Here is a 56,676-nt window from a genome sequence, read left to right on the forward strand (position 1 = left end):
TTGACGGACTCCTTGCCCGTTGGCATACATCACACCCAAATTAAATTGGGCATCGGCATACCCTTGTTCTGCAGCCTTGCGAAACCACTGTACTGCCTGTGCATCGTCTTGACGGACTCCTTGCCCATCGGCATACGCCATACCCAAAATATATTGGGCTTCTGCAACCCCTTGTTCTGCCGCCTTGCGAAACCACTGCACCGCCTGTGCATCGTCTTGACGGACTCCTTGCCCGTTGGCATACATCAGACCCAAATTAAATTGGGCTTGAGCATTCCCTTGTTTCGCAACTTGAAGCGTTTCCTGAAAATCCGGCATATTATCCGCCCACACTGCTTGGTTCAAGCCCAAGGCAATCAGAGCGGCGGCAAGCCATTTGACTGTCTGTTTCATGTTTTCTCTCCTATTTCGGTGAGGGGCGGTTTTTCAGCCGCCGTTAACGATAGGGCGGGGTAGATTGCCGCCGCAGGTTTATTGCGTGTTCAAATGCCGTCTGAAAGGTGCTCAGACGGCATTTGGAGATTTAGCGGATTTTGAGGGTGCTCAAACCAATCAGCACCAAGACGATGGTGATAATCCAGAAACGGACAACGACTTGGGTTTCTTTCCAGCCTTTTTGTTCGTAATGATGATGAATCGGCGCCATCAGGAAAATGCGTTTTTTGGTGCGTTTGTACCAACCAACCTGCAACATAACGGAAATGGCTTCAACAACAAACAGGCCGCCCATGATGACGAGGACAAATTCTTGGCGGATGATGACGGCAACGGTACCGAGCGCCGCACCGAGCGCGAGCGCGCCGACGTCGCCCATAAAGACTTGTGCCGGATAGGCGTTAAACCACAAAAAGCCAAGACACGCGCCACACATGGCGGTACAGAAAATCACGACTTCGTTTGCACCGGCAACGTAAGGCAGTTGCAGGTATTGGGCGAATTGGGAGTGGCCGCTGGCATAAGCAAAAATGGCAAGGCCGGCGGCAACAAGTACAACGGGAAATGCGGCCAAGCCGTCCAAACCGTCGGTCAGGTTAACGGCATTGGATGTGCCGACGATGGTCAGGTAGGACAATACCAAGAAGCCGACTACGCCAAGCGGCAAGGCAACTTGTTTGAAGAAGGGAACAATCAGGATATTGTTGGCGGAATTTGTCGCAAGGTAGAACAACGCCAAGCCGGCAACGATGGCGACGCTCGACTGCCACACCATTTTGAATTTGGCGGAAACACCGTTAGGGTCTTTATAAACTACTTTGCGCCAGTCGTCGTAAAAACCGAGTGCGCCGGTAGCGAGCAATACGCCCAAAAGAATCCAAATATATGGGTTTGCCCAGTTGCCCCACAGGATTGTAGATACGGTAATGGCGGTCAAAATCAACGAGCCGCCCATGGTTGGCGTACCGTTTTTGACAAGGTGGGTTTGCGGGCCGTCGGTGCGCACTGCCTGGCCGACTTTAAGCGCAGTGAGTTTGCGGATGGTCCACGGACCAAGCAATAGGGAAAACGCCAAAGCAGTCAAAGCCGCCATGACGGCGCGAAATGTGGTGTATTGAAAAATATTCAGACCGGTTAACCAGTTACTGAAATGTGCGAGCCATAAAAACATGGAACTTCCTTTTTTGTTTTTGTTGTTACATCGGGCTTATGCCCAATTAAAAATCAATCGGTATGCCGTCTGAAATTGCAGACGGCCTTATTGAGTAAGATTATTTCTCTACCACGCAAATCGGATAGTTTCCGGGATTCTTTCCGCCTCCCAAGTCCAAGCAGGTATCTTCATAGATAAATGCCTGTACTTTCATTCCGGCATAAAACGCGGCAAACAGCAAACCAGCCAATAGAAAAATCTTTTTCATATTTCAGACGGCCTTTTACGCGGTTGTTGCTACCAATGCCTCAACCACTTCTTCCATTTTCATAAAGCGCGAGCCTTTGACCAATACAGTAGCGCGTTCAGGCAAGTCGTGGCTCAACACTTGAATCAGCGGATCTTTGTCAGCAAACCACAAACCTTCCGCGCCAAACGTTTCCGCTGCTTCAACGCTGTTGTCGCCGACAAAATACGCGGCCTCGATGCCTTTATCCCGCGCATACGCGCCAACTTCGGCGTGCATGGCGACGGCTTCATCCTCACCCAATTCACCCATATCACCCATCACAAAAATACGCGGCGCAGGCATAGCGGCGAGCACGTCAATGGCGGCTTTCATGCTGTCAGGGTTGGCATTATAAGTATCGTCAATCAAAGTTGCATCTTTAATGCCTTGCTTGATATTCAGACGACCTTTGATGTTGCTGAAATTTTTCAGGCCGTCTGAAACTTCGGCAAGGCTCAAACCTGCCGCCAAAGCCAGAGCCGCCGCCGCTACGGCATTATGTACATTGTGGCGGCCTGGAACCGGCAAGACCACGGCAACACGTTCATTACCTCGCACCAAATCAAACGCACAAGACAACGGTTTCAATTCAATATTTTCTGCATGGACATCGCCACTGGCAACGCCGAAAGTCTGAGCGTTTAATTGCGCAGTAGCCGCCTCAAATGTAGCGATATTGGCATCTTCGCACGGAATCAGCGCAATGCCGTCTGAAAGCAAACCTTCGTAGATTTCACTTTTGGCTTTGGCAATATCGCCGACACCATCAAAACCGCAACCGACATGCGCGCGCAAGGCGTTATTGACCAGAGCAACATTCGGACCGGCGATTCGGGTCAGCAAAGACAATTCGCCAAAATGGTTCATACCCATTTCAATGACGGCATAGAGGTGTTTTTCATTCAGTTTCAACAAAGTCAGCGGCAGGCCGATATGATTGTTGAAATTGCCGGCAGTCGCCAACACAGCTTCATCACCGAATCGATGACGCAATACGCCGGCCAACATCTCTTTAACCGTCGTTTTACCGGAAGAGCCGGTAATGCCAAAGACAAACGGATTCACATTTTCACGCCACGCCTTCGCCAGTTTTTGCAAAGCCGCAAGCGTATCGTCAACCTTCAACGCGCCTTTCAAAGCCGCACAATCTTCGCGCGAAACCACAACTGCCGTTGCCCCCGTTGCCAACACATCTTCAACAAAGTCATGCGCGTCAAAGCGTTCGCCGGCAAGCGCGAAAAATACATCGCCTTCCTGAATATCACGGCTGTCTGTAACAATACGCGAAACGGGTTGATTTTCAGACGGCATCGGAAGGCCAAGGGTTTGGCAGATGAAATTTAGGTCTAGTGGTTTCATGGTTGTATTACATATTCAAAATATTGCTGATTAAAATTTATAGCTTGCCTGTCAGAGGCTTATTAGGTATCATTAAGCCCGACGTGACCGCTGCCTCTGCACTTTTTGTGTACGCGGCGGTTTTTATTTTCTCCACAAATCCCATTCTCGGTAATTTTCAAACCAGCCAAATCTCGTCAAGCTTACCTTGCTGCTCTTCACATCCGCAGGAAATTCTTGCAAAACGGCATCAAATCTATCTGCCCATTGAGAATTAGGGCAAAGAACCCTCAGCATTTCCTGCATGATGCAAAAATAGAAAAACGGACGTTTGGCATCCAATTGCCTCCAGTAACTGTCCTTTTGTATCGGTGGGGCAGACCGTTCTATGTTCGCATTCCACAATCTGTCGTGATGGGCAGATATATTGCGTATTTCGTTCAATCCGTTAAGCCATCCCAAAAAGACATCTCCATTTACTGCTCCGTACTTTTGGGCAATCAGGTTTTTATCTGGATATTTCATACCTGAAAAAAGCCATGACATTGTACCGAAATCCCACAAACATCCCGCAGCCCAGATTGGCAGGCATCCGTATTTCTGTATATTGTGATGATACAAAGACAAGTTTCTCTTTTTGGCTCTTGCTTCCAATTCGTCAAACCGCTCCGACCAGGCTTGATATTCGGTTTTACCTGTCTTTTGGTTAATCTTCTTCGTAAAATTGCCATGCAAACAGGCAGGTTTTCTATGGGCCATAGGATCAGCCTCACCCAAACAATGGACAATATCGACCCTTACCGCTGTTTCTATTCTTTCCAAAGCATCCAAAGCCGACAACCTCAGCTTTTTATCAAACAGATAAAGCGACAATACACTCTCGAAATTGCTCCCCTCCATAAAACGATCCGATAAAATTTTGTGCGTATCATCCCATTGTCGGAAAGCATGGAAATAACCGCTCAATCGGTAATAGCCGATGCGGCGGAGATATTTTTCAGCCCGAACCGAATCATTCACTTTCATTCCCCTGCTTTGCAGCAGTCTGACTTGATCGGGGAAATCAAGCCATGGCTTCAATGGCTGGAAACTTTGTCCATTCATTTCACAACAATCCAATTCAACATTCAAATGATTTTTTCACACTCAGCTACCGATTTTTCCGTACTCCTGATAATCGGAGAAACACAATACGATGGTTTTACCGTTTTTACGGTAAGGGTGGCAGAGGCTGTAATTGCCGTCTTTTACCTCATAACGTATTTCATTTGTTTGTCCGGCAAATATTCTTTGCAAGTATTCACGCTCGCTCAAATGCGGAGCATAAAGATATTGCGTTTTGCTGATTGTTTCTTTATTGCCATTCCGAGTAACGACAAAACCATTATCATCGCCTACTCCCTGAGCATTGGGTGCCTGCTCATCAATCCCACTTAACTGGGAATCGGCTGAGAAAGCCAAATAAACCTGTTTATTACCTATCGTATCCGGCACAATCACCGTAGCGGCTTTAAAGGCAGAATCTTCCTTCGACATCAGCTCAAGGATTAACGCCGCTTTTTTGATGTACGCCAAGTCAAAACGATAATCTGCCAACGCGTTGATTTGCGATGGGTTATCCTTAACGATACGCTCTAGCGATTGAGTCAAAATCTGACGTTTTTTCTGGACAGTCAGATAATTTCCGCCAAATAGCAAAGCGGCCAAAACAGGAAATACGGCCAACAACAAATATAAGGTTTTCCGACCGCCTTTGCTTTCTTCCTCTTGTCCTCGCTCGGCAATACGGGTCAAATTCAGCATGATGTTCAATATCAAGGCACCCGCCATCACGGCAAAAATCCCCAAAATACTCATCAGGAAAATTTCCGTAATGTATTCGCGAAATACCTTAAGCCCGAAAACATTGGATAAAATCAGAACAAATACCCAGTACACCAGCAGCACGACTGCCACCATGCCGACGATATTCGTTGCCTTAACCAATTTCTTTGCGTTCATACTCTCAAATCTTGTTCAGACAGCCTCTATCTGCTCTGATTAATCAGCGGATACGGATTCACCGCGCCGCTGGGCAGATACACGCCGTAATGCAGGTGGGCAGGTGTGGTTCTGGCATTGCCGGTTTTACCGACATAGCCGATGACCTGCCCTTCTTTTACTCGCTCATACAGGCGGATACGGGCAAATTTATTCAGGTGGGCATAGTAATGCCACGCACCCGGCCCTTGAATACCGATAACTTTACCGCCCAATCGGTTGCGCCCGATTTTGGTGACGATACCGGGCGTGGTACTGCGTATCGGCGTATTTTTCTTGGCAAAAATATCCACACCTTCATGCCTGCGCCCCTGACTGCGCGCCGCACCCCAAGTATCGTCAAACCGTTTGCCTTTAACGGGATTAGGCAGGCTTTGCTCGGCCGGAGGCTGTTGCGCCCTCAATTGTTCGATTTCGGCACTGGGGCGCGGAAGTTGTTTGGTGGCACAGCCTGCGAATAAAACTACGGCTGCACTGATTAATAAGGTTTTTGTCGGCATTTTCAGCATCAAATCGGTCTCCTTGTTGTTCAGACGGCCTTGTTAAAAAGTCTTCTGGAACAAACAACTGTGATGGGTTTAATGGCTGACGTGCCGTAATGCGTGTGTCGTTTTGCTTTTGTTTTGTATGGTTAAATCTTTTTCAGACGGCCTTAAGGTTTCGGGCCGTCTGAACATTTGTGATATGGTCTATCCGCGCTCTGCCAATGCTTTTTCTGCGATTTCAAAATCGGAGAAATGGTGTTTCACGCCTTGTACATCCTGATAGTTTTCATGTCCTTTACCGGCAATCAGAATGATGTCGTTCGCGGCAGCCTGCTCAACCGCATAACGGATGGCAACGGCACGATCAACCTCGACGCGTTCAGGATTAGGGACGGCAGGCAAAATATCGTTGATGATGTCTTGCGGATTTTCCAAGCGTGGGTTGTCGCTGGTTACGACGACTTTATCTGCACCCTGCACGGCTGCTGCGCCCATCAATGGGCGTTTGCCACGGTCGCGGTTGCCGCCACAACCGAATACGCACCATAAGGCCGCGCCCTGCGGTTTGATTTCCTGCAAGGTAGAGAGTGCTTTTTCCAATGCGTCAGGTGTATGGGCGTAATCGACGACGACCAGGGGCTTGCCGCTGTTCATGATGCAGTCCATGCGGCCTGAGGCGGGACGGATTTTTGCCAGTACATCCAATACTTTATCAAGCGGATAACCGTTGGCACAAAGCAAGGCGATGCAGGCGGCGAGGTTTTGCGCGTTGAACCGTCCGAGCAGACGGGTGCGGCATTTTCCTTCACCCCATGGGGTTTGGAATACGGCTTCCATGCCGTCTGAAGAAGCGGTGAAATCGGTAATGCGGATGTCGGCGTGTTCGCTGAAACCATAGCCGTAAACGGCTAAATCGGGACAGTCTTTTTTCAGACGGCCTGCGAGTTCTGCGCCGTATTCATCATCGACATTAATGATGGCGTGTTGCAGACCATGCCAGTAGAACAGGCGCGACTTGATGGCGCCGTAGGCTTCCATCGTGCCGTGGTAATCGAGGTGGTCGCGGGTGAGATTGGTAAAGATTGCGCTGCGGAATGGCACGCCGTTGACACGCGATTGGTCAAGGCCGTGGCTGGAGACTTCCATCGCGGCGGCTGTTGCGCCTTGTTGACGGAAGCGGTAGAGCAGGGTTTGGACATCGACGGGGGCGGGGGTGGTGTGCGTGGTTTCTTCCAATGCGCCCCAAAAACCGTTGCCGACCGTGCCGATAATGGCGGTTTTTTCGCCCAACAAATCGGCGGCTTGCGCCAGCCATTGTGTGATGGAGGTTTTACCGTTGGTACCGGTTACGCCCCAAACTTTCAGGCCGTCTGAAACATTGCCGTAAACTTGCGCCGCCAACATACCGGCGCGATGTTTCAGATCTTTAATGCCTTGATTGGGAACGTTCCATTCGGGATTCCATGCAAATTTTCCGTCATCATCCCAAAAAACAAAGGTTGCGCCGTTGGCAATGGCGGCAGGAATATAGCTGCGACCGTCCGTATATTCGCCCTGACAGGCAACGAAAATGTCACCTTGCTTAATTTGTCGGCTGTCTGAATGCAACAAACGCCCTGCTGCGTTTTCACACAGCAGAGGCGGAAAGTTGGTTTCAGCCAAGGGGGTTAACTTGCTGAACATAAACAATATCTCTTTGATTGTTTGGATTATGACGGTACTTTGACAGTAGCGGCATTACTTAAAGGCTTGGTTGGGGAAACGCCCAAGATGTTCAAGCTTCCGCTCATGACTTCTTTGAATACAGGACCGGCAACCACGCCGCCGTAATAGCCGTTGGCAGTCGGTTCGTCGATGGTAACGGCCACAATCACGCGTGGATTTTTAGCCGGAGCAAAACCGATGAACGTACCGACGTGTTTGTTGTCCACATAGCGGCCATTGACCAGTTTGCGCGCCGTACCGGTTTTCGCACCGACATCGAAACCATCCACCGCACCTGCAGTACCGGTACCGCCGGCTTCAGTAACGGAAACCATCAACTCGCGCACTTTTTTTGCGGTAGAGGCTTTGATGACGCGCTTGCCTTTAGGGGCAACCGCTTGTTTTTCAAAGCTGACCGGCAACAATTCGCCGTCATGGGTCAAGACAGTATAGGCACGCGCCAATTGCAACAGGCTCAATTGCAGGCCATAACCGAAAGACATGGTTGCCTGTTCGATTTTTTGCCATCTGCGCCAGCTTCTCAACAAACCTGCCGTTTCACCCGGGAAGCCTGAATGCATACGCACGCCCACACCCAAATCATGATAGAAATCGTACATTTCTTTAGGCGTAAACATGGCGGAAAGTTTACTGGTACCGACGTTGGAAGATTTTTGCATGATGCCGCGTACATCCAAAGTAGGATAAACGTGGGTGTCTTGTACGGTGGCCGGGCCGATTTTGTAAGGCAGGGTATTGAATGTATCGGTCGTATCCACTTTGCCGGAATCCAGCGCTTTGGCAATGGTAAACGGCTTCATGGCAGAACCTGGTTCGATCATGTCGGTTACGGCGCGGTTGCGGCGCTGTTCGCTATTGGCTTGGCCGGGCTGATTCGGATCGTAAGCCGGGCTGTTGACCAAAGCCAAAATTTCGCCGGTTTGCGCATCCAATACCACAACCGTACCCGCTTTGGCCTTGTGATAAGCCACAGCTTTGTTCAATTCCTCATAAGCCAGCGTCTGAATGCGCTGATCCAAAGACAAAATCATGTCTTGGCCGTTTTTAGGCACGCTGTTGCGCGGAGAGTCGAGGCTGTCTACGATGTTGCCTTTGTTGTCGCGCAATACGACTTTCGCGCCATCTTCACCGCGCAGGCTGTCTTCACGGGAAAGCTCCAAGCCCTCCTGACCTTTGCCGTCGATATTGGTAAAACCGATAACGTGCGCAAACAGATTGCCCATCGGGTAATGGCGTTTCAATTCTTTTTGGAAGGCGATGCCTTTAATGCCCAATGCTTTGATTTCTTCCGCTTTTTCGTAGCTGAGTTGACGCTTCAGATAGATAAATCCTTTGTCTTTTTTAGACAATTTATTTTTTAACACTTCAACAGGCACATCGGCAATGGCCGACAGTTTCTCCAACTGCTCGTCAGTCGGCATTTCCTCCATACCGGAAGGCATGGCATACAATGATTCGGTAGGCGCACTCAAAGCCAATGTAGCACCATTGCGGTCGGTAATCATACCGCGTGATGCAGGCAGCGGAAGCGTACGCACAAAACGTTGGTCGCCCTGATTTTTCAAAAACTCATGCTGACTGGTTTGCAGATAAACCCCGCGCACCAACAGACCGGTAAATGCCAGCGCAACGGCACCCAGCACCAAACCGATACGTCCGTTACTTGTCAGCGGTTTTTTTGTTTTTGTGGTTCCAGACAGCATTTGAGGTTTATATTCGTTCTTAATTAACATGTTGGACTTCTCATGACTTAGCTGCTCAGTGAGCTATTAATTCCCGTAAACACCTTGAAAACAAGGCTATATTCTTATTTTTTGCGTTCCAGCATAGCCGTATTATGCGCATCCGGCGGAAGCAGATGTTGCTTTTCGGCCGCCACTTTAATCAGTTTGTGGTTGGCCAATCTTGCCTGCTCCAGCTTCAAGCGCGCGTAATCCTGTTCCAACTGAATTTCCCGTTTTTGCGCCTTATCCAACTCGATAAAGTGCAAGCGCGACTGGTTTTGCTTAAACACTACGGCAAAGGCCGAAACCGTCACCAAAACCAGTAATAAAATATTCAACTTACCCATTTCAAACTTTCAGACGGCCTGTCAACAGAAACATCCCTTGCGACAATGCCGAAACGCTTCCCTAGTCAACAACCGAAAATTCGCCGTTGCTGCGCTCCGCCACCCGCAAAACCGCACTGCGCGCACGCGGATTGGCTTCAGTCTCTGCCGAACCCGGTTTGATTGCTTTGCCCACAGCCTTCAAAGGCGGCTGAGGCAAATCCGCTTCCTTGACCACTGCCCAACGGGGCAAAGGCGCATGTTGCGAATATTTTTTAATAAACTGCTTCACAATTCTGTCTTCCAGCGAATGGAACGCAATGACGGCCAAGCGTCCACCCTCTTTCAGACGGCCTGCAACCTGCGGCAAAACTGCCTCTACCTCTTCGAGCTCGCGGTTAATAAAGATGCGAACTGCTTGGAAGGTGCGCGTTGCAGGGTCTTGTCCGCGCTCACGAGTACGGACGTTTTGCGCCACAAGCTGCGCCAGCTTGCGGGTTGTATCGATGGGACTTTCCTCCCGTTGCGCAACAATGGCGCGCGCAATCTGGCGACTAAACCGCTCTTCACCATAATTCTTAATAACCTCGTGTAAATCCTGTTCGGATGCGGTTGCAATCCATTCCGCCGCAGACATCCCGCGGGTCGGATCCATCCGCATATCCAACGGCGCATCAAAGCGGAAACTGAATCCGCGGCTGCCATCGTCAATTTGCGGCGACGAAATCCCCAAATCGAAAAGCGCACCGTCAATCTTATCGATGCCCAATTCATCCAAGGCCGTCTGAAATGTTTCAAAACCATTGTGTACGACACTGACACGCTTATCTTGCGCCGCCAGCTCATTGGCTACCGCAATCGCCTCGGGGTCTTTGTCAAAAACAACCAAACGCCCCTGCTCGCCCAAACGTGACAAAATCAGCCGGGAATGCCCTCCCCTGCCGAACGTACCGTCCACATAAATCCCGTCTTCACGGATTGCCAACGCATCCACCGCCTCATGCAACAAGACAGTAACATGCTGATAATTTTCAACTTTACTCACAATTGCAAATCCGTTTGACTCAATTGGAAAGCCAATTCGTCAGGATCGATATCCAAAGCCTGATTCATTTCCTCTTCCCAATGTTCGCGGCCCCACAACTCCATACGGTTTGCACGGCCAACCAAAGTAACTTCTTTTTCAAAATCCACACGTTTGCGCAGATTAGCCGGGATCAAAACACGTCCGGCGCTGTCCCACTCCAAAATCTCCGCATTGTGCAGCAGCAGATTTTGATACCGTTGCAAAGATTCATTGCCGGCCACTTTCAACTTCAGAATCTGCTCGGCTTTTTCCTCCCAAACGGGCTCTGGGTACATCAATAATTTTTTTCGGGAATCCAGGGTGACCACAATTGCAGGCGTATAACGGCGCAGCAAAATATCGCGGAATTTGGCAGGAATCGCCAACCGCCCTTTACTGTCCATACTCAATTCATGAGCGCCGCCAAACACATCACACCCCAAATTCGATTAAAATAAAACAGAGTGAGATTAAAAATCCCACCTTCCTAAAATATTTCGTTTTCGCTTCAACAGGACACATTTCAGGAAAAAGTAACCACTTTCACCCACTATGCCCCACTAACCGACACTATAAGAAATTTTGGCAATCAGGTCAAATCCGTTTCTTATCTGAAATGAAACACTAAATGCTTAAAATTCAATAGTTTATATACGCAATAATGAATGACATATGAATTTATTAAGTATTTTGTTTAGTATAAAATACTAGATATAGTATGATTTATAGTATAAAAATACTACATATAGTATTTTTATACTCAATTACCACCCATTCCGTAAGCAGCTATAATATACAAACAAATTCAAATTTTTTACATTATCTAACAGTCATGAAGCCACAACTCCCCCTCCCCTCCCCTGACGCACAAGCCTCTTCAGCACACCTGACTAAGCTCATCAAAAACGAAATTGAACAACATCGAAACTGGATACCTTTCTCCCGATTTATGGAGCTTGCTCTTTACACACCCCAATACGGCTATTACAGTGGAGGCAGCCATAAAATCGGCACGGACGGCGACTTCATCACTGCACCCACCCTATCTCCCTTATTCGGGCAAACCCTTGCCAGACAACTTACCGAATTACTGCCGCAAACAGCAGGCAATATCTACGAATTTGGTGCAGGCACAGGCCATCTTGCCGCTACTTTGTTACAAAATCTTTCAGACGACCTAAATCATTACTACATTATTGAGCTGTCGGCAGAGCTTGCAGAAAGACAACGTCAACATATTCTTGAGCACACATCTCCCGAAGCAGCCGCAAAAGTCATCCACCTCACCGCATTACCCGAACACTTTGACGGCATCATCATCGGCAACGAAGTATTGGATGCCATGCCGGTGGAACGCTTGATTTATCAAGATGAAGGGTTTCAACAAATTGGCGTCAGCTTAGAGAATGACAAGCTAATCGAAGCCATCAGACCATTGGCCCAAGCCGAACTGATACGAACAGCCGCCTTGTATTTCCCTCCCCTCCCTTCATACACAAGCGAGCTGCATCCGGCACAATATGCCTTTATCCAAACCCTGGCCGCCAAATTGCAGCGCGGCGGCATGATATTTATCGATTACGGCTTCGATGCCGCCCAGTATTACCATCCGCAACGCAAAGAAGGCACATTTATCGGCCACTATCGCCACCACACCATCCACGACCCATTTTTCAACATCGGCCTGACCGATCTGACTGCACATGTCAACTTCACCGATATTGCACGCGCCGGCACAGAATCAGGTTTGGATTTAATCGGCTACCTGCCCCAATCTTATTTCCTGCTCAATCTCGGCATCACTGATCTGCTGGCGCAAATCGGCAGTCCGGATTCAATTGAATACATCCAAGCCGCCGCCGCAGTACAAAAACTGATCCATCAGCACGAAATGGGCGAGCTTTTTAAAGTGATCGCTTTTGGCAAAGACATCGATATCGATTGGACAGGCTTCGTTCACGGCGATATTTGCCATAAACTATAACTCGACCATCTACTTTTTATTTTTTAAAAACAATAAGAAATAAAAAAAACCAAAATTAGCGCTTGCCAAATATTCAAAAAAAACTATAATAGCGACTTCACGAAACGGCGAATTAGCTCAGTCGGTTAGAGCAGAGGAATCATAATCCTTGTGTCCGGGGTTCGAATCCCTGATTCGCCACCAAATTTCGGGGGTATAGCTCAGTTGGTAGAGCGCTTGCATGGCATGCAAGAGGTCAGCGGTTCGATCCCGCTTACCTCCACCACTAAACAAAAAAGCTCTTGTTAAACACAAGAGCTTTTTTGTTTGGCTTAATTAATAACCAGATAAGGCATCAGAGCTTCCCTTCAATACCTAATCAATACAATAAAGGCCGTCTGAAACATTTCAGACGGCCTTTTATCTTTGATTACTTCACAAGCTTCAATACTTTTTTCGGTTTTTCTTCCGCAGATTCAGCTTTTTTATCTTCCGTTGCAGCAGGACTGGTAGAAGCAGGCTGATATGGTTCCACCTCGAAACCCATACCCTCTCCACTTTCACGGCCAAATATACTGACGATATGACCGACCGGAATCCAAATCTCATGCGCTACGCCGGAAAAACGCGCAGAGAAATTGACCCACTCATTGTCGATATTTAAATTATGGCTGGCTGTAGGGCCAATATTTAAAACAATCTCATTGTCGCGCACATACTGCATCGGAACGCGGGTATGTTCGTTTACCCAAGCGACGATGTGCGGCGTTTGGTTATTATCCAAGCACCATTCATACAAAGCGCGCAACAAATACGGTTTGGTTGAAGTCGCCATAAACCCATCCTTTAGCGGCGCATGGCTTTTTCAGCCGGAGTCAATGCCTCAATGAAGGCTTCGCGTTGGAAAATACGTTCCGCGTACTTCAGCAAAGGCGCGGCAGATTTGCCCAGTTTGATGTCGTAATAGTCCAAACGCCACAGCAGCGGGGACAAGGCAACATCGATCATAGAGAAGTCATCGCCCAAAATATATTTGTTTTTAGCAAAAGACGGTGCCAGCAGGGTCAAGCCATTGCCAATGGCTTCACGCGCTTTAGCCTGTTCTTTATTGGTGGACTCAGGGTTTTCCAACACTTGCACCAAGCTGAACAGTTCTTTTTCCATACGGTACAGCACCAAACGGCCGCGACCGCGCATAACAGGATCACCCGGCATCAATTGAGGATGAGGGAAACGCTCGTCAATGTATTCGTTAATGATGTTTGATTCGTGCAAAATCAGATCACGCTCAACCAAGACCGGTACTTGGTTATACGGATTCATCAAAGCCAAGTCTTCCGGTTTATTGAACACGTCCACATCTTTGATTTCAAAATCCATGCCTTTTTCGTACAGCACAAAACGGCAACGTTGGCTGAATGGACAAGTAATACCCGAATACAAAGTCATCATAATCTTCTACTCCTGATCAATCTTTTCAGACGGCCTTAAAGCCTTATAAAAATTCAGAAAGAATTATACATAATTTCAAACACTTAATCCAGAAATTTAAAATAACACACTGTTTACATTAAGTAATTTTTAGATTTGCATTGATTCGACATAAATTGATTAAGCAAACAAAAAAGGCAAACCTGAAACAGGTTTGCCTTTTTGATTCAAAAGAATTAATGAACGTCTTTCCAGAATTCTTTTTTCAGGAAGTACGCCAACGGCAACATTACGGCAAACAGGAATGTCAAAACCATGTAACCGATACGGTGGCGTTGCAATTGAGCAGGTTCGCCCATGTATACCAGGTAGTTTACCAAATCGCGCACATAAGCATCGTACTCTTTTTGGATTACTTTACCGTTAGGCAGACGACGGCTATGCAGACCGGTAGATTCCCAATACAGTTTAGGAGTCAGGTTGCCGTGCTCGTCTTTAATCATAACGGGCTGACCTTTGGCATCCAACTCAACGGCTTGAACACCTTGTTGCTCCCACAATGGGTGAGGCATACTCGCGCCGGCCAAAACGGTATTGTTCCAACCGGTCGGACGAGTTGGGTCTTTATAGAAGCCGCGCATATAAGCGTACAGGTAGTCTGCACCTTTAGAACGGGCGATCAGGGTCAAATCCGGTGGAGGCGCACCCAACCATTTGGAAGCATCTTTCGGATCCATTGCCGCTACCATGACATCGCCAACATTGTCTGTTGTAAACATCAGGTTTTTCTTGATTTCATCTTCAGTCAAACCGATGTCTTTCAGACGGTTGAAGCGCATACCGCTTGCAGAGTGGCAAGACAAACAATAGTTTGTAAAGATTTGCGCACCGTGCTGCAGGCTGACTTGGTCACGCAGGTCGATGTCGACTTTTTCATAGTTTGCATGGCCGCCGCTGGCGACGGCTGCACTCATAGGCACTGCCAGCAATAAGGCAGCAAACCAGTTTTTCAGAGTTTGTTTCATTTTCGCTGCCCTCATCAGATATTGGTTGCAAACAAGTAAGCACCAACAACGGTAATACCAACATAAACAAAGAACATAATTTTTTGTTTAGTAGTGCTCATGGTTACGCGTTCAGGAACTGGTTTGTTAGTATCCAGTTTGGTATAGAACGGCATACCCAGGAAGAATGCAAAGTAGACAAAAGACAGGATACGTGCAACCAAAGTACGAGTATCAGTTGCTACCATTGCACCCAAAATACCCAAACCGATGAAGGCAATGATGAACAGAACCAACGCAGTTTTGAAGATTGGGCCGCGATAGCGGACAGATTTAACCTCGCCTTTATCCAACCAAGGCAGCAAGGCAATCAGGACAACTGCTGCACCCATACCGATTACGCCCCATACCTGAGTACCGGCAAAGGAAGGAATCGCACGCAGAATTGCATAGAACGGAGTGAAGTACCATACCGGCGCAATGTGCGGAGGTGTTTTCAGCGCATTCGCTGCATCGAAGTTTGGCGCTTCGAGGAAGTAGCCGCCGCCTTCAGGTGCAAAGAACAACACAGAACAGAAGACAATCAGGAATACAACGACGCCCAAGATGTCTTTAACGGTGTAGTAAGGATGGAATGGGATACCATCGCGTGGGATACCGTTTTCGTCTTTGTTTTTCTTGATTTCAACACCGTCAGGGTTGTTAGAACCCACTTCGTGCAGGGCGATGATGTGAGCCACAACCAAGCCGAGCAACACCAGCGGTACGGCGATAACGTGCAGGGCGAAGAAGCGGTTCAGAGTAACGTCGGAAACGTTGAAGTCACCGCGGATCCAAGTGGACAAATCAGGACCGATAACAGGGATGGCGGAGAACAGGTTAATAATTACCTGCGCACCCCAGAAGGACATTTGACCCCAAGGCAACAGGTAACCCATAAAGGCTTCTGCCATCAATGCCAAGAAAATCAGGGAACCGAAAATCCACACCAATTCGCGGGGTTTTTTGTACGAACCGTAAATCAGACCACGGAACATGTGCAGATAAACGACGATGAAGAAGAAAGATGCGCCGGTGGAGTGCATATAGCGGATAATCCAACCGCCGGACACGTCGCGCATGATGTACTCTACTGCGGTAAAGGCAGCAGGCAGATGGTAGGCGTTAAGGTTGCCGTCCGGTTTGTAGTTCATGGTCAGGAAAATACCGCTGACGATTTGAATAACAAGGACAAGCAGGGCCAAAGAGCCGAAGTAATACCAGAAGTTGAAGTTCTTCGGCGCATAGTATTGAGCCAAATGCTCATTCCACATTTTAGACAGAGGGAAGCGAGCGTCCATCCAGCCTAACAATGCTTTTGCTTTGCTATTGGTTTGGTTTGCCATAATTATCGTTCCTTATTTTTAGTCTTCGCCCACCAAAACAGTTGTATCGCTCAGATATTTGTAAGGCGGTACAACCAAGTTGGTCGGTGCAGGAACACCTTTGTATACGCGGCCTGCCATGTCAAATTTCGAACCGTGGCACGGGCAGAAGAAGCCGCCTTTCCAGTCTGCGCCCAAATCCGCAGGGGCAACGTCGGGACGGTAAGTCGGAGAGCAACCCAAGTGGGTACAGATACCGATAGCGACGAGGAGGTTCGGCTTGATCGAACGGTGCTCGTTTTTAGCATATTCCGGTTGCTGATCCACTTCGGAATTAGGATCCGTAACTGAGCCATCCAAACTTTTCAAGTCTTTGAGCTGTTGATCTGTGCGGTTGACCAGCCAAATCGGTTTACCCTGCCATTCGGCAGTCAGCATCTGGCCTGCTTCGATTTTGCTGACATCTACTTCGACAGCAGCACCGGCAGCCTTAGCTTTCTCCGATGGGAAGAAGCTGGCCACGAAGGGCGTAGCTACGCCCAGAGCCGCCACACCGCCCGCACCGCAAGTAGCCAGTGTCAGGAAACGGCGGCGGCCGTTGTTGATTTCTTGATTATCCATTATTCAGTCGTCCTAAATTTTTGGGAATACCGAGCCATTAAACAGCGTAATTCTACCTAGTTTGTTGTAATACTCAAAGCATTATTTAAAATAAGGTAAAGTTTTTATGATATTGCTCAATACTCAGGCAGGGTTGTTTTCATCAAAGTGAACCACTTCGATACCGAATTTTTCTGCCACGGCATCGCCTAAGGCGCGGACGCCGTAACGTTCTGTCGCATGGTGTCCGGCGCTGATAAATGCCACACCCGTTTCGTTGGCAAGATGATATTGCGCTTCGGAAATCTCACCGGTCAGATACGCATCGACACCTTCGTCTGCGGCCGTCTGAAAAAATCCCTGCGCACCACCACTGCACCAGGCAATGCGTTTGATTTCGCGTTCAAGATCGCCGATAACGGTCGGCTTGCGGTCAAATACCGCCTCAATGCGTTCAGACAACTGCGCCAATGTTTGCGTGGTTTTCAGACGGCCTGTATTCAACAGGTTTTGCTCGCCGAATTGTTTTTCGAGTACCCAATCGAGTTTCTCGGCCAACTGCGCGTTATTACCCAATTGCGGGTGTGCGTCCAGCGGCAGGTGGTAGCCCGCCATATTGATTTGGTGTTGCAGCAAGGTTTCAATGCGTGCTTTTTTCCAACCGGTAATCGTGACAGGCTCGCTTTTCCAAAACATACCGTGGTGGACCAAAAGCAGATCCACCCCCTGCCCTGCGGCAAAATCGATTGCCGCTTTGCTGGCGGTAACCGAAGTGGCGACTTTGGCAATTTCTTCTTTGCCTTCGACCTGCAAGCCGTTGGGCGCATAGTCCTTAAACAGCCCGACCTGCAAAGTCTCATCGCACCAAGCCAGAATTTCACGGCGTAAAGCCATATTCCGCTCCTTATATCTATCTTCAAAAACAGCTTCGCATTCTAACCGCAAAATCTGTTTATGCCTCAAATTCTTACATTCCGATTTCAGCAATCATTCCCAACATTAATCATTTGCACATCATCATGAATTATTTTAATATACGCCACCTTACCCACAGGCCGTCTGAAAACACATGGACTCTATTATCGAATTGCGTCATCTCAAAACCTTGCTGGCTTTAGAAGAAACCGGCAGCGTTTCCCTTGCCGCCAAACGGGTTTTCCTGACCCAATCCGCCCTGTCGCACCAAATCCGTGCCTTGGAAAATTATTACGAAACGCCGTTGTTTGAACGCAAATCCACACCATTGCGCTTCACTCCGGCCGGTATGCGCCTGTTGCAACTGGCGCGCGAGCTGTTGCCGCAGGTTGCCGCCGCCGAACGTGATCTGGTGCGGATTATTGAAGGAGAAGCCGGCGAACTCAGACTTGCCGTCGAATGCCACACCTGCTTTGACTGGCTGATGCCTGCCATGGGCGAGTTCCGCCCCTTATGGCCGCAAGTTGAATTGGACATCGTTTCCGGTTTCCAAGCCGATCCGGTCGGGCTGCTGCTGCAACACCGCGCCGATCTTGCCATCGTTTCCGAAGCCGAGCCGCTCAACGGCATCAGCTACCGCCCTCTGTTTGCCTATGAAATGGTCGGCATCTGCGCAGAAGACCACCCGCTTGCCGACAAAGATGTTTGGGAAGCCGAAGATTTTATCGACGAAACCCTGATTACTTATCCCGTTCCTGACGAAATGCTGGATTTGCCCAAAAAAGTGCTGCTGCCCAAAGGCATTAATCCGCCGCGCCGCCACAGCGAGCTGACCATTGCCATTATTCAATTGGTTGCCAGCAAACGCGGCATCGCCGCCCTGCCCTACTGGACGGTTATGCCGTATTTGGAAAAAGGCTACGTCGTTCATCGAAAAATCACTTCAGACGGCCTGCAAAGCAAACTTTATGCCGCCATTCGTACGGAAGACGCCAACAAAGGCTATCTGGACAACTTCTGCCAAATCACGCATGACCGCTGTTTTGCCGACTTGCCGGGTTTGAGCGAATTGGAAATGTAAACTTGAAACAATCAAAAGGCCGTCTGAACAATTTTCAGACGGCCTTTTTTAATCTATAAAAAAATTTCACTGCTTCTATTCAGATTCATCCGAACCTAAACACGCCGACAAATCGATTTCAGACGGCCATGTTTTATCGGGAGCAACCCGAATATCGAAATGCTCGCCACGATAGTCGAAAACCAAACGCCAAGCGTGCAGAAATAGATGTTCCGCCTCATCGCCGCCATACAACGTATCGCCCAAAATCGGACTGCCTATGCTTTTCATGGCCACGCGCAGCTGATGGGTCTTGCCGGTAAACGGTTGCAACACAAACAGGCGAAAACCAGGCTTCAGGCTTTGGCTGCTGAAACGGGTAACGGCAAAATTATCCTCATCACGCGTCAGCTTCCATGTACCGCGCCGCGAACGCGCCATACCGCCTTTCACCCAGCCCTGCTTTTTCGCCGGCTTGTGCGTACCGAGTGCCAAATAAGTTTTACGCATGGTTTTCTCGGCAAACTGCGCCGATAAAGCCGCCGCGCTGTCGCAGTTGAGCGCAAGCAGCAACAGGCCGCTGGTGGCTTTGTCCAAACGGTGAACCAGCCACACGCGCTCAACGCCGAGCTGCTGCGCCAGCGATGCGGTCAGGCAAACCTCCCCTTCCGATTCGCTGTGCACCGATACGCCGCAAGGCTTATTGATGACCACAAAGTCTTTGTGTTCAAAAACAAGGTCCCACATTTCAGACGGCCTTCAACATGATACCGTCGCCAAGCAGGGTCAAAATACCCAGCAAGCAGAACAAGATACATGCGGCAATGCGCACTGCTTTGGCCGGAATTTTGCGCATCAGCATTTCGCCCAAATACACGGCAGGCACAGAAGCAATCATCAAACCGGCAATACTGCCGACCACGACGAGCAGGATAGATTGGTATTTGGCCGCCAAAAGAACCGTTGCAATTTGCGTTTTGTCGCCGATTTCCGCTAAGAAAAACAGGACGACCGTCGCCGTAAATGCGCCATATTTCAGCCACTTGCTGTCAGGGTCTTCATCTTTATCCGGCAACAGCAGCCATAATCCGACCGCAATAAAGCTGCCGCCGACCACCCATTTCATGACTTCGGGCGAAATAGCGGATGCCAGCCAGACACCGAGTGCGGCTGAAACGAGATGGTTCAACAGGGTTGCAATAAAGATACCGGCAACAATCGCGTTTTTGTGGGCAAAACGTGCTGCCAAAAAGAGCGCGAGCAATTGCGTTTTATCGCCGATTTCGGCAATGGCAACGCCCAGCGTCGAAGAGAAAAAAGCTTCCATGATTTAAGATACTCAACCGAAAAGCGGGCAAACAAAAAGCGCTGTGCATACCGCCCGCAAGGGTATGGACAACGCTTACGTCTTGCCTGTCTTCCGATAAAGCAGAGAAGATACCGCTGCCACGGCCGCACAAGCCGATTATGTTGACAACGGTTTCGGCATTGCGCCGAATGGCTACTCCCGTAAGAGTGAAGCGCGCATTGTAAGGCAAACCATTGTTTAAAGCAACAAAAAGAAAAACAAAAGGCCGTCTGAAACCTCATTCAATCAGGTTTCAGACGGCCCTTTTCACAACAATTAATTATCGGAGAACAAATCGCCTACTTTTTCGCCTACTTTTTCCCAAAACGATTTTTTGCGCGGGGTTTGGCTGAGATTGAGACCGGAGGAGATTTTTTCAAATTCTTCCAACAACTCTTTCTGACGGTCGGTCAGGTTAACCGGTGTTTCAACCAAAATGTGGCAGTACAAATCGCCGGTCGAGCTGGAACGCAGAGACTTGATGCCTTTGCCTTTCACCCGCATACGGCGGCCGGTTTGCGTTTCTTTCGGAATGTGCAGTTTGACTTTGCCGTCCAAAGTCGGCACTTCGACTTCGCCGCCCAATGCAGCAATGGCAAAGCTGATCGGCAGTTCGCAATGCAGGTCCAAGCCGTTGCGCTCGAAGATTTTGTGCTGTCTCACGCGGACATTGACGTACAAATCGCCTGCCGGCGCGCCGTGTTGACCCGGCTCGCCCTCGCCGCTCAAGCGGATACGTTGACCGTCGTCAATACCGGCCGGAATATTGACTTCAACCGTTTTGCTGGTCTTGGTACGGCCTTCGCCACGGCATTTGACGCAAGGATCTTTGATTTCTTTGCCTGTACCGCGACAAGTCGGACAAGTCTGCTGCATTTGGAAAATGGCTTGGCGGACGTGTACCGTACCTGAGCCGTGACAGGTCGAACAAGTCGATGCGGATGTGCCCGGTTTGGCACCTGAGCCGTGACAAACATCACATTCTTCGTAAGTCGGAATGTTGATGCGTTTTTTCACGCCTTTGGCGGCTTCTTCAAGCGAAATCTCTATGCCGACCTTCAAGTCTGCGCCGCTGTAATCCGGCTGACGGCCGCCTGCGCTGCCGCCACCGCCGAACATTTGGCTGAAAATATCGGAAAAATCGAAGCCTTGCGCACCACCGAACCCGCCAAAACCGCCGAATCCGCCCGCGCCGCCGCCCATGCCCTGCTCAAACGCGGCATGGCCGTATTGGTCGTACATGGCGCGTTTTTCCTTGTCTGACAAGGTATCGTAAGCTTTTTGGACTTCTTTAAATTTTTCTTCCGCTTCTTTGTTGTCAGGGTTGCGGTCGGGATGGTATTTCATTGCCAGCTTGCGGTAGGCTTTTTTGATTTCATCGTCGCTAGCGCTGCGGGCAACACCAAGTGTTTCGTAAAAATCTTTATTGCTCATAATTTTGATAGTGTTAAGAATGAATTCAAACTGGGTGGGATATGTGGGCGAGTATCAAAAACTCAAGTCAGTATTTTCAAGGCCGTCTGAAATTGTGCTTTTCCGACATTCAAACATTCAGACGGCCTTTGTCAAACCGACAGGCCCGACAACCTGCTATAATCCCATCTTTATTTTTTCCAACGTTTTCAAGCGAAAAACAGAATGACCATGCAAGAACATTACCAACCCGCCGCCATCGAGCCTGCGGCGCAGAAAAAATGGGACGACGAGCGTATTTTTAACGTCTCCGAAGACGCCTCCAAACCCAAATACTACTGCCTCTCCATGTTCCCCTACCCCAGCGGCAAGCTGCATATGGGGCATGTGCGCAACTACACCATCGGCGACGTATTGAGCCGCTTCAAACGCTTAAACGGCTTCAACGTCATGCAGCCTATGGGGTGGGACGCGTTCGGCATGCCGGCGGAAAATGCGGCGATGAAAAACAACGTCGCCCCCGCCGCTTGGACGTACGACAACATCGAATACATGAAAACCCAGCTCAAAAGCCTGGGTTTTGCGATTGACTGGGAGCGCGAAGTCGCCACCTGCAAACCCGAATACTACCGCTGGGAACAATGGCTGTTTACCAAGCTGTTTGAAAAAGGCATCGTCTATCGCAAAAACGGCACGGTAAACTGGGACCCGGTCGACCAAACCGTCCTTGCCAACGAGCAAGTCATCGACGGGCGCGGCTGGCGTTCGGGCGCGTTGATCGAAAAACGCGAAATCCCGATGTATTACTTCAAAATCACGGATTACGCCGAAGAGCTGCTCAACGATTTGGACAAGCTGGAACACTGGCCGGAACAAGTCAAAACCATGCAGCGCAACTGGATCGGCAAATCTCGCGGTATGACCGTGCGCTTCGCCGTTTCAGACGACAGCAAACAAGGCTTGGAAGGCAATTACGCGAAATTCCTGCAAGTTTATACCACCCGTCCCGACACGCTGATGGGTGCGACTTATGTTGCCGTTGCCGCCGAGCATCCGCTGGCAACCGCCGCAGCCGCCGACAAACCCGAATTGCAGGCATTTATCGCCGAATGCAAAGCCGGTTCGGTTGCCGAAGCCGATATGGCGACGATGGAGAAAAAAGGCGTGCCGACCGGCCGCTACGTCGTCAACCCGCTCAACGGCGACAAGCTGGAAGTGTGGATTGCCAACTATGTATTGTGGGGCTACGGCGACGGCGCAGTGATGGCGGTTCCGGCGCACGACGAACGCGATTTCGAGTTTGCCACCAAATACAATCTGCCGAAAAAACAAGTCATTGCCGTCGGCGACAACGCATTCGACGCAAACCAATGGCAAGAATGGTACGGCGACAAAGAAAACGGCGTATTGATCAACAGCGGCGACTTGGACGGTATGAATTTTCAGACGGCCTTCGACGCCATCGCCGCCAAGCTGCAAAGCCAAGACGCAGGCGAACCGAAAACCCAATACCGCCTGCGCGACTGGGGTATTTCGCGCCAACGCTACTGGGGCTGCCCGATTCCCATCGTCCATTGCGAAAAATGCGGCGACGTCCCCGTCCCCGCAGATCAACTGCCGGTCGTTTTGCCTGAAAACGTCGTACCCGACGGCATGGGTTCGCCTTTGGCAAAAATGCCCGAGTTTTACGAAACCACCTGCCCATGCTGCGGTGGCGCGGCGAAACGCGAAACCGACACCATGGACACCTTCATGGAATCGAGCTGGTATTTCTTCCGCTACATGTCGCCCAAGTTCGCAGAAGGCATGGTATCGGCAGAAGCCGCGAAATACTGGGGATCGGTCGACCAATACATCGGCGGTATCGAACACGCGATTTTGCACCTCTTGTACGCGCGCTTCTTTACCAAACTGATGCGCGACGAAGGCTTGGTCAATGTTGACGAACCGTTTGAACGCCTGCTCACGCAAGGCATGGTCGTCTGCGAAACCTACTACCGCGAAAACGACAAAGGCGGCAAAGACTGGATCAACCCCGCCGATGTCGAGCTGACTTTCGACGACAAAGGCCGCCCCGTTTCCGCCGTCCTCAAAGCCGACGGACTGCCCGTCGTCATCAGCGGCACGGAAAAAATGTCCAAGTCCAAAAACAACGGCGTCGATCCGCAAGAACTGATTAATGCCTACGGCGCGGACACCGCCCGCCTGTTTATGATGTTCGCCGCACCGCCCGAACAGTCCCTCGAATGGAGCGACAGCGGCGTCGAAGGCGCACACCGCTTCCTGCGTCGTCTGTGGCGCACCGTTTACGAATACCTGAAGCAAGGCGAAGCAGTCAAAGCGTTTGCAGGCAACCAAGACGGTTTGTCTAAAGAACTCAAAGACTTGCGCCACAAACTGCATTCCACCATCGCCAAAGTCAGCGACGACTACGGCCGCCGCCAGCAGTTCAACACCGCCATCGCCGCCGTAATGGAACTGCTCAACCAATACGACAAAACCGACACCAACGGCGAACAAGGCCGAGCCGTCGCCCAAGAAGTATTGGAAGCCGTCGTACGCCTGCTGTGGCCGATTGTGCCGCACATCTGCGAAACCCTGTGGAGCGAATTGAACGGCGCGAAACTGTGGGAAGCAGGCTGGCCGACAGTCGATGAAGCCGCCTTGGTTAAATCCGAAATCGAAGTGATGGTTCAAGTCAACGGCAAACTGCGCGGCAAAATCACCGTCGCCGCCGACGCATCCAAAGCCGACCTCGAAGCCTCCGCCCTTACCAACGAAGGCGCGGTAAAATTCATGGAAGGCAAGCCTGCGAAGAAAATCATCGTCGTTCCCGGACGTTTGGTAAATATTGTCGTCTAAACCACTTTTAAGGTTTAGCCATACGGATAAAGGCCGTCTGAAACTTGGAAACAGGTTTTCAGACGGCCTTTTATTTTTAAAACCGTTATTTCCTTTAAACGTAAGGTTTACCATTAAATCAAAGTTATAAAGATATTTTTTGAACCATCGTATTCAAATGAAAACCTTAGCTTTGATAAAAACTAAGGTTTAGCCGAATAAAGAAAGGCCGTCTGAAACCCTATATTCAGGTTTCAGACGGCCTTTTTATCTCCCCGATTTTATTCGCCGTAATAGGCTTTGGTCAGGATTTCCTCCATGTCGGCGACTAATGCCAGACGCGGGTTGGCCGGGGTGCATTGGTCTTCAAAAGACATCATGGCCAGCTCTTTTCTGCCGTCGAGGAAGGTTTTCTCATCGATGCCCTGTTCTTTAAACGACATTTTGATGCCGACGTTGACCGCCAGTTCGTGGCAGGCGCGGGCAAAGGATTCTACGCCTTCTGCCGGTGTGCTGCATGGCAGGCCTAAGGTACGGGCGATTTCCTGATATTTCAGGTCGGCTTTGTAGTAGTTGTACTTCGGCCAAGTGGCGGTTTTCTGCGGGCGCGTGCCGTTGTAGCGGATGACGTGCGGCAGCAGGATGGCGTTGGCACGGCCGTGCGGAACGTGATATTTGCCGCCGATTTTGTGTGCCATCGAGTGGTTGATGCCCAAGAACGCATTGGCAAACGCCATGCCTGCGATGGTGGAGGCGTTGTGCATATGCTCGCGCGCTTCTGGATCGGCCGCACCGTGTTTGTAGGAGCGTTCGAGGTATTGGAACACGAGCTTGATGGCTTGCAGGGCGAGGCCGTCTGTAAAGTCGTTTGCTAGTACGGAAACGTATGCTTCGACGGCGTGGGTCAATACGTCCAAACCGGTATCGGCGGTTACGCTTGCCGGTACGGTCATGGTAAACGCAGGATCGACAATCGAAATGGTCGGGGTCAGCGAATAGTCGGCAATCGGATATTTTTTGTCGCCGTCGCTGATGACGGTAAACGGCGTAACTTCGGAGCCTGTGCCCGATGTGGTGGGGATGCCGATAAATTTGGCTTTGCGGCCCAATTCAGGGAAGCGGAAGGCGCGTTTACGGATGTCCATGAATTTTTGCACCAAGTCTTCAAAGTCAACTTGTGGCTGCTCGTAGAAGAGCCACATGGCTTTTGCCGCGTCCATCGGCGAGCCGCCGCCCAACGCGATGATGGTGTCGGGCTGGAAGCTGCGCATCAAATCCGTGCCTTTATAGACGGTTTGGACGCTCGGATCGGCTTCGACATCGGTAAACAGCTGGATGGTCACTTTGTTTTTGCGTTGGTGGAGCTGGTAGGTGATTTTATCGACAAAGCCCAGATCAACCATCGAACGGTCGGTCACAATCATGACTTTTTCACAGTCTTTCATGTCTTGCAGATATTGGATGGAATCGCGTTCAAAATAGATTTTGGCGGGCACTTTGAACCATTGCATGTTGTTTCTCCGACGGCCTACTTTTTTGATGTTTAACAGATTGACTGCGCTGACGTTGCCGCCGACGGCGTTTTTACCGTAAGAGCCGCAACCGAGGGTCAGAGAAGGCAGGAAGGCGTTGTACACGTCGCCGATGCCGCCGAAGGTGGAAGGCGAATTCCAAATCACGCGCAGGGCTTTGACGCGGGAGCCGAACGTTTTGACCAATTCTTCGTCGGCAGTATGGATGGCGGCGGAGTGTCCCAAGCCGTCAAAGGCAACCATTTCTTCGGCGAACTTCAAGCCTTGTTCGGTCGAATCCGCCTTAATCATGGCCAAAACAGGCGAAAGTTTTTCGCGGGTCAGCGGCTCGTTCGGGCCGACTTCGCGGCATTCGGCGATGATGATGTTGGTTTTTTCAGGCACTTTAAACCCGGCCTGTTCGGCAATCCATGTCGCCGGTTTGCCCACTACCGCAGAATTGAGTTTCGCGCCGCCGCAGCTGGCGCAATTCGCCGTTACGCCGAAGATAAACTCTTCGAGCATGGCTTTTTCTTTTTTGTTGGCAAAGTACACGCCGTAGGATTTGAACTCTTCGGCCAACTCTTTGTAAATCTCTTTATCGGCAATCACCGCTTGCTCGCTGGCACACACCATGCCGTTGTCGAAAGATTTCGACATCACAATATCGTGCGCCACCTGTTTGATGTCCGCCGTTTTTTCAACATAAGCAGGTACGTTGCCCGCCCCGACGCCGAGCGCAGGTTTGCCGCAAGAATACGCGGCTTCCACCATCGCATTGCCGCCGGTCGCCAAAATCGTTGCCACGCCCGGATGCTTCATCAGCGCGGAAGTGCCTTCCATAGACGGCTTTTCAATCCACTGGATACAGTTTTCCGGCGCACCGGCCGCAATCGCCGCATCGCGCACAATACGCGCGGCATGGGCGGAACACTGCTGGGCGGACGGGTGGAACGAGAAAATAATCGGATTGCGGGTTTTCAGCGCAATCAGGGATTTGAAAATGGTGGTGGAAGTCGGATTGGTCGTCGGCACAATACCGCAAACCACGCCGACCGGATCGGCAATTTCAGTAATACCGGTTACATCGTTTTCGCTGATGACACCCACGGTTTTCAAATCACGCAGGCGGCGCACAACGTTTTCGCAGGCAAACAGGTTTTTCGTCGCCTTATCCTCAAACACGCCGCGTCCCGTTTCTTCTACCGCGTGCATGGCGAGTACACCATGTTTGTCCAGCGCGGCAATGGAGGCTTTGGCAACAATAAAGTCAATCTGCTCCTGATCGAGCTTAAGAAACTCGTCCAATGCCCGTAAACCCTTGTCAACCAGGCTGTTTACCTCGGCTACGGCTGGGCTGACGACGTTGTCGGCTGATGCGTTCATGGTGTATCTCCTTAATAAAAGGTGGCAATAAGGTCAATAAATTTTCACTACGATAACTATAGGTAATTTAGTTACATTCTGCTTTGACCTACATCACAAACCATGATTGAACTTTTCAGACGGCCATTTTATCGTTTATTCATTTTAATTCTTTGACGTATAATATTTTTATCTACACAAAAACAAAAACGGTTATTCTTCGTCGCTTTCCTCGGTAATTAAGATAAAAACAGAAAATCGATGTATTAAAATTACGAGCGTAAATGAAAAAGGCCGTCTGAAAATCTTTTTCAGACGGCCTTTTTTGCTTTGCCGTTTATTGGCTAATATCTTCCAGCGTACGGCCTTTGGTTTCTTCACCCAATACCAAGATTACCGCCACAATCAGCAGCATAACCAGCGCAAACATCATAAAGATATTGCCGAAGCCGCCACTATTGCCCACCATCGCCGCCACTACCATGGGGGCGAGTATACCGCCGACGCGCCCGATGGCGCCTGCCCAGCCGGATGCGAAGGCACGGAAGCGCAAGGGGTAGAGTTCAGGGGTGTAGGTGTACAAAACGCCCCATGCGCCCAAGTTGAAGAAGGACATCAGGCTGCCCCAGATCATGACTTCGGCCGCAGTTGTGCTTTGCCCGAAAAACCATGCGCACGCGGCGCACGCGGCCAGAAAGCCTGCCAGCGTTGCTTTGCGGCCGATTTTTTCCACCAAGGCCGCAGCAGCTATATAGCCGGGCAGTTGCGCAACAATCATCACCAGCACATATTCAAAGGTTTTGACCACGGTATTGCCCTGCTCGACCAGCAATTTGGGCAACCAAGTAAAAATGCCGTAATACGAAAACACGATGCCGAACCAAACCAGCCACAGCATCAGCGTGCGCCGTGCAAACGGATGTTGCCAAAGTTGGAAGAAGCGGATGCGTTCGCGCGGGGCGGCCGGGGCGGCAACGGCTTGTGTCGGCGGCGTGATGCCCGACTGAATTTCCAGCGCGGATACCAAACGGTGCGCTTCGTCGGTTTTGCCGCGGGAAAGCAGGTAAGGCACGGATTCGGGAACGAATTTCAACACCAACGGCACATAAAACAGGGGCAAGGCGCCGAATAAAAACGCGCTGTGCCAGCCGGTTTGCGGAATAAAGAAATAAGACACCAGCGCGGCCGAGAGCCAGCCCAAGCCCCAAAAGCTTTCCAGCAATACAATAAAACGGCCGCGTACTTTCGGCGGCGCATATTCGCTGACCAGCGACACTGCGACGGGCAGTTGGCCGCCCAAGCCGACGCCGACAAAAAAGCGGCACACCAGCAAAACCGTCAAATCAGGCGCGAGCGCGCACAAACCTGTGGCAATGCTGTACACCACCATCGTGCCGGCAAAAACGGTTTTCCGTCCGAACCTGTCCGCCAGCCAGCCGCTGAATACCGCACCCAGAGCCATGCCGACAAAGGCAATGCTGACAATCCAACCCAACTGCGCCGGAGCCAGCGCCCAATCTTTGCCCAAAGCCGGCAATACAAACGACACCAAGCCTGTATCCATGGCATCAAACAGCCAGCCGATACCGACCAAAACCAGAAGTTTGTAATGAAAGCGGGAGGGCGGCAGATTGTGCAGCCGCGTCAGAATATCCATCACTTCTTTCCTTTGTTTGTGTATGATTGAATTAGGTTTTAGCAATAAATGCTTTAATTTCAGTGACAAACCTGAAACCGAAACATTGTGTCGATTTTAACATTGGTACCCTATGCAAAGAATAGGAAGCGCGTGTTTTTTGGATATTTTTATCGCCAAAACCACACGCCATATTAAAACGCTGAATAAGGGTTCACAGCAGGCCGTCTGAAAGTTGATGGTTTGGTTTTCAGACGGCCTGCCGTTTTTTGCAAAGGCTTCCTGCTTGGGTTATGATGTTTATTTGTAATATGTAAACAGACGATTGCCTGTTTTTACATAACAGGCCGTCTGAAACAACGGAGAACGATATGAATGCGGTTGTAATTGCGGTCATCATCATGCTGGCGCTGTCTTTATCGCGCGTGCATGTGGTGCTCAGCTTGGCTGTCGGCGCGTTTGTCGGCGGCTTAGTGGCCGGTATGCCTTTAGAGAATGTGACCAACGCGGCCGGCGATGTGGTGCAGCAAGGGATTATTCCTGTTTTTAACGAAGGCCTGAAAGGCGGGGCGCAAATCGCGCTGTCTTATGCCATGCTCGGCGCGTTTGCCATGGCCATCACGCATTCCGGCCTGCCGCAACAGCTCGCCGGCGTGATTATCCGTAAGCTCAACGGCGGCGAAGGCAATGCGAAAGGCGAAGGCGCGGTCAAATGGATGCTGCTGGCGATTATTTTGTGCATGGGCGTGATGAGCCAAAACGTTGTGCCGATTCATATTGCGTTTATCCCGATGATTATTTCGCCGCTGCTGTTGGTGTTCAACCGCTTGAAACTCGACCGCCGCCTGGTGGCCTGCGTAATTACGTTTGGCTTGGTAACGACTTATATGTTCCTACCTTACGGTTTCGGCGCCATCTTCTTGAACGACATCATGTTGGGCAATATCCGCTCGGCAGGCATGGACACCGGTGGCATAAATGTGATGCACGCAATGGCGATTCCGGCTTTGGGCATGGTGTCCGGCTTACTGCTGGCCTTTTTGCACTACCGCAAGCCGCGCATTTATCAAAACAACGCCGCCGATACGGAAGACAATCGTGAAGCGGTGCAGCAGCAAGAGCCGTCAACCTATCGCAGCTTGGTGGCGGCCGTGGCAATTGCCGTGTGTTTTGCCATTCAGCTTTTGTATGAAAACTCGTTGGTATTGGGTGCGATGTTGGGCTTTGCCGTGTTTATGATGTTGGGCGTGATGAACCGTTCCGCCGCCAGCGATGTGTTCGGCGAAGGCATCAAAATGATGGCGATGGTCGGCTTTATTATGATTGCGGCACAAGGTTTCGCCGCCGTCATGAACGCGACCGGCGACATCCAGCCTTTGGTCGAGCGCAGCATGGCTTTGTTCGGAAGCAATAAAGGCATGGCCGCCTTTACCATGCTGTTTGTCGGCCTTCTGGTAACCATGGGCATCGGCTCGTCTTTCTCCACCTTGCCGATTATTACCGCGATTTATGTGCCTTTGTGCATCAGCTTGGGCTTCTCCCCAATGGCTACCGTGGCCATCGTCGGCACGGCAGGCGCGCTGGGCGATGCCGGCTCCCCTGCTTCCGACTCAACACTCGGCCCGACCATGGGTTTGAATGCCGACGGTCAGCACGACCACATCCACGATTCGGTTATCCCAACCTTTATCCACTACAATATCCCGCTGATGGTTGCAGGCTGGATTGCCGCGATGGTGCTGTAATATGAGCGATATTCAGGAATTGGAACACCGCGTCACCGAACTGGAAATTCAGACGGCCTTGCAGGAAGATTTAATCGGCAGCCTGAACGATACCATCGCCAAGATGCAACAGGCTTTGGATTTGCAGCAAGGCCAGTTGCGGCTGCTGTATCAACGGATGCAGGACAAAGGCGCAAACGGCGAACGCGAACCGTACAGCCTGCGCGACGAGATTCCGCCGCATTATTGATCAACTGAAAAAGGGCGTGTTTGATACATGCCCTTTTCTTTCATAGCAAAGGCCGTCTGAAAGTCAGTCAAGCTTTCAGACGGCCTTTTAAACGATCCAACCTTACAAACAAACCAATTCGTTGGCCATTTGCTGCTCGACGGTTTCACGTTGGCGGATAAGTTTGTATCCGCTGCCGTCAACCAATACTTCCGCCGCACGATTACGCGTGTTGTAGTTGCTCGCCATGCTTGAACCATACGCACCGGCGCTGCGGATAAGCAGTAAATCCCCTTCTTCGCAGGCGATGGTGCGGTCTTTGCCGAGGAAGTCGCCGGTTTCGCAAATCGGGCCGACGATATTGGCCGTCAGAGGCTCAATGTTTTTGGTTTCAACCGCTTCAATGTGATGATAGGCGTCATAAAGTGCCGGACGCATCAAATCGTTCATCGCCGCATCGACCATCACAAAGTTTTTCTCTTCGCCATGTTTGACGAACTCGACACGCGTCAACAACGCACCGGCATTGCCGACCAAGCTGCGGCCTGGCTCGAGGACCAGTTTCAAACGGCGTGTACCGATCAGTTTTTGAACGGCTTGGGCATACGCACCCAAATCAGGCACATTTTCGTCTTGGTAAACAATACCGACACCGCCGCCTAAGTCCAAGTGTTCCAACACAATGCCTTCGTCTGCCAGTTGGTCGACCAAGGCCAAAATACGTTCGCAGGCTTCGATGAGCGGGCTGAGGTCGGTCAGTTGCGAGCCGATGTGGCAGTCGATACCGACGATTTTCAAATGGCTTTGTCGGGAGGCATGACGATAGGCCTCAAGCGCATCGGCATAGGCAATACCGAATTTGTTGGCTTTCAAACCGGTGGAGATATAAGGGTGGGTTTTGGCATCGACATCAGGATTGACGCGCAGGGAAACCGGAGCGACTTTACCCAAACGCGCGGCAACTTTCTGAATACGGTCGATTTCAGGAATGCTTTCCATGTTGAAGCATTTCACGCCTGCATTCAGCGCAAATTCAATTTCTGCCTCACTCTTGCCCACACCGGAAAAAATCGTTTTCGCCGCATCACCGCCGGCCGCCAAAACACGCGCCAACTCGCCGCCGGACACAATGTCAAAACCGCTCCCCAAAGAAGCAAAGTGTTTGATGATGCTCAGGTTGCCATTGGCTTTAACTGCATAGCAGACAAGCGGGGTCAAAGCGGCAAACGCGGTTTGGTAGTTTTCAAACGCCTCGGTCAGCGCAGATTTGCTGTACACATAAAGCGGCGTGCCGAATTCCTCGGCAAGGTGGGAATAAGGGATTTGTTCGCAGGATAAGGTCATGTTTGTGAAGTCTTTTTTAATCGTTGGTTTGAGTGGTCGGCTCTTTGGCCGTATCGAATTTCAAGCCGGTCTGAATCACGCCGAAGCGCGCTTTGTCGCCTTCTTTGGGCAGGTAGAGGTCGCCTTTGTAGCCGCAGGCAGAGAGCAGCAGAGCCGTTACCGCTGCAAAAAATACGCCGTATTTCATCAGTAAAACTTTCTTCATCATTACGAATGTGGCAAGATTCGGTATCTTAAACAAAAACCACACAAAAAGCCATGATGACCGAAAGCGAATTCATCCGCCTGAGCGAAGAATTGTTTGAACACATTGAAGACCAAATCGATGAAAACGGCTGGGATTTCGACTGCCAGTTTGCCGGAAACGTCCTGACCATCGAAGCCGAAGACGGCACGCAAATCATCGTCAACCGCCACACGCCCAACCAAGAATTGTGGATTGCCGCCAAAAGCGGCGGCTACCATTTCGCCGAGCAAAACGGCAAATGGCTGGCAACACGCGACGGACGGGATTTCTACGATGTTTTGAACGAAGCACTGAGTGCGGCTTCGGGCGAAGCAGTCAATATTGCCGAATTGTGATTGAATCTTTAAATCTCACCCGCTAAAAAATCTATTTACCTCAAAGGATACCCAAATGCCCCTACTAGACAGTTTCAAAGTCGACCACACCCGTATGCACGCCCCTGCCGTGCGTGTGGCGAAAACCATGACCACGCCCAAAGGCGACACCATTACCGTATTTGACCTGCGTTTCTGCATTCCCAACAAAGAAATCCTGCCTGAAAAAGGCATTCACACGCTGGAGCATTTGTTCGCCGGCTTTATGCGCGACCACTTAAACGGCAACGGCGTCGAAATCATCGACATTTCCCCGATGGGCTGCCGCACCGGTTTCTACATGAGCCTCATCGGCACGCCCGACGAGCAAAAAGTAGCCGACGCATGGCTCGCTTCAATGCAGGATGTTTTGACCGTTCAAGACCAAAGCAAAATCCCCGAGTTGAACGAATACCAATGCGGCACCTACTTGATGCACTCGCTTGCCGAAGCGCACGAAATCGCCCAAAACGTTTTGGCACGCAAAGTCGCCGTCAATAAAAACGAAGAGCTGACATTGGACGAAAGCCTGTTGAACGCTTAATACTCGATGAAAACAAAGGCCGTCTGAAACTTTAGAGAAAGAAAATTTCAGACGGCCTAAGACCTTTTATTTCGATTTTCAACCTTTCAGCCGCAGTTTTACACCGCCTAAAAATAAGTTGGCGGTTGCTGACAATGTACATAGTATAATTACACTTTGAAAAAACAACCTGATTCTATTGCCTTTATGAAACCGTTTTTCTGCAAAACCGCTATTGCCCTCAGCCTGGCCTTCCCTGCCGCCGCCAACGCTGCCGAGTATGTCTGCAATGTTGAAGGCATTACCGTTTATGCTTCATACCAGATCAATGACGCCTGTCGCATAGTTGAAACAAACAATGTAACAGAAACCAGCGTCGTTGCGATTCCGGGCGACACTCCGGTTTTAAAAACGGTACAAACAACAGAATTTAAAGCATCTGCCGCAGACTACGTTCATGCTTCTCAAGCAACGCCCGCGGTACAAACCCCAGTCGTTGTTTCTCAAAATGAATACGGTATTCCGGCACCTATTTCCATTCCGATGGCACAAACTCGACAAGCTGTGCCTGCGAATAAAACCATTGCAGACAGCGTAATCGTTTCCAACAATACGCCTGTTTTGGAAACACCAGCCGTTGCAAAACCTGAAAACTATGTTGTCGATACTGCTGCACATAACACAACTCCTGTCGTACAAACGCAGACGAATGCCGTTCAAGCGGACAGCACTATTGTTCCTCCAGTGCTCGCTGCGCAAACCCAGCCTACTGTTGCAACCGACAAAGCCATTGCAGACGGCGTAATCGTTCCCAACAATACGCCTACTCTGGAAGCGCCTCCCACAATAAAAGCTGAAGACTATATTGCCGATACTACTGTCCGCAATACAACTCCTGTCGCCCCTGTCCAACCTACTGCTTCTACCGAAAAAACTGTTTCAGACGGCCTCGCCATTCTTAATGAAACAACAGTTGCCCAACCTATCGTACCTGCAATTCAAATCCCACAAGAGATTGTTCAAAATCCTACTGTTCAGCCGCAAATTTCAGCTAGCCAAAATAGCCATGCGGTAACAACTCAAGATGAAGCGCTCGATAAAACACCAGCCAAAGCTGAGACTAAGCGCAAAGGCAAAACTTATGCCAAAACATCTTCTCGACGCAAAGCCAAGTTCAGCCGCAGCAAAGCCGACAAGACTGACGTTGTTCATTCATCTGAAGAACAAGCTGCCAAACCAATTACCACAGCTTCATCCGAACCAAGCACACCGGCAACCGCTACCCCGGCAGAGCATGGTAAAACCACAGCCCCTACACCTTTCCCTAAAGCATACAAACCGGCAGCCGACATTTTGCTGGATAAAGGAAATAACGACAGCGATATTAAAATTCTGCCGAACGTACCGATTACCAGCGTAACCAACACAGCCGAAGCCGCCAATCCGCGTCTGAATATTATCTTGCGCAACCGTCCGGGCAAATCACGCGCTTCTGCATACAGCAAATACAAAGCCCCTGTGATCCGCACTGCCCCTGTGATCCGCACTGCCCCTGTGGTTACGCCGGCATCTAAGCCAAGTCCTAAGGAAACCCGCAAACAAATATTGCAGACCGAAGTACGCAACGAACAGGCCGCTATTACCCGCCTTCAAACCCAGCTGAATGCGGCCAAACAAAAAGGCGACCAAATTAAAATCCAACAACTGACCCGTACCATCAATGCCCGTAAAGCGAATATCCGTGCGATTCAAGGAGAGATGTCCCGTTGATTGGTTGTAATGAAAAAAGGCCGTCTGAAAGTTTTTCAGACGGCCTTTTTAATGGCGTAAACCTGTTTATCTCAACAGACAAACCCTTTCGTTAAAATCATTTCTCCCATCACAAAGTACACTTCTTCACATCCCTACCCTCGCACGCCATCACTTTTTCTATCCAATCGGCGATATCTTGCCAATAATATTGCGGCTTTTCAGACGGCCTCTCAGGCTGCATTCCTTCATCATTCAACACAACGGGAACACCCTGTTCTACACCGACTTCAAGCAGAATCCAGACGCTGCCTTCATGGGTATCGGCATGTGCTGCTTGATGTTCATATGCCCAGCCAACCGCAGCTTGACCGCCATTTTGCAAAGACTGCATCGCCAGCAACAATGGATGAAAGCAAGTATCCATATTATTGTCGGCAGCAACGACCAAAGTTGCACCATGCGTGCCTAACGCTTGCGCGGCATGAAAAACGGGGGAGTTGTGCAGGTTGGCAATAAAGTCAAACGGCATCGCGGCGTGATGGTTTAGCACATTGTCTGCCATTTTTTCAAACACGGATGGCGAAGAAAACGACGTACCGAGAAAAACAGCGCAATCAGAACGGATTTCGCTTTGTTCCTTTAGCTGCCCTGCACCAAGCGCGGCAATCAAACTCAAGCGGCTGAGGCGGCGGGTGTCTATACCGCTTTGCTGCTTTAAGGTTTGTTTGAGGATTTTGCCGCCGGTGTTGGCGTCCGTATCAAAACGCACGGCGGCGGTAATGCGGATATGAGGATTTACAGTTGCCATTGCCATACCAAAGATGTGTTGCTGCCGCCAAAGCCAAACTGATTGGCCAAACAGTAAAAGCCGCCTTTGGGTGAAGCCGCGCACTCGGAAAAACGAATTTCCCGCCCCTGATAATCACTGCTTTTGCCTTGTTTTAAAGCGGATAAAAGCAGGGTTGTTTCAAGGGCTGCCGTTGCGCCAAGCGTGTGTCCGATTTGCGGTTTGAACGCCATCAGAGGCGGCAGCGTACCGAATATATTTTCCAGCGCGGCCAATTCTGCGGCATCGCTGTCAGCCGTGCCGATGCCGTGTGTTTTAACGGCTGCAATGCTTTCAGGAGCGATGCCTGCAACATCCAAAGCGCGTCGCATCACTTGCTCCTGCGCTTGGCCATCGCTTTGAATCAGGTCATTACCCGTATTGGCGGCGTGTCCGATAAGTTTCAGACGGCCTGAAGAAGATTCGGGCGCGACGGAAGATAAGGCAAGTGCGGCAACACCTTCGCCTAAAATCAAACCGTTTCCGCCAAAAGGCTGATACTGTTCGGTCAGCAAACCCAAGCTGTGAAAATGCAGCAAAGTCAGCCGGTTGAGGTTTTCAATACCAAGTACAAAGGCGCGCTCCATCCCACCGCACAAGCAATTATCTGCCTGAATCAGCGCATGGGCGGATGAAGTGCAGGCAGTAGCGAAACTGAAAATCTGTCGATTGCCGCTGCGACGGCGCAAATCTTCGGCAAGATAAAGCAGACTGTGTTCTTCTGCCGCCCTATTGCCCGCAAGATAGTCATTTTCATATTCGGAGATGGAATAGGAACTGGAACCGATAAACACCGGCGCATCATGCCAACTTTCAGACGGCCAGCCTGCCTGTTCGGCGGCTCGGCGCAAATGTTGTTCGGCAATATCCGCAAGTTCCTTCCGCCCCAAGTGATTGCCGGCAAATGCACGGAAATAAGTAGCCTGCTGCGGCTGGTTTAAAAACGTATAAGACACCGCATCAGGCCGTCTGAAATCCATTTGCGGATTCAAGGCAGACGTGGCCGCCGTACCGCAAACCCAACTCATGCGCCATGCTCCGCACGGATAAACGCCGCCAAATCGCGTACGCACATCATATGTTTGCGCACCATACGGTCGCCCTGAAGGCGCACTTGGAAATACTGTTGCAAGGCAACGCTGATTTGCAGCGCATCAAGCGAATCCAAACCGACCGGACTGTCATCGCCAAACAAAAGCGCATCGTCGGTGAAATCATCCATATCCACATCGTCGGCCTTATCGGCCTCTTGCACGATTAGCTTTTTCAATTCCGCTTCCAGCTCGTGCTCGGCCAGCGTAAAGGTGTAAGACATTTTCAAACTCCCATTTTTATCTCATGACGCAACAGCTTGCTTGAGCGAAACTCGCTACGCTCGTTTTCAGACGGCCCGAACTTTATGCAAAATCGCCCCAAAGCGTCTGCATGGCGGCGATGGCCGCAAGTGAGGCGGTTTCGGTACGCAACACCCGTTTGCCGAGCGTAACGGATTGAAAACCGGCATCAAACGCCTGTTGCTCTTCCTTCTCCGTCCATCCGCCTTCCGGGCCGACCATAAACACGACTTTGCCGGATTGCGGCCGAACATCGCTCAGTTTTTGAGCGCGGTTCAAGCTCATTAACAGTTTGGCCGTTTCCTGCGGCAACTGCTGCAATGCCTGTGCATAAGTCGTCAGCGGCAAAACCTTCGGCACAATATTGCGGCCGCTTTGTTCACACGCAGAAACAACAATTTCCTGCCAACGTGCCACCCGCTTTTCAGCGCGCTCGCCGCTTAAGCGCACGACACAGCGTTCACTGATGACCGGGCGAATTTCTGCCACGCCCAATTCCACGCTTTTCTGCAAAGTGAAATCCATGCGCTCGGCGGCGGATACCGCCTGTACCAACGTAATGTTCAGCGGCGATTCGTTGTCCGTTGCCTCTTCACGCAAAATCCGCACGCTGGCGCGGCGTTTTTCCAAAACTTCGGGCAAAGCCGGATATACCTTGCCATCGCCGTTGAACAACACGATTTCTTCCGTATTTTTCACGCGCAATACATTCAGATGGCGCACCACATTATCGGGCAATTCGACCACGCTGTCGGGGCTTAAGGCAAAATCAACATAAAATCGGGGCATGGTTTCCTGCTTTATTCATGTATATAATTTAAATTTAAAATTTCATGAATGAAGTTGAAACACGGCGATATGCTCCTGCCTGCTTTCGATTTCATCCACTATAATTTGAAAACTTCCCGAATTTTAATCCACTGTCGCGCAAAACTGCAAAAAACAAGGATATGCCGTGCTATACCGTTTACAGAAAGTCGTCCGCCACATCGCCCAAACCGAAGTCATGCCGCGTTTTCTGAACACGCCGTCACGACGCAAGGAAGACGGTTCGGTTTTGAGTGAAGCAGATTTGGCCGCACAAACCGCTTTTGCCGCCGCCCTGCCCTTATTGGAAGATTGTCCAATGTTGGGCGAGGAGATGAGCGTTCAGGAGCAAACCCGTTTGTGGAACGAACATTCAGACGGCCTGTGGATTGTCGACCCCATCGACGGCACAAACAACTTCGTCAACGGTTTGCCACATTTTGCCGTATCCGTCGCACTGGTTAAAAACGGGCGCACCGAGCTGGGTGTGATTTACAATCCGGTCAGCGGCGAATGTTTCTATGCCGAACACGGCAAAGGCGCATTTCTCAACGGTACGTCGCTGCCGCTGCGTTCGGTAGAAAAAAAACTCAGCGAATCCATTGCCGGCGTGGAAATCAAATACCTGCGCTCGGGCAAACTCGCCAGCCGCATGAACACCCTCGCCCCATTCGGTACAATCCGCAGCATGGGCAGCAGCACGCTCGACTGGTGCTATCTTGCCAGCGGCCGCTACGATATTTACATCCACGGCGGACAAAAACTGTGGGACTACGCTGCCGGCGCATTGATTTTTGAAGAAGCCGGCGGCTGCCTGACCACTTTGGAAGGCGATGATTTCTGGAGCGGCGAGCACGTTTTCAAGCGTTCCGTCATCGCCGCTTTGCAACCCGAGCTGTTCAAACAATGGGTGAAATGGATTCGCGAAAATCAGTGAAAATACCGTTTATCTTCAAAATATCACGATTATCTTGCAATTTATTGAAATAATTTCACTTCTTAACAGCATTTAATACTAAAAACGGTAGAATACCAATTGCTGACACAACACCGCTCTTTCATCCCTTTTGGGCGGTGCAGCAAGTAAGACGTTTTCCCGCAATGTATTGGCCATTCATACTTCTCCCTTAGTATGAATGGTTTTTTTTATCTGCAAAAACAGCTCAGGCCGTCTGAATATTCAGACGGCCTGTTCACATCATTACTTGAAAAACTGTCCGCAACACGCCTTAAATTTTTTGCCAGAACCGCACAAACAAGACTGTTTCATCGTCGGCAAAGCAACAGTCGGATCAATAAAATACCAACGTCCGTCTATTTTCACAAACGCCGACAGCTCATGATGGCACTCGGTTTGCCCGTTCTCCTCAAAATACGCCTCAAACTCGACCAAAGCATGCAGCTTGCCAAACGGCACATGACGGATAACCTTCAATCCAGACCACCGCGTCTGCTTACTCCATGCCGCCAAATCCTGCTTGTCCAACAAATTCTGCTGCGCAGGGACGGTCGTGTCCACGATATAGTCGATTTCCTGCAAAACATACGCGCTGTAACGCGAGCGCATCAACTCTTCCGCCGTTGAAGCCGCCGCCTCACGCGCATGAAACGGTGCGCAACATTCCGTATAAACATGCCCCGACTGACAGGGGCAAAGTGTAGTCGCCATTCCTAATTACCCAAATAAATCTATTTCAAAATTATAACGCAAACCCGACTCAGGCCGTCTGAAAATGAGCGTAGCAAGTTTCGCTAAAACGAGCGTGGTAAATTTCACTAAAATAAGCGTAGAGAGTTTCGCCAAAATAAACGCAACAATCTGATATAATGCGCCTTTTCGATTTTGATTATCCATGATGACCATTCCCATCCAAAGCATCAGCCGCCTGTTGCCGCAAACCCAATGCCGCGAGTGCGGCTATGAAGGCTGCTTACCCTATGCACGCGCCCTGTCCACAGGAGAAGCGCCGGTAAACCTGTGCGCGCCGGGTGGGGAAACCGTCATGAAAGACCTGGCCGACCTGTTGGGCAAGCCCTACCTCGCGCCGGCAAAAACACAAATCAAAGCTGTGGCACTGATTGACGAAGCCGCCTGCATCGGCTGTACCGCCTGCATCCGCGCCTGCCCTGTCGATGCCATTATGGGCGCGTCCAAACTGATGCACACCGTCATCAGCGACGAATGCACCGGCTGCGGCTTGTGCGTTACCCCCTGCCCCGTCGACTGCATCGACATGGTTCCCGTATCGCAGCCCTTCCTGCCGTCCGCACGCCGTTTCAGCACCTCTGCCGAACCGCGCTTTGCCGCCGCCGAACACGCACAAAGCCGTTTTGAACGCCATACCGCGCGCAAACAGCGCGACGATGCCGAACGCAAAGCTCTGCTGGCGCAACGCGAAGCCGCCGTCAAAGCCAAACAGGCCGTACAGGCGCAAACCCGAACAGCCGCACTAAGCGCCGCATTCAACCCCATGGATTTGATTGCCAAAGCCATGGCCAAAGCGCAATCGCAGCAGGACAAACTCGTTTCCTCTGACAACCGCGAAGACTTCAAAGCGCGCCAAATCGAAGAAGCCAAAGAACGCGCCGAACTGCGCCGTGCCCAACGTGATGCCAAATACGGCAACGAAGCCGAAAAAGCCGCCGCCATCGAATTTCTGCGCCGCTACAAAGCCGAACAGGAAGCGGCCAAAGAAGCGCGCTGATTTCCAAAACAACAAACCCATTCCGACCGCTTCAGGCCGTCTGAAAACATTGCACGAAAACCAATAACTTTATGACCACACAAGAATTTCCACACCAGCATACCGCCCATTGCGAAAGCGGTGTGATGTCCACCCTGCTCAAATACCATGGCCACAATTTAGACGAAGCCATGATTTTCGGCATTGCCCACGCGCTGACGTTTGTCTGGATGCCGCTGATCAAATTAAACGGCATGCCGCTGGTTTCCTACCGTACCGCGCCGCGCAGCATCATCAAAAATACCTGCAAAGCATTGGGGCTGAAATTATCCATCCGCAAATTTTCCGACGCACAAAGCGGACAAGCCGCATTGGATGCCGCGCTGTCTTCAGGCAAACTGGCCGGTTTGCAAACCTCCGTCTTCTGGCTGCCCTACTTCCCGCCGCAAATGCGCTTCCATTTCAACGCACACAATCTTTTAGTGTACGGAAAAGACGGCAACGACTACCTCATCAGCGACCCCGTATTTGAAACCGTACAACGCTGCGCCGCCGAAGATTTGCAACGGGCGCGCTTTGCCAAAGGCGTATTGGCGGCAAAAGGCATGATGTACACCTTGGAAGACAACAGGCCGTCTGAACAAATCATGGTAGACTTGCCCGCCATTATCCGCAAAGCCATACACAAAAACGCCAAACATATGCTCGCGCCGGTCTTTTTCATCGGCGTCAAAGGCATCCGCACGCTGGCCAAAAAAATCGAATCCCTGCCCGCCAAACAAAACGACAAATACCAAAAACTGTTTCTCGGCCATTTGGTGCGGATGCAGGAAGAAATCGGCACCGGCGGCGCAGGTTTCCGCTATATCTACGCCTACTTCCTCGAACAAGCCGCCCATATCTGCAACGAACCTGCGTTTCAGACGGCCTCAGAACAAATGACCACCATCGGCGACCAATGGCGTCAATTCGCAGCCATGTGCGTGAAGCAATGCAAAAAACCGTCTGAAAACGGCTGCCGCAACATTGCCGCGTTTTTGCGCAAGATTGCGGATGATGAAGAAGCGTTGTGGCGGGGATTGTTGAAATAATCAGGATTTATTCGATCCCGATTAATCTACCGTGAATTATTTTGACATTCAGGCCGTCTGAAAACTAAAAGAAATAAAAAATGCGTTACTTAGCCACTCTCTTATTATTGTGTTCCGCCTTAACCCATGCCGCGCCGCCGAACGGCTTTGCCTTGGTTCATGATGCCGACGGACACACCAACTTACGCGAAAGCCCCGATTTGAAAGCCAAAGTCTTGGCAAAAATTCCCAACGGCACACCGTTGGAATGTTTGGGTGACGGCGGTGAAGGCAGCCTGAGTTTCTGTACTGCCCAGCTGCAACAACCTGCCGCAGAAGACTACGGTTTCATCCATTACAGCCGTCTGATATTTCCCGCCTCCGACAAAAACTTCGTCCGCCTGCGCGAACAATCCGGTCGCGACGATACGCTGACTTTGTCCGGTAGCGGACAAACGGTACACATCGTTGCCCGCCGCATCCATCCAAAACTCAGCGACTTCTCGGGCATCAACAAAGACAAATACACCGCGCGTCTCTATCGAGGCAAACCTTTCTATGGTACAGACTACGACATTCCCAAAAGCGTGTTCGCGCTTGAACGTATCACGCTAAACGGTCAAGCAGTTCCCTCTGCCGAACTGCAAGGACTGTTCTCGCCCGATTTTGCCGCCACCGCACGCGGCAGCAATGTATATCAACGCTGGGAAGCCTATTACCGCCGCGGCGATAAGATGCTTTATCTATTTGGCAGACAAGGTTCGGACGGCGATCCTTTCGGCGTCTGCTTTATATTTAAGGACGGCAAATTCCAGCGCCGTTATTTATGGGGGACTGCGATTTAAATATCGCTCGAAAGGCCGTCTGAAACCATGATTCAAATCCAATCCCTCTCCCACCGTTATCCCAAAGCCGAAACCGCCGCGCTGGACAATGTGTCGTTCGACATTGCCGACGGCGAATGTTTAGGGCTGCTCGGCCACAACGGTGCGGGGAAAACGACGCTGATGTCGCTTTTGGCCGGCTTGCAGGAAGTACGGCAGGGCGAAATTTTGTTTGACGGCAAGCCGTTGCGCCTGTTAAGCCGCAGCGAGCGGCAGAAAATCGGTTTGGTGCCGCAGGATTTTGCGTTTTATCCGCAGCTTTCGGTGTGGGACAACCTGCTGTTTTTCGCCTCGCTTTACAAAGTGCGCGACAAAGGCCGTCTGGATGCGCTGTTGGAACAGACCGACCTGACCACCCACAAAAACAAGGCGGCAAAGCATCTTTCGGGCGGGCTTAAACGTCGTCTGAATTTTGCCATCGGCCTGATTAACACACCGCAACTGGTGTTCCTCGACGAAATCACGGTCGGCATCGACCCGCAGTCGCGCCGCTTTATCCTCGACAGCGTGACGGATTTGACACGGCAGGGGGTAACGGTGGTTTATACCTCGCACTATCTGTCGGAAATCGAGCAGCTTTGCGGCAAAATTGCGCTACTGCAACACGGCAAGCTGGTGTACCACGGCGGTTTGGACGAGCTTTTAAGCACGCAAACCGGTGTCGTGCGCTTTACCGTCGAACCGCCTCTGCCACCTCAGACGCTGGCCGCTTTGGGTGCAAAGCAAGTAGACAGCCGCGGCATGATGGAAACGGCGCACGATGCCGCCACCGTTTACGCCGCCCTGCAACAAAGCGGCGCGCAAATCCGCTACTTCCAGCAGGGACACGGTTCGCTGGAAACGTTTTACCTTGATTTTCTGCGCAAAGACGAGCCAGCAACAGATAAGCAAAACCCACAATGACGACTTCCTCCCTCCTCAAAGAACTCAAACTGCTCTGCCGCGACCTGCACGGTTTGGCCGTGTTGTTTGTGATGCCCATCGCCTTCATGCTGATTATGTCGTTGGCGCTGAGCCGCGACCAAGACCCGCACACCGACAGCCGCATCGCGCTGGTCGGCGCGGCAGACGACAGCGTCAATACCGCGCTGGCCGCCGCGCTGGAAAAAGAGCAGATTCATGTTACGCGGATGCCGTCTGAAAAACTGACCGACGCGCAAAACGGCCTGCATGACAAGCGTTTCCAACTGGTGCTGCATAACCCGAACCCCGCTTCCGACAAAATCACCGACAACAAAGCCTTGCAAATCTATGTACCGCCGGATACCGAGCCTTCATGGCTGGCGGCGGTTAAAGGCGTTTTGCAGCAGCACTACACACAAACGCGGCTGGACGCCTATTTCGACAACAACGACGGCATCAAAATCGACAATAAAAAATTGCCCCGCTCCATCCGCAAAGACATCCAGAAAAAAGTCGATGAAAAAAACGACGAACAATTCGCCGCCGTGCGCAGCTTTTTAGATAACAAAATGCTGGAAGAACACTATCTGAGCGCAGGTAGCGGCATGGTGGAAAAACCCAACGCCGTACAGCACAGCGTACCCGCATGGCTGATTTTCGGTATGTTTTTCATCATGATACCGCTGTCGAACGTCATGGCGCTGGAACGCCAGACCAACACCATCACCCGCCTGCGTCTCGCCCGCGCCTCCGCGTCCGGCCTGATTGCCGCCAAACTCGTCCCCTATTTCCTGATTAACCAACTTCAGTTTGTCGGAATGCTGCTGCTCGGCCGCTACCTGCTGCCCGAAATCGGCGTGCCCGCCCTCATACTCAACGGCAGCCTTGTTCCCTACGCGCTGCTGTCCGCCGCTGTCAGCGCCGCCGCACTCGGCTATGCGCTGTTAATCAGCGTCTGCGCCAAATCCACCGAACACGCCGTCGTCCTCGGTGGCGGCGGCATCATCCTGATGGCGGCAATCGGCGGCATTATGGTGCCTGCACACGTCATGCCAGAAACCATGCAGCAACTCACTTGGATTTCCCCGATGGCATGGGGCTTAAAGGCTTTTCAAGAACTGCTGCTCAACCGCAGCGGCTTGGACGGAATCGGCCGTTACCTCATCCTACTTTCAGCATTCTCTTTTGCCACGCTGACTGCTGCCGTATTGGTTTATCGTAGGCAGTTGCAAACGCAGGTTAGGTTTTAAACGTTTGTCTGCCCTAAGTAGAAAACTTATTTCTCAAAACCATTCCTATAAAACTTCAGGCCGTCTGAAAATATCTTTCAGACGGCCTGATGCTTGATGTGCTATGGATTGTTTCAATAACAAAATATACTCAACAAAATTCTAAAATCCAAACGCAAAAAAACCCGCTTTTTTCAAAGCAGGTTTTTTATATTTGGTGGGTCGTGAGCGATTCGAACGCTCGACCAACGGATTAAAAGTCCAAATAATAAAATATAAATAATTGTTTCTAAACAGAGTTGAAGCCAGCACCTTCAGTCTGATACAGTTTAATTTTGCCTTATCTCGGCACAAACCGGACACATACCACAGAACGAAAATCCAAGCATTTTTACTCAATTTGCTTTGATTTTCGTTTTTTCTTTTCAGAATAAATAAAGGAAGGGATGTGAAAAAAACATGAAGAGAATATTGATACTGACAACATCACTCTTTGCTTTTTACCAAACATCAGCGATTGCCGACGCTCCATACCCTCAATACGCTGCATTAGTTGAAAAGCATGCGGCATTACAGCGTTTGGACAAAAACATTGTATGGGCGGTTATGGGGCGTGAGAGCTCAGGAAACCGTTATGCTCTATCCAATAAGAATGCACGGGGTTTGTTACAGGTCATACCTCCCACTGCTGCAAGAATGGGGGTGAATCCTAAAAACCTCTACGACCCGGAACAAAACATCATCGCAGGTACACGTTACCTGCGTTTTTTATGTAACCACTTTCCTGACAAATCCAGCCCACATGGTTGCAATATTGATTTGGTACTGGCTGGGTATAATGCCGGTGAGGGAGCTGTCAGGAAATATGGTGGCATTCCGCCTTATCGGGAAACGCAGCACTACGTCCGCAACGTGAAAGAACGTTACGCACGATTGAGCGGCAATCGTACAGTTTTGGCATCACACTCTGTTCAGCCTTTTAAGCCAAAGCCTATACCTGCTGTTGCCCGATCTGATAGCTCGTCTGAAAACATAGTCAAAGTAGCAGCCCAAGCACCCGTCAAACGATACGCAGAATGGGATGTATTTAAAGAGTTTTAACTGCCTTCGGGCAATTCTTATTACCGCTAAATGCGGTTTTTTTTGTCTTTTAAAAAGGAAATGATGATGAATTACATCAAAAAAGCTGTAACCAATACACAAACAGTTGCAACAGTTGCTTTACTGGCAATGGCACAAACTGTATTGGCAGACGGGTTTAGTGGTGAGGTTTCTTCTATGGCTATAAGTGTCCGAACGGCCATCTACACGCTTGTCGGTGTTGTCGCCACTATTGCCCTTGTTTGGCAGGCGGCACAAGGGTTCGGGGGAAGAAAGACATGGGGGGATGTTTTAGAAACCTGTTTATGGATTGTGTTTGCCGGTGCTGCTATTGCCGTTGGCACTTGGTTGTTTACAAAAGGCGGTAGTATGAAAGTGGGCTAAAAGTTGGAGGTTCTCAAGTGAAAAAAGAAGACATCCATACCGAACAGGCGACCTTCAACGGCTTGAATAGGCGTGCGATGGTTTTAGGAATTCCTCTACCGGCTTTGGCCGTTTGCGGTTTAGCTGCCGTCATCTTGACAATGGCAACACTGCCCTTTCTTGAAGGAAGGGCATTATATTTTCTGCTGTTGCCTTTGCCGGTTTTGGCCTTCCTATACACCATCAGTAAGAACGACGATCAGGCATTGAGGATTTATTTCTATGAAACGAAATATTTCTTACGTCGTCGAAATGCCAAAATGTTCAACGGTACCAATACCATTCTCGCCACAAAATTCGGGAGACAACAAAGTGATTATCAGCGATTTTTTGAGCAACGCTCTAAAAGCGCAACCGGCACAGTCGGATTTTCTACCGAAAATCTGCCAACACGTCACAAACAACATCGTTAATTACAAAACGGGACATCTCGCCTTCGTTATCCGCATGGAAGGCCTGCCGTTTGATGGTGTGGACGACAAGCACCTGTTCACGCAGTTTGTATCGTTACGCAACCTGCTCGCCGGTATGGGCAAAACCTTGGGCAACCGTTTGGCGGTGTGGGGAACGCTGCAACGCCAAAAGATTGTCTTTGACCGTGAATACAAGTTTCAGGAGGCCTTCTGTCAGCAGTTTGCTGACAAGTATCTGAAACGCTTTCAGGAAGCGGATTATTTTGAAAACGTGTTCCATCTGACGGTTTTGATTAAGTTCGACCATTTGGAAGCAGGGATTAAAGAGGCAGAAGAACAAATTCAGATTCTGATGCGTTCACTCGAACCCTATGATCCGTATCTTCTGACTGCCTATCAGAATGAAAACGGTGTTGCCTTCTCGGAGGTGTACTCGTTTTTCGGTAGCCTGATTAACGGAACAAGGGAAGAGATTCCACTTTCGGTTGTTGATGCTTATCAGACCATTCCTGGGGCTAATCTGCATTTTGGCTCGGATTTGTGCGAAATCCGTTCACAAAACGGAACGCGCAAGTTCGCGCAGATGTTCGATCTGAAGGACTTCGGTGTCAGCAAGCCTAAGATTTTGACATCCATCCTGCGCCTGCCGTGTGAATTCACATTCACGCAAAGCCTCGTATTCATCAATCCGTATGATATGCAGGGTGAAATCAGGAAGCAGCTCAACAACCTGACATCGGTCAATGACAAAGCGACCGCGCAACAGGAAGAGTTGGAAGAAGGCCAAGGCTTGCTTGTATCGGGTGAACTGATGTTCGGCGACTATCATGCGGCGTTGGTCGTGTACGGTAAGACGGCGGAAGAGGCGGCGGCAAACGGTGCGCGTGCCTATTCCACATTCCTGAATGCGGGCGGTTATCGCTTTACCAAGGCGGGACTTTCCGCTCCTGCGACGTTTTTCAGCCAAGTGCCGGGCAGCAAGGAAAAGCCCCGCTCTTTCCCGAAAACGACAACAAACTTTGCGACAACCTTCGGCATACACAACTATTCGCACGGTAAAAAACAGGGTAATCCGATTGGCGACGGTTCGGCAATTATGCCGCTGCAAACCACGTCCAAAACGATTTATGACTTCAACTTCCATTTTTCAAACCTGAAGGAGGACAGCCTCGGCGAAAAAATCGCCGGACACACGCTGATACTGGGTGCAACCGGTACGGGTAAAACTACGCTGCAAACAGCCATGATGGCGTTTACCGAACGCTTCAACCCTTATATGTTCGTGATGGACTTAGACCGGGGCATGGAGATATTTATCCGCGCCATTGGTGGCTCGTATTTTGCGTTGGAAGCGGGGGTTCCAACTGGGTTAAACCCTTTCCAACTGCCCGATACGCCAGGAAACCGTGAATTCCTGTACAGCTTGGTCGGTATGTGCGGCGCAGACGAAAACGGCAAACTGACGGCGACGGAAGAAAAAGAGATTCAGGCCGCCGTCGATACGATGTTCAGCATGGATTACGAACACCGTCGTTTCAGCCATCTGTTACAAAGTATTCCCGTCGTTCCTGATCCCAACTCACTGCGTATGCGCCTGTCCAAATGGTGCGAAAGTGAAGGCGGACGGTTCGCATGGTGCTTGGACAACCCGACAAACCTGTTTGATGCTGAACAATTCTACCGTGTCGGCTTTGACCTGACCGATATTCTGAAGGACGACTATCCGCCGACCGCTCCGGTTTTAGCGTATATGTTCCACCTGAGAAATATCATGATGGACAAAGTTGCTAAAGAAGACGGCATTCTCGCTTCCATCATTGAAGAATTTTGGTATGCGGCACGTTTTGAGGCATTGCAGGACATCATGCTCAAGATTCTGAAAACCGACCGTAAACGCGGCGGCTGGTTGATTTTGGTGTCGCAATCACCGGAAGATGCAATTTCTTGTCCTATTTTCCCGGCGATTGTGCAACAAACGCCAACTAAAATCTTTCTGCCGAATCCTGATGCCGAATTTGAAAACAGCTACGAACGTTGCGGCCTGACGCTAAAAGAGTTTGAGGAACTTTCCAAACTCTCGTTGGAAAGTCGCACATTCTTGGTTAAGCAGTCGAAACAATCGGCTTTTGCCATGCTGGATTTGTACGGTTTTCATGATGAAATGGCTTTCCTGTCAGGTTCATCTGATAACGTTGAGTTGTTGCATCAAATTATGGAAGATGTTGGCAGTGAAAATCCGGATGTTTGGTATCGCCCATTTCTTGAAACCCTGCGAGAACGCCGTGCAGAGAAGAAAAATGTGCGAGCCGCATAATATTCTTTTAATTTAACGAAGGCTGTTTGAATTTCAAACGGCCTTTTTTTTGCCGCTTGATGCGGCTTTCAACAAGGAACTTATGATGAAATTGAATCTGAAGAAATTATCCGCTATGGCTCTTCTTGTTACGAGTTTAACAGCTATGCCTTTAGCAGTTACAGCTAGTGGTATTCCGGTAGTTGATGGTGCAGCAGCAGCTCAACGCGCCCAAAACTTCCTTCAGCAGATGATGGAGATGGCTAAGCAACTCGCACAAATGAAACAGCAGTACGAACAACAGGTTAAACAGTTTAAAGCGATGACAGGTTCGCGCAATATGGGCAATCTTTTGAAGGATACGCTCAAAGACCAAATTCCTTCAGAATGGAGTGCAATTTATGACGGAGCTAAAAATATTGACTATAAGTCTGTAATTAATAGTAAGGCTTATAACCCTGAAACGGCGCAACGAATGGCTGTGCATAACATGAAGGAGATGGAAAAAGTCTTTAACTCGATGGAGACACAGCTTAAATCTCTGTCGCGCTTGATGGACGAAGTCAACAATACACAAGACATCAAAGCCGCTACTGACCTGCAAAACCGTATTTCTGTGGAACAGGCAAAAATCGCCAACAATCAAACCAAGCTTGATATGCTCGATCGGTTGTATAAACGACAACAAGAAATCGAACAGCGCCAGTATGCTTCCCGTGAAGAATGTATGGCACGTCATATCCGTGATCGCAACTATGCGGTCTGCAATCAGTAGTAGCTTTATCGTGCTGCATTCGGGAGTAAGCGAATGCAGCACTAAATAAAATAGGGCAAATTATGGAAACAACTTCTTATTTTTCCGAACTCGCCAACTTTCTACTAAACGGTATGGGAACTAATCTGTTCCAAAAATCAAACAACATGATCAGCGGTATTGCTCCGGTTTTTCAAATCGGCTTTGGGATTTATATCCTGTTGATCGCGTTTGACTATTACAAACGGGGGTTTGATGAAAATGTCGTGGATTTGGGTAAGCGCATGATCGGCTGGTTGCTGATTATCGCTTTTGCGTTCAATTCCAGTCAGTATCAGAAACTTGCCAATATCATGTGGATGTTGCCCGAAAATCTGAGTGGATTGTTGGGGACTTCAACCTATACTGCAAGCGCGTTGGATACCCAAAGCAACAATATCTTAAAGATGATGGAGAATATTTTTGCGTATGCCTCTTCTTTGGATATGCTACAAGTATCAGATAAGCTGATGCTTTATATTGGTGGTACGGTTGCTGTTATATTGGCTTATTTGTTCTTTCTCATTACATTTGCTTATTACCTAATTGCCAAACTATCATTGGCGATGGTAATCGTCATCGGACCTATGTTTATAGGTTCAATGTTGTTTCCTGCAACACGGCAGTGGGGCATGAATTGGATAGGACAAATCCTTAATTACTCAGTTACAGTAGTGTTTTACGTTATTCTAGGTGCATTGCAGAATGATTTTTTCAAGAACCAATTAGAAAGAGCAGTAGTTGGAGAGATCGGATCAGTTGCTCAGGTAGTCGGCTTGATTCCGCTCTTTTTCCTATCAACAACAATTTTTATTTTGGTTGCCTGGAGTATTCCTTCGATTTCTTCCGCTTTAACGGGTGGGGCATCTGTAAACGGTTTCAGTCGAACCGTTATGTCTGTGGCAAGATGGGCAAAAGGTGTGAAACTTCCCGGTGGCGGGAAAGTCAAACCGAAATAATCCAATTTTAGGAGAATATGATCATGACTTTCGTAACTAAAATGCTTTGGTGGATGTTGTTGCTTTCTGTGGGCACATTGGTGTTTATCGGTATGTTCGGCAACTTGATGGAAAGTTCTTTGGCCAGATTAGCCGGGCTATGTATCGGTTTATCGATTTTTGGATTATTTTTTAAACTGCTTGACCGACCAGTACCGGTTCGTTTTGATGATTAATACTCTAAGGGTTTAAATATGGATTATCGCAAGATTACTAAATTTGCTGCTATAACAGCCCTGAGTTTGGGCTTGAGTGCCTGTGCTGAACTGACTGACGGCCTCAGCGCCATCAACGGTACTTTGGCGGGCATTAATTCAGGTATGGCCGGTTCGGGAGCAGGGCAAGCTAAAGACACTTTGTCTTTAGGCAGTAAATCGACAGCTCAATACGAATTAAAAAACTTGAAAATGCTTGTTGTCCAAAGAGGTGGCAGTTATAAGGGGGCGATTCCACAGGCAGATATAACCTTTACTGGTGAGGCTTTAAACAAAACCAATCGTCTGATTGTGGTTAATGTGTCCGTTCCTATTTATGACAAACAGGGATATTATGTGTCGGCAGTATCAACCGACATCCACATACCTCCTAAAGAGAAAGTCAAAATTGACAACTTTCGTACAACTCTTTCTCTAACCGATGATAATCGTTTCAATATTCAAAAAACGCAATATCACGCAACAACCTATTAATCTATCTGAGAAGAACACCCCAATCGGGGTGTTTTTTTTGGGCTTATCGATTCATAAATCAAGGAAATCCCCGTGAAAACCATCCTTCTTCTCTCCCTTTCTATCGCACTTTGTGCATGTTCCGGAAAAAAGCCTCCTCAACCTCACGGTACGCCTTTTCCGATTAATTCAACTATTCAGCAAGAGGATAAATGATGCCTGACAATTCACAAAAAGCCAGCAATAACAAAATGGCTATTGAGTTTATTAATGCTGCAAAAGGTTTTGAAAGCGCAGAAATTGTGCGTGTTCATAAATCAGCAAAAATTGCATGGCGCATCAGTGGTGCGTGTCTCTTGATCACAGGCTTGGCAGTTGGAGCAGTAGCAGGTCTGACACCTTTAAAAGAGACACGGCCTTATGTAATCAAGGTCGATAACAACACCGGGCAAACGGAAATCGTAACGATGATGAAAAATCAGGAACAATCCTACGGCGAAGTTATGGATAAACACTGGTTGACACGTTACGTCCAACTTCGTGAAAGCTATGACTGGGTAACAATTCAGGATAACTACGATGCGGTTATGTTGATGAGTTCCCCTGAGATTCAGGCAGCATTTTCAAAAATCTATAACGACAATCCGCAAGCTCCGCATAAGGTATTAAAAAACCAATACAAGGTAGTCGCCAAAGTAAAAGCCGTGACTTTTATTGGTAGTACAGCGCAAGTCCGTTTTGAAAAACGTATGGTACCGATTTCGGGAGATTTAAATCAGGAAATTCCTGTTCAAAACATGATCGCAACTATCGGCTACGAATATGCGAACCAGCCTATGAGTGAGGAAGCCCGCCGTATCAATCCATTGGGCTTTATTGTCAAAAGTTATCGCGTCGATCCGGAAACTGCGCCATAACAGAAAGGGTTAACGATGAATGTAAAAATGAAACTGACAGCATTACTGCTGATGGGACTTTTACCTGCTGTATCCGGAGCGGTATCTGTTCCCAAAGGGTCGGCTAAAGACGGCCGCATCCAAACCGTTGTGTACAATCCCGATGATGTTATTCATGTTCATGCTCGTATTGGAGAAGCTGTTTTAATCCAACTTGAAGATGGTGAATTGCTGACTGGTGATACAAGCGGCTTGGGTATGGGTGATACAGAAGCCTGGAATTTGGCAGTTCGAGGTAACAATCTCTATATGAAGCCGGTTGCTTCCGCTCCAGCCACAAATATGTTGATTACAACTAACAAAAAACGAACATATGCCTTCGATTTGTCGCTAACCGGCAAGAAAAATGGCAAATATGTTCAAAAGCCGACTTATTTACTTCGATTTGTCTATCCTGATACTGCGGAATATAAAGCGCGTGCCGAAGCTCAGAAACAGGCTAAGGCTTTGGAAAAAATCAAAGGAACAAGGCATCGATCCAGTGTTCAGCACAATTACAACTATTGGGGTAAGGGCAATAAAGCACTAGCACCGACAGCGGCCTACGATAATGGCCGCTTTACTTATTTCAGCTTTGATAACGGTCGAGAACTGCCACTGATTTACAAAGTTATGGCTGACGGTACAGAAATGTTGCTTAACAGCCATGTGGAGGGCGATACCGTGGTAATCCATGAAACTGCAAAACATTTTGTTTTGCGCCTCGGAAAATCTGTGCTTGGTTTGGAAAATCGTAGCTTCGATGAACAAGGCACGTTTAATCGAACCGGCACCGGCAATCATGATTTTGTCCGTATTAGTAGAGAGAAGGAAGGCAGATGAAATTCTTCGACAAATTCAAACGAAAAACTAAGCCTAATACCGTAGAAAACGGTGATTTTACAAAGCCTGAAGCCCTATCCCAATCTGTTCAGAACGATAAAATCGAACCCGGCATACCACTGAATCTAAATACTGCTACACCTAATAATATGCGTAAGGTCGCTTTAGCAGGAGTAGGCATTCTTGCGGTAGGTGTCATCGTATCGGGACTGATCGGGATGACGGGTGGGGATGAAGAAGCGGAAGATTCTCAACCAAAGATTGCTTCTGCTCCTGAAGTAACAGGGAGTAAAAACTTTGCCCAGGATAAAGCGGAAATTGCTCTGATGGATCAACAAGCCGCTTCAGATCCCGTTCCGGATGAGGGTGCTTCCGAGCCTCAACCGGAAGTGGCTTCACAAGTCCAAACGGGTGCAGTTCAACCCACTGTTCAACCGGTGGAGCAAGTACCCTACGATAGCACTGTTCAAGCCACACCATCTGAAACTACGCCTTCTCAAACCCCTAAAGACCGCAAAATGAGTGGTAATGTTTTAGTTAAGTTTGATAGTAGTATCTCTGACTTGGGCAGCACTTCATCTGAAAGTAGCGCACAACTGAATACAGGTAGCCCTCCAAGTTTCTTTGGGGGTGAGGATGGAGGTGGTGCTACACAGGGAGGTGGGGGCAGTTTTGGTTCGCGACTGAATGCGACTGTAACGGCTTCAGCCCAAGCACAACAACGTGGAGATTTGACATATCTGCTGGCCAAAGGAACGAATATCCCTTGCGGATTGGATACCAAGATCGTAACAACCCAGCCTGGATTTACCCGGTGTATCGTATCGAAAGATGTATATTCCGCTAATGGACAAACCCTTCTGATCGAACGTGGCAGTAAAATCATCGGTGAACAAACTTCCGCCTTGTTGCAAGGACAAGCACGAGTTTTCGTGTTATGGAATGAGCTGGAAACGCCGACTGGCGTAAAAGTGCCACTAGCGAGTCCAGGTGCAGGGGCTTTGGGTGAAAGTGGTCATGCTGCTTATGTTAAATACCATTTTTGGAAACGTTTCGGCGGTTCTATTATGATTAGCTTGATTGGTGATATTGGTGATGCTGTTGGTAATCGCCAAAATCGAACTTCGGGCAATAATAATCACATCTCGTATGAAAATACGAGCGAGGCCGCGCAACAGATGGCAACCGAAGCCTTGAAAAACAGTATCAATATTCCGCCAACCGGTACGATTAATCAGGGCTCACTGATTAACATCATGGTTGCCCGGGATGTTGATTTCAGCAAAGTATATGAGTTGGTTAATCCTTACGGATACTGATTCAGACGGCCTGCCCCTCCGGGGGCAGGTTTTTTTATGAAAGCCTAATTCCAAATGACACAAAACCCGACAACTTTTCACGGGCAGGCATCTATCCATTCAGATGCGGTTGTCCGCAACTTGATGGCCAAAACAGGTTTGGACGACTATCTCAACCGGGAAGGCGTAACCGAAGTACTGATTAACCGCGAACGCGAAGTCTTTTTGGAAACCTCGGCCGGTTTTGAGCGGATTGAAGACGACCGGCTGACACTGCCGATTTTGACTCAGCTTGCTACCGCGTTATGTACCTATAACAGCAAACACATCAGTATGGAGCAACCTATCCACTCCGTTACTCTGCCTGACGGCGAACGCGGCCACATCATGATACCGCCGTCCTGTGAAGACAAAACTATCGTCTATGCTTTCCGCAAACCGTCGCAGACACGTTTTACATTGGATGATTACATACAGACGGATCGTGTTTCCCGTTTTCAAGATGTATCTGCCTTTGGAGCTTCAGCCGACCTTAATCTTGGCGAAATGGAAATAGACAACAAATATTTTCGGGATATTTCTGACAAGATGAAGTTACCACATGACGTACAACTTGCACCTTGGCAATATGAGATGTTGGATCACAAGGCAAACCGTAATATGAACGCCTTTTTTGCTTTGGCCATTAAACACAAACTCAATATCTGTATGGTCGGTGGCACCGGCTCCGGTAAGACGACCTTCACTAAAGCCCTATCCGATTTGGTACCGGCAGAAACCCGTATTATTACGCTGGAAGACACGCATGAGCTTGACTTGCCCATGCACCTTAATCATGCCCATCTCTTTTACAAAGGCCATATCACGGCAAAAATGTTGATTGCCGCCTGTATGCGTTTAAAACCCGACCGGGTTTTCCTGACTGAGCTGCGTGGCGACGAGGCTTGGGATTATATCTCACTCTTAAATACAGGCCATCCGGGCGGCCTAATGTCCGTCCATGCCAATGATGCACGGAGCGTCCATTACCGTATCGCCCAACTGGCGAAAGAATCGGCAACCGGCCGGACAATGGATTACGACTATATCCTCAACTCGGTTAAATCCAGTATTGATGTTGTTGCCTATTTTGAAAAGACTCATATGACCGAACTGTATTTTGACCCGGTTGAAAAATTTTATGCCATGCGTGGCCGAGTTTAAGGAAGAAATATGCCATACCTAAACCGTATTGAAGTAATGGGTAATTTGGGAAAAGACCCGGAATTGCGTTATCTGCCCAATCAAACGCCTGTAAGCAGTATTTCACTCGCCTATACAGAAAAATGGCGTGATAAAGCCAGTAACGAGCAACGTGAACGAATCGAATGGTTTAATGTTGTGTTGTACGGCAAACAGGCAGAAACAGTTTGTCGCTACATGAAGAAAGGTGATTGTTTGTGGGTTGCAGGTAAGTTGCAATCACGCCGTTACGAACATCACGGTGTTGAGAAGACTGTGTATGAGATTATGGCTGGAGAAATACAGATTATTCATACAAAAAACCAAAACGAAACTGTGTCCGGTTTGGAATATCTGTAAGTTTTTGAGTTCAAGCTGTAATCGTATGCCCGCTTTAAGCGGGCTATATTTTTTTATGGGGCATTAGAGAATGAAAAACAAGTTAATTGGGCTTTTGGCCATGCTGGGCATTTTTGTTCCAATAAGTTTTGCTGGTGGCATGTACCTAGGTAGTATCGTAATGACGGCATGGTTGAATTTAAAAAGCGAGCCATCCGTTAGCATGTTGTACCACTATTGGAAATACTACGACCGGTTGAGACCTGGCGCTCAGACGGCCTTTGAAGTTTCAGTCTTTATTGCTCTTCTGATTCCAATTGTAGTTGCCGTGATAATTTGTGCAGCAATGCTGATGAAACCAAAACGTGAACTGCATGGATCGGCGCGCTTTGCCAATCGTATGGAAATCA

At 49.5% G+C, this 56,676-nt stretch carries 60 protein-coding genes and 2 tRNA genes (1 of these 62 running past the window's edge); 31 read left to right on the forward strand and 31 right to left on the reverse strand.

Features of this window, described 5'->3' with window-relative positions; translation table 11 throughout:
- From HMPREF2596_RS11280 to mraZ, 12 genes are all read right to left on the reverse strand, one after another.
- Positions 1–393: tetratricopeptide repeat protein (locus HMPREF2596_RS11280; RefSeq protein WP_141762680.1), on the reverse strand; the 393-nt coding region annotated here is incomplete at its 3' end.
- Positions 394–523: 130 nt separating this feature from the next.
- The gene (gene mraY, locus HMPREF2596_RS09045; RefSeq protein ID WP_070850829.1) at positions 524–1,606 is read right to left on the reverse strand and encodes a phospho-N-acetylmuramoyl-pentapeptide-transferase; all 1,083 of its coding nucleotides are present in this window, start codon (positions 1,604–1,606) and stop codon (positions 524–526) included.
- 100 nt (positions 1,607–1,706) lie between these two features.
- The gene (locus HMPREF2596_RS11410; protein ID WP_049322572.1) at positions 1,707–1,856 is read right to left on the reverse strand and encodes a hypothetical protein; all 150 of its coding nucleotides are present in this window, start codon (positions 1,854–1,856) and stop codon (positions 1,707–1,709) included.
- A 15-nt stretch (positions 1,857–1,871) separates the two neighbouring features.
- A complete protein-coding gene (gene murF / locus HMPREF2596_RS09050) occupies positions 1,872–3,236 on the reverse strand; it encodes a UDP-N-acetylmuramoyl-tripeptide--D-alanyl-D-alanine ligase (RefSeq protein ID WP_070850830.1) in 1,365 nt (454 codons plus the stop codon).
- Between the two features lie 123 nt (positions 3,237–3,359).
- Positions 3,360–4,319, reverse strand: coding sequence for an Abi family protein (locus tag HMPREF2596_RS09055; RefSeq protein ID WP_070850831.1), 960 nt, complete (start codon positions 4,317–4,319; stop codon positions 3,360–3,362).
- A gap of 42 nt (positions 4,320–4,361) precedes the next feature.
- Positions 4,362–5,216: a peptidase gene (locus HMPREF2596_RS09060; RefSeq protein WP_070850832.1), complete on the reverse strand. Its 855-nt coding sequence runs from the start codon at positions 5,214–5,216 to the stop codon at positions 4,362–4,364.
- A gap of 26 nt (positions 5,217–5,242) precedes the next feature.
- Positions 5,243–5,764 carry a M23 family metallopeptidase gene (locus tag HMPREF2596_RS09065; protein ID WP_070850833.1) on the reverse strand — a complete coding sequence of 174 codons (522 nt, stop codon included), beginning with the start codon at positions 5,762–5,764 and terminating at the stop codon, positions 5,243–5,245.
- 180 nt (positions 5,765–5,944) lie between these two features.
- Positions 5,945–7,423, reverse strand: a complete 1,479-nt coding sequence (locus tag HMPREF2596_RS09070; protein WP_070850834.1) for a UDP-N-acetylmuramoyl-L-alanyl-D-glutamate--2,6-diaminopimelate ligase — start codon at positions 7,421–7,423, stop codon at positions 5,945–5,947.
- Positions 7,424–7,449: 26 nt separating this feature from the next.
- Complete coding sequence (locus HMPREF2596_RS09075) at positions 7,450–9,198, reverse strand: peptidoglycan D,D-transpeptidase PBP2 (protein ID WP_049322578.1); 1,749 nt, start codon at positions 9,196–9,198, stop codon at positions 7,450–7,452.
- A 74-nt stretch (positions 9,199–9,272) separates the two neighbouring features.
- Positions 9,273–9,536 (reverse strand): cell division protein FtsL, encoded by a 264-nt coding sequence (gene ftsL / locus HMPREF2596_RS09080; RefSeq protein ID WP_049348574.1) that lies wholly within the window; start codon positions 9,534–9,536, stop codon positions 9,273–9,275.
- A 61-nt stretch (positions 9,537–9,597) separates the two neighbouring features.
- Positions 9,598–10,560, reverse strand: coding sequence for a 16S rRNA (cytosine(1402)-N(4))-methyltransferase RsmH (gene rsmH, locus HMPREF2596_RS09085; protein WP_070850835.1), 963 nt, complete (start codon positions 10,558–10,560; stop codon positions 9,598–9,600).
- On the reverse strand, positions 10,557–11,012 hold the full coding sequence (mraZ, locus tag HMPREF2596_RS09090) for a division/cell wall cluster transcriptional repressor MraZ (protein WP_003748265.1): 456 nt from the start codon (positions 11,010–11,012) through the stop codon (positions 10,557–10,559). Before mraZ ends, rsmH begins: the two co-directional genes overlap by 4 nt.
- A 401-nt stretch (positions 11,013–11,413) precedes the next feature.
- Here mraZ and HMPREF2596_RS09095 point away from each other — a divergent pair, with 401 nt between their 5' ends.
- The 3 genes from HMPREF2596_RS09095 to HMPREF2596_RS09105 all read left to right on the forward strand — a co-directional run bounded on the left by HMPREF2596_RS09095 (position 11,414) and on the right by HMPREF2596_RS09105 (position 12,830).
- A complete protein-coding gene (locus tag HMPREF2596_RS09095; protein ID WP_070850836.1) occupies positions 11,414–12,565 on the forward strand; it encodes a class I SAM-dependent methyltransferase in 1,152 nt (383 codons plus the stop codon).
- A 106-nt stretch (positions 12,566–12,671) separates the two neighbouring features.
- Positions 12,672–12,748: transfer RNA gene (locus tag HMPREF2596_RS09100), tRNA-Met, on the forward strand.
- A gap of 6 nt (positions 12,749–12,754) precedes the next feature.
- Positions 12,755–12,830, forward strand: a tRNA-Ala gene (locus HMPREF2596_RS09105).
- Between the two features lie 144 nt (positions 12,831–12,974).
- Here the strand turns inward: HMPREF2596_RS09105 and HMPREF2596_RS09110 are convergent.
- From HMPREF2596_RS09110 to HMPREF2596_RS09135, 6 genes are all read right to left on the reverse strand, one after another.
- Positions 12,975–13,379 carry a ClpXP protease specificity-enhancing factor gene (locus HMPREF2596_RS09110; RefSeq protein ID WP_070850837.1) on the reverse strand — a complete coding sequence of 135 codons (405 nt, stop codon included), beginning with the start codon at positions 13,377–13,379 and terminating at the stop codon, positions 12,975–12,977.
- An 11-nt stretch (positions 13,380–13,390) separates the two neighbouring features.
- Entirely contained in the window at positions 13,391–13,996 is a 606-nt protein-coding gene (locus HMPREF2596_RS09115; RefSeq protein ID WP_003685910.1) for a glutathione S-transferase N-terminal domain-containing protein, read from the reverse strand.
- 215 nt (positions 13,997–14,211) lie between these two features.
- Positions 14,212–15,000, reverse strand: coding sequence for a cytochrome c1 (locus HMPREF2596_RS09120; protein WP_003748257.1), 789 nt, complete (start codon positions 14,998–15,000; stop codon positions 14,212–14,214).
- Between the two features lie 14 nt (positions 15,001–15,014).
- Positions 15,015–16,364, reverse strand: a complete 1,350-nt coding sequence (locus tag HMPREF2596_RS09125) for a cytochrome b (protein ID WP_003681866.1) — start codon at positions 16,362–16,364, stop codon at positions 15,015–15,017.
- A gap of 18 nt (positions 16,365–16,382) precedes the next feature.
- A complete protein-coding gene (petA, locus tag HMPREF2596_RS09130) occupies positions 16,383–16,964 on the reverse strand; it encodes a ubiquinol-cytochrome c reductase iron-sulfur subunit (RefSeq protein ID WP_003748255.1) in 582 nt (193 codons plus the stop codon).
- Between the two features lie 123 nt (positions 16,965–17,087).
- Complete coding sequence (locus HMPREF2596_RS09135) at positions 17,088–17,837, reverse strand: Nif3-like dinuclear metal center hexameric protein (protein WP_070850838.1); 750 nt, start codon at positions 17,835–17,837, stop codon at positions 17,088–17,090.
- Positions 17,838–18,012: 175 nt separating this feature from the next.
- On the opposite strand from HMPREF2596_RS09135, the gene HMPREF2596_RS09140 reads away from it, so the two are divergent.
- On the forward strand, positions 18,013–18,939 hold the full coding sequence (locus HMPREF2596_RS09140; RefSeq protein ID WP_003748251.1) for a LysR family transcriptional regulator: 927 nt from the start codon (positions 18,013–18,015) through the stop codon (positions 18,937–18,939).
- A gap of 75 nt (positions 18,940–19,014) precedes the next feature.
- Here HMPREF2596_RS09140 and HMPREF2596_RS09145 read toward each other — a convergent pair whose 3' ends face one another.
- From HMPREF2596_RS09145 to dnaJ, 3 genes are all read right to left on the reverse strand, one after another.
- Entirely contained in the window at positions 19,015–19,665 is a 651-nt protein-coding gene (locus HMPREF2596_RS09145; protein ID WP_070850839.1) for a TIGR01621 family pseudouridine synthase, read from the reverse strand.
- 1 nt (position 19,666) lies between these two features.
- Positions 19,667–20,245 (reverse strand): TMEM165/GDT1 family protein, encoded by a 579-nt coding sequence (locus HMPREF2596_RS09150; protein WP_070850840.1) that lies wholly within the window; start codon positions 20,243–20,245, stop codon positions 19,667–19,669.
- A 297-nt stretch (positions 20,246–20,542) separates the two neighbouring features.
- Positions 20,543–21,700 (reverse strand): molecular chaperone DnaJ, encoded by a 1,158-nt coding sequence (gene dnaJ / locus HMPREF2596_RS09155; RefSeq protein WP_070850841.1) that lies wholly within the window; start codon positions 21,698–21,700, stop codon positions 20,543–20,545.
- A gap of 210 nt (positions 21,701–21,910) precedes the next feature.
- On the opposite strand from dnaJ, the gene leuS reads away from it, so the two are divergent.
- On the forward strand, positions 21,911–24,541 hold the full coding sequence (leuS, locus tag HMPREF2596_RS09160; protein WP_070850842.1) for a leucine--tRNA ligase: 2,631 nt from the start codon (positions 21,911–21,913) through the stop codon (positions 24,539–24,541).
- Between the two features lie 260 nt (positions 24,542–24,801).
- On the opposite strand, the gene adhE is transcribed toward leuS, so the two are convergent.
- Together adhE and HMPREF2596_RS09170 are read right to left on the reverse strand one after the other, a co-directional pair.
- Entirely contained in the window at positions 24,802–27,417 is a 2,616-nt protein-coding gene (gene adhE / locus HMPREF2596_RS09165) for a bifunctional acetaldehyde-CoA/alcohol dehydrogenase (RefSeq protein WP_070850843.1), read from the reverse strand.
- 316 nt (positions 27,418–27,733) lie between these two features.
- A complete protein-coding gene (locus HMPREF2596_RS09170; protein WP_070850844.1) occupies positions 27,734–29,053 on the reverse strand; it encodes an MFS transporter in 1,320 nt (439 codons plus the stop codon).
- A gap of 350 nt (positions 29,054–29,403) precedes the next feature.
- Here HMPREF2596_RS09170 and HMPREF2596_RS09175 point away from each other — a divergent pair, with 350 nt between their 5' ends.
- Both HMPREF2596_RS09175 and HMPREF2596_RS09180 read left to right on the forward strand, forming a co-directional pair.
- Entirely contained in the window at positions 29,404–30,777 is a 1,374-nt protein-coding gene (locus HMPREF2596_RS09175) for a Na+/H+ antiporter family protein (protein ID WP_070850845.1), read from the forward strand.
- A gap of 1 nt (position 30,778) precedes the next feature.
- Complete coding sequence (locus HMPREF2596_RS09180) at positions 30,779–31,006, forward strand: SlyX family protein (protein ID WP_004518924.1); 228 nt, start codon at positions 30,779–30,781, stop codon at positions 31,004–31,006.
- Between the two features lie 102 nt (positions 31,007–31,108).
- Here HMPREF2596_RS09180 and lysA read toward each other — a convergent pair whose 3' ends face one another.
- Positions 31,109–32,329, reverse strand: a complete 1,221-nt coding sequence (gene lysA, locus HMPREF2596_RS09185) for a diaminopimelate decarboxylase (RefSeq protein WP_070850846.1) — start codon at positions 32,327–32,329, stop codon at positions 31,109–31,111.
- A 16-nt stretch (positions 32,330–32,345) separates the two neighbouring features.
- Entirely contained in the window at positions 32,346–32,516 is a 171-nt protein-coding gene (locus HMPREF2596_RS09190; protein WP_036493473.1) for an LPS translocon maturation chaperone LptM, read from the reverse strand.
- Between the two features lie 71 nt (positions 32,517–32,587).
- On the opposite strand from HMPREF2596_RS09190, the gene cyaY reads away from it, so the two are divergent.
- The 3 genes from cyaY to HMPREF2596_RS09205 all read left to right on the forward strand — a co-directional run bounded on the left by cyaY (position 32,588) and on the right by HMPREF2596_RS09205 (position 35,222).
- Positions 32,588–32,911 carry an iron donor protein CyaY gene (cyaY, locus tag HMPREF2596_RS09195; RefSeq protein WP_049323082.1) on the forward strand — a complete coding sequence of 108 codons (324 nt, stop codon included), beginning with the start codon at positions 32,588–32,590 and terminating at the stop codon, positions 32,909–32,911.
- A gap of 55 nt (positions 32,912–32,966) precedes the next feature.
- A complete protein-coding gene (luxS, locus tag HMPREF2596_RS09200; RefSeq protein ID WP_004518928.1) occupies positions 32,967–33,473 on the forward strand; it encodes an S-ribosylhomocysteine lyase in 507 nt (168 codons plus the stop codon).
- Positions 33,474–33,659: 186 nt separating this feature from the next.
- Entirely contained in the window at positions 33,660–35,222 is a 1,563-nt protein-coding gene (locus HMPREF2596_RS09205; RefSeq protein WP_070850847.1) for a hypothetical protein, read from the forward strand.
- 109 nt (positions 35,223–35,331) lie between these two features.
- Here HMPREF2596_RS09205 and HMPREF2596_RS09210 read toward each other — a convergent pair whose 3' ends face one another.
- From HMPREF2596_RS09210 to HMPREF2596_RS09225, 4 genes are all read right to left on the reverse strand, one after another.
- Entirely contained in the window at positions 35,332–36,018 is a 687-nt protein-coding gene (locus HMPREF2596_RS09210; protein ID WP_070850848.1) for a hypothetical protein, read from the reverse strand.
- On the reverse strand, positions 36,000–37,058 hold the full coding sequence (locus HMPREF2596_RS09215; protein WP_070850849.1) for a beta-ketoacyl synthase N-terminal-like domain-containing protein: 1,059 nt from the start codon (positions 37,056–37,058) through the stop codon (positions 36,000–36,002). The genes HMPREF2596_RS09210 and HMPREF2596_RS09215 overlap by 19 nt, the downstream gene beginning before the upstream one ends.
- A complete protein-coding gene (locus HMPREF2596_RS09220) occupies positions 37,055–37,345 on the reverse strand; it encodes an acyl carrier protein (RefSeq protein WP_003748215.1) in 291 nt (96 codons plus the stop codon). Before HMPREF2596_RS09220 ends, HMPREF2596_RS09215 begins: the two co-directional genes overlap by 4 nt.
- Before the next feature lie 82 nt (positions 37,346–37,427).
- The gene (locus HMPREF2596_RS09225; RefSeq protein ID WP_070850850.1) at positions 37,428–38,153 is read right to left on the reverse strand and encodes a 16S rRNA (uracil(1498)-N(3))-methyltransferase; all 726 of its coding nucleotides are present in this window, start codon (positions 38,151–38,153) and stop codon (positions 37,428–37,430) included.
- Positions 38,154–38,319: 166 nt separating this feature from the next.
- On the opposite strand from HMPREF2596_RS09225, the gene HMPREF2596_RS09230 reads away from it, so the two are divergent.
- A complete protein-coding gene (locus HMPREF2596_RS09230) occupies positions 38,320–39,108 on the forward strand; it encodes an inositol monophosphatase family protein (RefSeq protein ID WP_070850851.1) in 789 nt (262 codons plus the stop codon).
- Between the two features lie 264 nt (positions 39,109–39,372).
- Here the strand turns inward: HMPREF2596_RS09230 and HMPREF2596_RS09235 are convergent, their stop codons facing one another.
- Entirely contained in the window at positions 39,373–39,840 is a 468-nt protein-coding gene (locus HMPREF2596_RS09235) for a YchJ family protein (RefSeq protein ID WP_070850852.1), read from the reverse strand.
- A gap of 6 nt (positions 39,841–39,846) precedes the next feature.
- Positions 39,847–40,026, reverse strand: coding sequence for a hypothetical protein (locus HMPREF2596_RS09240; RefSeq protein WP_070837024.1), 180 nt, complete (start codon positions 40,024–40,026; stop codon positions 39,847–39,849).
- A gap of 1 nt (position 40,027) precedes the next feature.
- Between HMPREF2596_RS09240 and HMPREF2596_RS09245 the strand changes: the two genes are divergently transcribed.
- The 20 genes from HMPREF2596_RS09245 to HMPREF2596_RS09335 form a co-directional block, all read left to right on the forward strand.
- Positions 40,028–40,876, forward strand: coding sequence for an RnfABCDGE type electron transport complex subunit B (locus tag HMPREF2596_RS09245; protein WP_070850860.1), 849 nt, complete (start codon positions 40,028–40,030; stop codon positions 40,874–40,876).
- 71 nt (positions 40,877–40,947) lie between these two features.
- Positions 40,948–41,946 carry a BtrH-related acyltransferase DarH gene (locus HMPREF2596_RS09250; protein WP_070765600.1) on the forward strand — a complete coding sequence of 333 codons (999 nt, stop codon included), beginning with the start codon at positions 40,948–40,950 and terminating at the stop codon, positions 41,944–41,946.
- A gap of 80 nt (positions 41,947–42,026) precedes the next feature.
- A complete protein-coding gene (locus HMPREF2596_RS09255) occupies positions 42,027–42,770 on the forward strand; it encodes an SH3 domain-containing protein (protein WP_070765599.1) in 744 nt (247 codons plus the stop codon).
- 27 nt (positions 42,771–42,797) lie between these two features.
- Positions 42,798–43,712, forward strand: a complete 915-nt coding sequence (locus HMPREF2596_RS09260; protein WP_070765598.1) for an ABC transporter ATP-binding protein — start codon at positions 42,798–42,800, stop codon at positions 43,710–43,712.
- Positions 43,709–44,962, forward strand: a complete 1,254-nt coding sequence (locus tag HMPREF2596_RS09265) for an ABC transporter permease (RefSeq protein ID WP_070765597.1) — start codon at positions 43,709–43,711, stop codon at positions 44,960–44,962. The genes HMPREF2596_RS09260 and HMPREF2596_RS09265 overlap by 4 nt, the downstream gene beginning before the upstream one ends.
- A 438-nt stretch (positions 44,963–45,400) precedes the next feature.
- The gene (locus tag HMPREF2596_RS09270; protein ID WP_049323724.1) at positions 45,401–46,042 is read left to right on the forward strand and encodes a lytic transglycosylase domain-containing protein; all 642 of its coding nucleotides are present in this window, start codon (positions 45,401–45,403) and stop codon (positions 46,040–46,042) included.
- 66 nt (positions 46,043–46,108) lie between these two features.
- Positions 46,109–46,426: a TrbC/VirB2 family protein gene (locus HMPREF2596_RS09275; RefSeq protein WP_210401079.1), complete on the forward strand. Its 318-nt coding sequence runs from the start codon at positions 46,109–46,111 to the stop codon at positions 46,424–46,426.
- Positions 46,427–46,443: 17 nt separating this feature from the next.
- Positions 46,444–46,878: a VirB3 family type IV secretion system protein gene (locus HMPREF2596_RS11655; protein WP_234396119.1), complete on the forward strand. Its 435-nt coding sequence runs from the start codon at positions 46,444–46,446 to the stop codon at positions 46,876–46,878.
- Positions 46,778–49,192, forward strand: a complete 2,415-nt coding sequence (locus HMPREF2596_RS09285; RefSeq protein ID WP_070850854.1) for a VirB4 family type IV secretion/conjugal transfer ATPase — start codon at positions 46,778–46,780, stop codon at positions 49,190–49,192. The genes HMPREF2596_RS11655 and HMPREF2596_RS09285 overlap by 101 nt, the downstream gene beginning before the upstream one ends.
- An 85-nt stretch (positions 49,193–49,277) precedes the next feature.
- Positions 49,278–49,946: a TrbJ/VirB5 family protein gene (locus HMPREF2596_RS09290; RefSeq protein ID WP_168167173.1), complete on the forward strand. Its 669-nt coding sequence runs from the start codon at positions 49,278–49,280 to the stop codon at positions 49,944–49,946.
- Positions 49,947–50,008: 62 nt separating this feature from the next.
- Positions 50,009–50,923 (forward strand): TrbL/VirB6 family protein, encoded by a 915-nt coding sequence (locus HMPREF2596_RS09295; RefSeq protein WP_049323728.1) that lies wholly within the window; start codon positions 50,009–50,011, stop codon positions 50,921–50,923.
- Between the two features lie 23 nt (positions 50,924–50,946).
- Complete coding sequence (locus HMPREF2596_RS09300) at positions 50,947–51,138, forward strand: hypothetical protein (protein ID WP_141762678.1); 192 nt, start codon at positions 50,947–50,949, stop codon at positions 51,136–51,138.
- Between the two features lie 18 nt (positions 51,139–51,156).
- A complete protein-coding gene (locus tag HMPREF2596_RS09305; protein WP_049323729.1) occupies positions 51,157–51,651 on the forward strand; it encodes a hypothetical protein in 495 nt (164 codons plus the stop codon).
- A gap of 72 nt (positions 51,652–51,723) precedes the next feature.
- Entirely contained in the window at positions 51,724–51,846 is a 123-nt protein-coding gene (locus tag HMPREF2596_RS11660; protein ID WP_282822551.1) for a hypothetical protein, read from the forward strand.
- Positions 51,843–52,547 (forward strand): VirB8 family type IV secretion system protein, encoded by a 705-nt coding sequence (locus HMPREF2596_RS09310; RefSeq protein WP_114139676.1) that lies wholly within the window; start codon positions 51,843–51,845, stop codon positions 52,545–52,547. Before HMPREF2596_RS11660 ends, HMPREF2596_RS09310 begins: the two co-directional genes overlap by 4 nt.
- 27 nt (positions 52,548–52,574) lie before the next feature.
- Complete coding sequence (gene virB9 / locus HMPREF2596_RS09315; protein ID WP_065425730.1) at positions 52,575–53,408, forward strand: P-type conjugative transfer protein VirB9; 834 nt, start codon at positions 52,575–52,577, stop codon at positions 53,406–53,408.
- Entirely contained in the window at positions 53,405–54,727 is a 1,323-nt protein-coding gene (virB10, locus tag HMPREF2596_RS09320; RefSeq protein WP_053088399.1) for a type IV secretion system protein VirB10, read from the forward strand. Before virB9 ends, virB10 begins: the two co-directional genes overlap by 4 nt.
- Positions 54,728–54,781: 54 nt before the next feature.
- Positions 54,782–55,909, forward strand: a complete 1,128-nt coding sequence (locus tag HMPREF2596_RS09325; protein ID WP_070850857.1) for an ATPase, T2SS/T4P/T4SS family — start codon at positions 54,782–54,784, stop codon at positions 55,907–55,909.
- Between the two features lie 9 nt (positions 55,910–55,918).
- Positions 55,919–56,287 carry a single-stranded DNA-binding protein gene (ssb, locus tag HMPREF2596_RS09330; protein ID WP_049323733.1) on the forward strand — a complete coding sequence of 123 codons (369 nt, stop codon included), beginning with the start codon at positions 55,919–55,921 and terminating at the stop codon, positions 56,285–56,287.
- Positions 56,288–56,357: 70 nt separating this feature from the next.
- A protein-coding gene (locus HMPREF2596_RS09335; protein WP_070843149.1) for a type IV secretory system conjugative DNA transfer family protein crosses the window boundary here: on the forward strand, positions 56,358–56,676 show its start. The gene runs 1,694 nt beyond the window's last position; the window shows 319 of its 2,013 coding nt (coding positions 1–319); the start codon lies at positions 56,358–56,360; the stop codon falls past the right edge of the window.

The organism is Neisseria sp. HMSC078C12 (assembly GCF_001838065.1).
Lineage (GTDB): Bacteria > Pseudomonadota > Gammaproteobacteria > Burkholderiales > Neisseriaceae > Neisseria.

Excerpts from the sequence above, each read along its gene's own strand:
- mraY (WP_070850829.1), bottom strand. The coding sequence starts at position 1,606 with ATGTTTTTATGGCTCGCACATTTCAGTAACTGGTTAACCGGTCTGAAT.
- HMPREF2596_RS11410 (WP_049322572.1), bottom strand. The coding sequence starts at position 1,856 with ATGAAAAAGATTTTTCTATTGGCTGGTTTGCTGTTTGCCGCGTTTTAT.
- murF (WP_070850830.1), bottom strand. The coding sequence starts at position 3,236 with ATGAAACCACTAGACCTAAATTTCATCTGCCAAACCCTTGGCCTTCCG.
- HMPREF2596_RS09055 (WP_070850831.1), bottom strand. The coding sequence starts at position 4,319 with ATGAATGGACAAAGTTTCCAGCCATTGAAGCCATGGCTTGATTTCCCC.
- HMPREF2596_RS09060 (WP_070850832.1), bottom strand. The coding sequence starts at position 5,216 with ATGAACGCAAAGAAATTGGTTAAGGCAACGAATATCGTCGGCATGGTG.
- HMPREF2596_RS09065 (WP_070850833.1), bottom strand. The coding sequence starts at position 5,764 with ATGCTGAAAATGCCGACAAAAACCTTATTAATCAGTGCAGCCGTAGTT.
- HMPREF2596_RS09070 (WP_070850834.1), bottom strand. The coding sequence starts at position 7,423 with ATGTTCAGCAAGTTAACCCCCTTGGCTGAAACCAACTTTCCGCCTCTG.
- HMPREF2596_RS09075 (WP_049322578.1), bottom strand. The coding sequence starts at position 9,198 with ATGTTAATTAAGAACGAATATAAACCTCAAATGCTGTCTGGAACCACA.
- ftsL (WP_049348574.1), bottom strand. The coding sequence starts at position 9,536 with ATGGGTAAGTTGAATATTTTATTACTGGTTTTGGTGACGGTTTCGGCC.
- HMPREF2596_RS09095 (WP_070850836.1), top strand. The coding sequence starts at position 11,414 with ATGAAGCCACAACTCCCCCTCCCCTCCCCTGACGCACAAGCCTCTTCA.
- HMPREF2596_RS09110 (WP_070850837.1), bottom strand. The coding sequence starts at position 13,379 with ATGGCGACTTCAACCAAACCGTATTTGTTGCGCGCTTTGTATGAATGG.
- HMPREF2596_RS09115 (WP_003685910.1), bottom strand. The coding sequence starts at position 13,996 with ATGATGACTTTGTATTCGGGTATTACTTGTCCATTCAGCCAACGTTGC.
- HMPREF2596_RS09120 (WP_003748257.1), bottom strand. The coding sequence starts at position 15,000 with ATGAAACAAACTCTGAAAAACTGGTTTGCTGCCTTATTGCTGGCAGTG.
- HMPREF2596_RS09125 (WP_003681866.1), bottom strand. The coding sequence starts at position 16,364 with ATGGCAAACCAAACCAATAGCAAAGCAAAAGCATTGTTAGGCTGGATG.
- petA (WP_003748255.1), bottom strand. The coding sequence starts at position 16,964 with ATGGATAATCAAGAAATCAACAACGGCCGCCGCCGTTTCCTGACACTG.
- HMPREF2596_RS09135 (WP_070850838.1), bottom strand. The coding sequence starts at position 17,837 with ATGGCTTTACGCCGTGAAATTCTGGCTTGGTGCGATGAGACTTTGCAG.
- HMPREF2596_RS09140 (WP_003748251.1), top strand. The coding sequence starts at position 18,013 with ATGGACTCTATTATCGAATTGCGTCATCTCAAAACCTTGCTGGCTTTA.
- HMPREF2596_RS09145 (WP_070850839.1), bottom strand. The coding sequence starts at position 19,665 with ATGTGGGACCTTGTTTTTGAACACAAAGACTTTGTGGTCATCAATAAG.
- HMPREF2596_RS09150 (WP_070850840.1), bottom strand. The coding sequence starts at position 20,245 with ATGGAAGCTTTTTTCTCTTCGACGCTGGGCGTTGCCATTGCCGAAATC.
- dnaJ (WP_070850841.1), bottom strand. The coding sequence starts at position 21,700 with ATGAGCAATAAAGATTTTTACGAAACACTTGGTGTTGCCCGCAGCGCT.
- leuS (WP_070850842.1), top strand. The coding sequence starts at position 21,911 with ATGCAAGAACATTACCAACCCGCCGCCATCGAGCCTGCGGCGCAGAAA.
- adhE (WP_070850843.1), bottom strand. The coding sequence starts at position 27,417 with ATGAACGCATCAGCCGACAACGTCGTCAGCCCAGCCGTAGCCGAGGTA.
- HMPREF2596_RS09170 (WP_070850844.1), bottom strand. The coding sequence starts at position 29,053 with ATGGATATTCTGACGCGGCTGCACAATCTGCCGCCCTCCCGCTTTCAT.
- HMPREF2596_RS09175 (WP_070850845.1), top strand. The coding sequence starts at position 29,404 with ATGAATGCGGTTGTAATTGCGGTCATCATCATGCTGGCGCTGTCTTTA.
- HMPREF2596_RS09180 (WP_004518924.1), top strand. The coding sequence starts at position 30,779 with ATGAGCGATATTCAGGAATTGGAACACCGCGTCACCGAACTGGAAATT.
- lysA (WP_070850846.1), bottom strand. The coding sequence starts at position 32,329 with ATGACCTTATCCTGCGAACAAATCCCTTATTCCCACCTTGCCGAGGAA.
- HMPREF2596_RS09190 (WP_036493473.1), bottom strand. The coding sequence starts at position 32,516 with ATGAAATACGGCGTATTTTTTGCAGCGGTAACGGCTCTGCTGCTCTCT.
- cyaY (WP_049323082.1), top strand. The coding sequence starts at position 32,588 with ATGATGACCGAAAGCGAATTCATCCGCCTGAGCGAAGAATTGTTTGAA.
- luxS (WP_004518928.1), top strand. The coding sequence starts at position 32,967 with ATGCCCCTACTAGACAGTTTCAAAGTCGACCACACCCGTATGCACGCC.
- HMPREF2596_RS09205 (WP_070850847.1), top strand. The coding sequence starts at position 33,660 with ATGAAACCGTTTTTCTGCAAAACCGCTATTGCCCTCAGCCTGGCCTTC.
- HMPREF2596_RS09210 (WP_070850848.1), bottom strand. The coding sequence starts at position 36,018 with ATGGCAATGGCAACTGTAAATCCTCATATCCGCATTACCGCCGCCGTG.
- HMPREF2596_RS09215 (WP_070850849.1), bottom strand. The coding sequence starts at position 37,058 with ATGAGTTGGGTTTGCGGTACGGCGGCCACGTCTGCCTTGAATCCGCAA.
- HMPREF2596_RS09220 (WP_003748215.1), bottom strand. The coding sequence starts at position 37,345 with ATGTCTTACACCTTTACGCTGGCCGAGCACGAGCTGGAAGCGGAATTG.
- HMPREF2596_RS09225 (WP_070850850.1), bottom strand. The coding sequence starts at position 38,153 with ATGCCCCGATTTTATGTTGATTTTGCCTTAAGCCCCGACAGCGTGGTC.
- HMPREF2596_RS09235 (WP_070850852.1), bottom strand. The coding sequence starts at position 39,840 with ATGGCGACTACACTTTGCCCCTGTCAGTCGGGGCATGTTTATACGGAA.
- HMPREF2596_RS09240 (WP_070837024.1), bottom strand. The coding sequence starts at position 40,026 with ATGGATAATCAAAATCGAAAAGGCGCATTATATCAGATTGTTGCGTTT.
- HMPREF2596_RS09245 (WP_070850860.1), top strand. The coding sequence starts at position 40,028 with ATGACCATTCCCATCCAAAGCATCAGCCGCCTGTTGCCGCAAACCCAA.
- HMPREF2596_RS09250 (WP_070765600.1), top strand. The coding sequence starts at position 40,948 with ATGACCACACAAGAATTTCCACACCAGCATACCGCCCATTGCGAAAGC.
- HMPREF2596_RS09255 (WP_070765599.1), top strand. The coding sequence starts at position 42,027 with ATGCGTTACTTAGCCACTCTCTTATTATTGTGTTCCGCCTTAACCCAT.
- HMPREF2596_RS09260 (WP_070765598.1), top strand. The coding sequence starts at position 42,798 with ATGATTCAAATCCAATCCCTCTCCCACCGTTATCCCAAAGCCGAAACC.
- HMPREF2596_RS09265 (WP_070765597.1), top strand. The coding sequence starts at position 43,709 with ATGACGACTTCCTCCCTCCTCAAAGAACTCAAACTGCTCTGCCGCGAC.
- HMPREF2596_RS09270 (WP_049323724.1), top strand. The coding sequence starts at position 45,401 with ATGAAGAGAATATTGATACTGACAACATCACTCTTTGCTTTTTACCAA.
- HMPREF2596_RS09275 (WP_210401079.1), top strand. The coding sequence starts at position 46,109 with ATGAATTACATCAAAAAAGCTGTAACCAATACACAAACAGTTGCAACA.
- HMPREF2596_RS09290 (WP_168167173.1), top strand. The coding sequence starts at position 49,278 with ATGAAATTGAATCTGAAGAAATTATCCGCTATGGCTCTTCTTGTTACG.
- HMPREF2596_RS09295 (WP_049323728.1), top strand. The coding sequence starts at position 50,009 with ATGGAAACAACTTCTTATTTTTCCGAACTCGCCAACTTTCTACTAAAC.
- HMPREF2596_RS09300 (WP_141762678.1), top strand. The coding sequence starts at position 50,947 with ATGACTTTCGTAACTAAAATGCTTTGGTGGATGTTGTTGCTTTCTGTG.
- HMPREF2596_RS09305 (WP_049323729.1), top strand. The coding sequence starts at position 51,157 with ATGGATTATCGCAAGATTACTAAATTTGCTGCTATAACAGCCCTGAGT.
- HMPREF2596_RS09310 (WP_114139676.1), top strand. The coding sequence starts at position 51,843 with ATGATGCCTGACAATTCACAAAAAGCCAGCAATAACAAAATGGCTATT.
- virB9 (WP_065425730.1), top strand. The coding sequence starts at position 52,575 with ATGAAACTGACAGCATTACTGCTGATGGGACTTTTACCTGCTGTATCC.
- virB10 (WP_053088399.1), top strand. The coding sequence starts at position 53,405 with ATGAAATTCTTCGACAAATTCAAACGAAAAACTAAGCCTAATACCGTA.
- HMPREF2596_RS09325 (WP_070850857.1), top strand. The coding sequence starts at position 54,782 with ATGACACAAAACCCGACAACTTTTCACGGGCAGGCATCTATCCATTCA.
- ssb (WP_049323733.1), top strand. The coding sequence starts at position 55,919 with ATGCCATACCTAAACCGTATTGAAGTAATGGGTAATTTGGGAAAAGAC.